The 55,489-nt window shown below is 57.4% G+C and carries 63 protein-coding genes (1 of these 63 cut by a window edge); 14 read left to right on the top strand and 49 right to left on the bottom strand.

The window, feature by feature from the left end; all coding sequences use genetic code 11:
- The 6 genes in view from HNP46_RS31500 to HNP46_RS31475 are tightly spaced (at most 53 nt apart) and all read right to left on the bottom strand, a layout consistent with a single transcriptional unit that may run on beyond the window.
- On the bottom strand, positions 1–612 hold the 5' end (the start) of the coding sequence (locus tag HNP46_RS31500) for a hypothetical protein (RefSeq protein ID WP_184596995.1). It extends 1,137 nt beyond the left edge of the window; the window shows 612 of its 1,749 coding nt (coding positions 1–612); the start codon lies at positions 610–612; the stop codon falls past the left edge of the window.
- Positions 613–632: 20 nt separating this feature from the next.
- On the bottom strand, positions 633–2,291 hold the full coding sequence (locus HNP46_RS31495; RefSeq protein WP_184596993.1) for a hypothetical protein: 1,659 nt from the start codon (positions 2,289–2,291) through the stop codon (positions 633–635).
- A gap of 53 nt (positions 2,292–2,344) precedes the next feature.
- A complete protein-coding gene (locus HNP46_RS31490; protein ID WP_184596990.1) occupies positions 2,345–4,033 on the bottom strand; it encodes a hypothetical protein in 1,689 nt (562 codons plus the stop codon).
- Positions 4,034–4,041: 8 nt separating this feature from the next.
- The gene (locus HNP46_RS31485) at positions 4,042–5,781 is read right to left on the bottom strand and encodes a hypothetical protein (protein ID WP_184596988.1); all 1,740 of its coding nucleotides are present in this window, start codon (positions 5,779–5,781) and stop codon (positions 4,042–4,044) included.
- 2 nt (positions 5,782–5,783) lie between these two features.
- Complete coding sequence (locus HNP46_RS31480) at positions 5,784–7,562, bottom strand: hypothetical protein (RefSeq protein WP_184596986.1); 1,779 nt, start codon at positions 7,560–7,562, stop codon at positions 5,784–5,786.
- A gap of 3 nt (positions 7,563–7,565) precedes the next feature.
- Positions 7,566–9,353 carry a hypothetical protein gene (locus HNP46_RS31475; RefSeq protein ID WP_184596984.1) on the bottom strand — a complete coding sequence of 596 codons (1,788 nt, stop codon included), beginning with the start codon at positions 9,351–9,353 and terminating at the stop codon, positions 7,566–7,568.
- 266 nt (positions 9,354–9,619) lie between these two features.
- Between HNP46_RS31475 and HNP46_RS31470 the strand changes: the two genes are divergently transcribed.
- Both HNP46_RS31470 and HNP46_RS31465 read left to right on the top strand, forming a co-directional pair.
- Positions 9,620–10,306: a hypothetical protein gene (locus HNP46_RS31470; RefSeq protein WP_184596982.1), complete on the top strand. Its 687-nt coding sequence runs from the start codon at positions 9,620–9,622 to the stop codon at positions 10,304–10,306.
- A complete protein-coding gene (locus HNP46_RS31465; RefSeq protein ID WP_184596980.1) occupies positions 10,303–10,713 on the top strand; it encodes a hypothetical protein in 411 nt (136 codons plus the stop codon). Before HNP46_RS31470 ends, HNP46_RS31465 begins: the two co-directional genes overlap by 4 nt.
- A 33-nt stretch (positions 10,714–10,746) precedes the next feature.
- Here the strand turns inward: HNP46_RS31465 and HNP46_RS31460 are convergent, their stop codons facing one another.
- Positions 10,747–11,328 carry an N-acetylmuramoyl-L-alanine amidase gene (locus tag HNP46_RS31460; RefSeq protein WP_184596978.1) on the bottom strand — a complete coding sequence of 194 codons (582 nt, stop codon included), beginning with the start codon at positions 11,326–11,328 and terminating at the stop codon, positions 10,747–10,749.
- Between the two features lie 205 nt (positions 11,329–11,533).
- On the bottom strand, positions 11,534–11,854 hold the full coding sequence (locus tag HNP46_RS31455) for a hypothetical protein (RefSeq protein WP_184596976.1): 321 nt from the start codon (positions 11,852–11,854) through the stop codon (positions 11,534–11,536).
- 88 nt (positions 11,855–11,942) lie between these two features.
- On the opposite strand from HNP46_RS31455, the gene HNP46_RS31450 reads away from it, so the two are divergent.
- On the top strand, positions 11,943–12,719 hold the full coding sequence (locus HNP46_RS31450; protein ID WP_184596974.1) for a hypothetical protein: 777 nt from the start codon (positions 11,943–11,945) through the stop codon (positions 12,717–12,719).
- A gap of 124 nt (positions 12,720–12,843) precedes the next feature.
- A complete protein-coding gene (locus HNP46_RS31445; RefSeq protein WP_184596972.1) occupies positions 12,844–13,611 on the top strand; it encodes a hypothetical protein in 768 nt (255 codons plus the stop codon).
- Between the two features lie 18 nt (positions 13,612–13,629).
- Here HNP46_RS31445 and HNP46_RS31440 read toward each other — a convergent pair whose 3' ends face one another.
- The 14 genes from HNP46_RS31440 to HNP46_RS31375 all read right to left on the bottom strand — a co-directional run bounded on the left by HNP46_RS31440 (position 13,630) and on the right by HNP46_RS31375 (position 19,047).
- The gene (locus HNP46_RS31440) at positions 13,630–13,902 is read right to left on the bottom strand and encodes a hypothetical protein (protein ID WP_184596970.1); all 273 of its coding nucleotides are present in this window, start codon (positions 13,900–13,902) and stop codon (positions 13,630–13,632) included.
- Positions 13,903–13,912: 10 nt separating this feature from the next.
- Positions 13,913–14,422 carry a helix-turn-helix domain-containing protein gene (locus HNP46_RS31435; RefSeq protein ID WP_184596968.1) on the bottom strand — a complete coding sequence of 170 codons (510 nt, stop codon included), beginning with the start codon at positions 14,420–14,422 and terminating at the stop codon, positions 13,913–13,915.
- The gene (locus HNP46_RS31430) at positions 14,419–14,673 is read right to left on the bottom strand and encodes a hypothetical protein (protein WP_184596966.1); all 255 of its coding nucleotides are present in this window, start codon (positions 14,671–14,673) and stop codon (positions 14,419–14,421) included. Before HNP46_RS31430 ends, HNP46_RS31435 begins: the two co-directional genes overlap by 4 nt.
- Before the next feature lie 14 nt (positions 14,674–14,687).
- On the bottom strand, positions 14,688–14,930 hold the full coding sequence (locus HNP46_RS31425) for a hypothetical protein (RefSeq protein ID WP_184596964.1): 243 nt from the start codon (positions 14,928–14,930) through the stop codon (positions 14,688–14,690).
- Complete coding sequence (locus HNP46_RS31420; protein WP_184596962.1) at positions 14,927–15,445, bottom strand: hypothetical protein; 519 nt, start codon at positions 15,443–15,445, stop codon at positions 14,927–14,929. Before HNP46_RS31420 ends, HNP46_RS31425 begins: the two co-directional genes overlap by 4 nt.
- Before the next feature lie 117 nt (positions 15,446–15,562).
- Entirely contained in the window at positions 15,563–15,889 is a 327-nt protein-coding gene (locus tag HNP46_RS31415) for a hypothetical protein (RefSeq protein ID WP_184596960.1), read from the bottom strand.
- Positions 15,886–16,224 (bottom strand): hypothetical protein, encoded by a 339-nt coding sequence (locus tag HNP46_RS31410; protein WP_184596958.1) that lies wholly within the window; start codon positions 16,222–16,224, stop codon positions 15,886–15,888. Before HNP46_RS31410 ends, HNP46_RS31415 begins: the two co-directional genes overlap by 4 nt.
- A 13-nt stretch (positions 16,225–16,237) precedes the next feature.
- Entirely contained in the window at positions 16,238–17,023 is a 786-nt protein-coding gene (locus tag HNP46_RS31405) for a hypothetical protein (protein WP_184596956.1), read from the bottom strand.
- Positions 17,024–17,115: 92 nt separating this feature from the next.
- Entirely contained in the window at positions 17,116–17,289 is a 174-nt protein-coding gene (locus tag HNP46_RS31400) for a hypothetical protein (protein ID WP_184596953.1), read from the bottom strand.
- A complete protein-coding gene (locus tag HNP46_RS31395; RefSeq protein WP_184596951.1) occupies positions 17,289–17,498 on the bottom strand; it encodes a hypothetical protein in 210 nt (69 codons plus the stop codon). The genes HNP46_RS31400 and HNP46_RS31395 overlap by 1 nt, the downstream gene beginning before the upstream one ends.
- Positions 17,499–17,572: 74 nt before the next feature.
- On the bottom strand, positions 17,573–17,902 hold the full coding sequence (locus HNP46_RS31390; RefSeq protein ID WP_184596948.1) for a hypothetical protein: 330 nt from the start codon (positions 17,900–17,902) through the stop codon (positions 17,573–17,575).
- A complete protein-coding gene (locus HNP46_RS31385; RefSeq protein WP_184596947.1) occupies positions 17,874–18,086 on the bottom strand; it encodes a hypothetical protein in 213 nt (70 codons plus the stop codon). Before HNP46_RS31385 ends, HNP46_RS31390 begins: the two co-directional genes overlap by 29 nt.
- Complete coding sequence (locus HNP46_RS31380; RefSeq protein ID WP_184596945.1) at positions 18,083–18,775, bottom strand: hypothetical protein; 693 nt, start codon at positions 18,773–18,775, stop codon at positions 18,083–18,085. The genes HNP46_RS31385 and HNP46_RS31380 overlap by 4 nt, the downstream gene beginning before the upstream one ends.
- Before the next feature lie 17 nt (positions 18,776–18,792).
- The gene (locus HNP46_RS31375; RefSeq protein ID WP_184596943.1) at positions 18,793–19,047 is read right to left on the bottom strand and encodes a hypothetical protein; all 255 of its coding nucleotides are present in this window, start codon (positions 19,045–19,047) and stop codon (positions 18,793–18,795) included.
- Between the two features lie 191 nt (positions 19,048–19,238).
- Between HNP46_RS31375 and HNP46_RS31370 the strand changes: the two genes are divergently transcribed.
- Complete coding sequence (locus HNP46_RS31370) at positions 19,239–19,913, top strand: hypothetical protein (protein ID WP_184596941.1); 675 nt, start codon at positions 19,239–19,241, stop codon at positions 19,911–19,913.
- On the opposite strand, the gene HNP46_RS31365 is transcribed toward HNP46_RS31370, so the two are convergent.
- From HNP46_RS31365 to HNP46_RS31295, 15 genes are all read right to left on the bottom strand, one after another.
- Positions 19,910–21,472 (bottom strand): hypothetical protein, encoded by a 1,563-nt coding sequence (locus HNP46_RS31365; RefSeq protein ID WP_184596939.1) that lies wholly within the window; start codon positions 21,470–21,472, stop codon positions 19,910–19,912. The genes HNP46_RS31370 and HNP46_RS31365 overlap by 4 nt on opposite strands.
- A gap of 369 nt (positions 21,473–21,841) precedes the next feature.
- Positions 21,842–23,578 carry a hypothetical protein gene (locus tag HNP46_RS31360; RefSeq protein ID WP_184596937.1) on the bottom strand — a complete coding sequence of 579 codons (1,737 nt, stop codon included), beginning with the start codon at positions 23,576–23,578 and terminating at the stop codon, positions 21,842–21,844.
- Between the two features lie 17 nt (positions 23,579–23,595).
- A complete protein-coding gene (locus HNP46_RS31355; RefSeq protein ID WP_184596935.1) occupies positions 23,596–25,263 on the bottom strand; it encodes a hypothetical protein in 1,668 nt (555 codons plus the stop codon).
- 10 nt (positions 25,264–25,273) lie between these two features.
- Positions 25,274–26,953, bottom strand: a complete 1,680-nt coding sequence (locus HNP46_RS31350; protein WP_184596933.1) for a hypothetical protein — start codon at positions 26,951–26,953, stop codon at positions 25,274–25,276.
- A gap of 10 nt (positions 26,954–26,963) precedes the next feature.
- On the bottom strand, positions 26,964–28,631 hold the full coding sequence (locus tag HNP46_RS31345; RefSeq protein WP_184596931.1) for a hypothetical protein: 1,668 nt from the start codon (positions 28,629–28,631) through the stop codon (positions 26,964–26,966).
- 13 nt (positions 28,632–28,644) lie between these two features.
- Positions 28,645–30,327 (bottom strand): hypothetical protein, encoded by a 1,683-nt coding sequence (locus HNP46_RS31340; protein WP_184596929.1) that lies wholly within the window; start codon positions 30,325–30,327, stop codon positions 28,645–28,647.
- 108 nt (positions 30,328–30,435) lie between these two features.
- A complete protein-coding gene (locus HNP46_RS31335; protein ID WP_184596927.1) occupies positions 30,436–32,106 on the bottom strand; it encodes a hypothetical protein in 1,671 nt (556 codons plus the stop codon).
- A gap of 75 nt (positions 32,107–32,181) precedes the next feature.
- Positions 32,182–33,855 carry a hypothetical protein gene (locus HNP46_RS31330; protein ID WP_184596924.1) on the bottom strand — a complete coding sequence of 558 codons (1,674 nt, stop codon included), beginning with the start codon at positions 33,853–33,855 and terminating at the stop codon, positions 32,182–32,184.
- Positions 33,856–33,908: 53 nt separating this feature from the next.
- Positions 33,909–35,642, bottom strand: coding sequence for a hypothetical protein (locus tag HNP46_RS31325; RefSeq protein WP_184596922.1), 1,734 nt, complete (start codon positions 35,640–35,642; stop codon positions 33,909–33,911).
- The gene (locus HNP46_RS31320) at positions 35,642–37,369 is read right to left on the bottom strand and encodes a hypothetical protein (protein WP_184596920.1); all 1,728 of its coding nucleotides are present in this window, start codon (positions 37,367–37,369) and stop codon (positions 35,642–35,644) included. Before HNP46_RS31320 ends, HNP46_RS31325 begins: the two co-directional genes overlap by 1 nt.
- Before the next feature lie 51 nt (positions 37,370–37,420).
- Entirely contained in the window at positions 37,421–39,142 is a 1,722-nt protein-coding gene (locus HNP46_RS31315; RefSeq protein ID WP_184596918.1) for a hypothetical protein, read from the bottom strand.
- Positions 39,143–39,170: 28 nt separating this feature from the next.
- Complete coding sequence (locus HNP46_RS31310) at positions 39,171–40,895, bottom strand: hypothetical protein (RefSeq protein ID WP_184596916.1); 1,725 nt, start codon at positions 40,893–40,895, stop codon at positions 39,171–39,173.
- A gap of 8 nt (positions 40,896–40,903) precedes the next feature.
- Positions 40,904–42,661 (bottom strand): hypothetical protein, encoded by a 1,758-nt coding sequence (locus tag HNP46_RS31305; RefSeq protein ID WP_184596914.1) that lies wholly within the window; start codon positions 42,659–42,661, stop codon positions 40,904–40,906.
- A gap of 46 nt (positions 42,662–42,707) precedes the next feature.
- Positions 42,708–44,495 carry a hypothetical protein gene (locus HNP46_RS31300; protein ID WP_184596912.1) on the bottom strand — a complete coding sequence of 596 codons (1,788 nt, stop codon included), beginning with the start codon at positions 44,493–44,495 and terminating at the stop codon, positions 42,708–42,710.
- An 11-nt stretch (positions 44,496–44,506) separates the two neighbouring features.
- On the bottom strand, positions 44,507–46,240 hold the full coding sequence (locus HNP46_RS31295; RefSeq protein WP_184596909.1) for a hypothetical protein: 1,734 nt from the start codon (positions 46,238–46,240) through the stop codon (positions 44,507–44,509).
- A 135-nt stretch (positions 46,241–46,375) separates the two neighbouring features.
- Between HNP46_RS31295 and HNP46_RS31290 the strand changes: the two genes are divergently transcribed.
- From HNP46_RS31290 to HNP46_RS31265, 6 genes are all read left to right on the top strand, one after another.
- Positions 46,376–46,960 carry a hypothetical protein gene (locus HNP46_RS31290; RefSeq protein WP_184596907.1) on the top strand — a complete coding sequence of 195 codons (585 nt, stop codon included), beginning with the start codon at positions 46,376–46,378 and terminating at the stop codon, positions 46,958–46,960.
- On the top strand, positions 46,957–47,523 hold the full coding sequence (locus tag HNP46_RS31285; RefSeq protein ID WP_184596905.1) for a hypothetical protein: 567 nt from the start codon (positions 46,957–46,959) through the stop codon (positions 47,521–47,523). The genes HNP46_RS31290 and HNP46_RS31285 overlap by 4 nt, the downstream gene beginning before the upstream one ends.
- A gap of 10 nt (positions 47,524–47,533) precedes the next feature.
- Positions 47,534–48,088: a hypothetical protein gene (locus HNP46_RS31280; protein WP_184596903.1), complete on the top strand. Its 555-nt coding sequence runs from the start codon at positions 47,534–47,536 to the stop codon at positions 48,086–48,088.
- 125 nt (positions 48,089–48,213) lie between these two features.
- Complete coding sequence (locus HNP46_RS31275) at positions 48,214–48,597, top strand: hypothetical protein (protein WP_184596901.1); 384 nt, start codon at positions 48,214–48,216, stop codon at positions 48,595–48,597.
- A 98-nt stretch (positions 48,598–48,695) separates the two neighbouring features.
- Positions 48,696–48,974 (top strand): hypothetical protein, encoded by a 279-nt coding sequence (locus tag HNP46_RS31270; RefSeq protein ID WP_184596899.1) that lies wholly within the window; start codon positions 48,696–48,698, stop codon positions 48,972–48,974.
- A gap of 26 nt (positions 48,975–49,000) precedes the next feature.
- A complete protein-coding gene (locus tag HNP46_RS31265; protein WP_184596897.1) occupies positions 49,001–49,183 on the top strand; it encodes a ribbon-helix-helix protein, CopG family in 183 nt (60 codons plus the stop codon).
- A 30-nt stretch (positions 49,184–49,213) separates the two neighbouring features.
- Here the strand turns inward: HNP46_RS31265 and HNP46_RS31260 are convergent, their stop codons facing one another.
- From HNP46_RS31260 to HNP46_RS31220, 9 genes are all read right to left on the bottom strand, one after another.
- Positions 49,214–49,456: a hypothetical protein gene (locus HNP46_RS31260; RefSeq protein ID WP_184596889.1), complete on the bottom strand. Its 243-nt coding sequence runs from the start codon at positions 49,454–49,456 to the stop codon at positions 49,214–49,216.
- A gap of 3 nt (positions 49,457–49,459) precedes the next feature.
- A complete protein-coding gene (locus tag HNP46_RS31255) occupies positions 49,460–49,651 on the bottom strand; it encodes a hypothetical protein (RefSeq protein ID WP_184596887.1) in 192 nt (63 codons plus the stop codon).
- Between the two features lie 82 nt (positions 49,652–49,733).
- Positions 49,734–49,952, bottom strand: a complete 219-nt coding sequence (locus HNP46_RS31250) for a hypothetical protein (protein ID WP_184596885.1) — start codon at positions 49,950–49,952, stop codon at positions 49,734–49,736.
- A complete protein-coding gene (locus HNP46_RS31245) occupies positions 49,949–50,224 on the bottom strand; it encodes a hypothetical protein (protein ID WP_184596883.1) in 276 nt (91 codons plus the stop codon). Before HNP46_RS31245 ends, HNP46_RS31250 begins: the two co-directional genes overlap by 4 nt.
- 45 nt (positions 50,225–50,269) lie before the next feature.
- Entirely contained in the window at positions 50,270–50,608 is a 339-nt protein-coding gene (locus HNP46_RS31240; protein ID WP_184596881.1) for a hypothetical protein, read from the bottom strand.
- Between the two features lie 9 nt (positions 50,609–50,617).
- Positions 50,618–50,875, bottom strand: coding sequence for a hypothetical protein (locus HNP46_RS31235; protein ID WP_184596879.1), 258 nt, complete (start codon positions 50,873–50,875; stop codon positions 50,618–50,620).
- Entirely contained in the window at positions 50,872–51,216 is a 345-nt protein-coding gene (locus HNP46_RS31230) for a hypothetical protein (RefSeq protein WP_184596878.1), read from the bottom strand. The genes HNP46_RS31235 and HNP46_RS31230 overlap by 4 nt, the downstream gene beginning before the upstream one ends.
- A gap of 112 nt (positions 51,217–51,328) precedes the next feature.
- Positions 51,329–51,676, bottom strand: a complete 348-nt coding sequence (locus tag HNP46_RS31225; RefSeq protein WP_184596876.1) for a hypothetical protein — start codon at positions 51,674–51,676, stop codon at positions 51,329–51,331.
- 67 nt (positions 51,677–51,743) lie between these two features.
- Positions 51,744–52,028: a hypothetical protein gene (locus HNP46_RS31220; protein ID WP_184596874.1), complete on the bottom strand. Its 285-nt coding sequence runs from the start codon at positions 52,026–52,028 to the stop codon at positions 51,744–51,746.
- 134 nt (positions 52,029–52,162) lie between these two features.
- Here HNP46_RS31220 and HNP46_RS31215 point away from each other — a divergent pair, with 134 nt between their 5' ends.
- Entirely contained in the window at positions 52,163–52,372 is a 210-nt protein-coding gene (locus HNP46_RS31215) for a hypothetical protein (protein WP_184596872.1), read from the top strand.
- Here the strand turns inward: HNP46_RS31215 and HNP46_RS31210 are convergent.
- The 3 genes from HNP46_RS31210 to HNP46_RS31200 form a co-directional block, all read right to left on the bottom strand.
- Positions 52,369–52,644, bottom strand: a complete 276-nt coding sequence (locus HNP46_RS31210; protein ID WP_184596870.1) for a hypothetical protein — start codon at positions 52,642–52,644, stop codon at positions 52,369–52,371. The genes HNP46_RS31215 and HNP46_RS31210 overlap by 4 nt on opposite strands.
- Before the next feature lie 194 nt (positions 52,645–52,838).
- Positions 52,839–53,096, bottom strand: a complete 258-nt coding sequence (locus tag HNP46_RS31205; RefSeq protein ID WP_184596868.1) for a hypothetical protein — start codon at positions 53,094–53,096, stop codon at positions 52,839–52,841.
- Between the two features lie 145 nt (positions 53,097–53,241).
- The gene (locus HNP46_RS31200; RefSeq protein ID WP_184596866.1) at positions 53,242–53,424 is read right to left on the bottom strand and encodes a hypothetical protein; all 183 of its coding nucleotides are present in this window, start codon (positions 53,422–53,424) and stop codon (positions 53,242–53,244) included.
- A gap of 247 nt (positions 53,425–53,671) precedes the next feature.
- Between HNP46_RS31200 and HNP46_RS31195 the strand changes: the two genes are divergently transcribed.
- Together HNP46_RS31195 and HNP46_RS31190 are read left to right on the top strand one after the other, a co-directional pair.
- Positions 53,672–54,298, top strand: a complete 627-nt coding sequence (locus tag HNP46_RS31195) for a hypothetical protein (protein ID WP_184596864.1) — start codon at positions 53,672–53,674, stop codon at positions 54,296–54,298.
- Positions 54,299–54,758: 460 nt separating this feature from the next.
- Entirely contained in the window at positions 54,759–55,352 is a 594-nt protein-coding gene (locus HNP46_RS31190; protein ID WP_184596863.1) for a hypothetical protein, read from the top strand.
- The last annotated feature ends 137 nt before the right edge of the window (positions 55,353–55,489 follow it).

Here is a 55,489-nt window from a genome sequence, read left to right as displayed (position 1 = left end):
CTCCGGGGTGGCCCAGCACAGCATGTTCTCGAACCAGATGGCCCCGAACTCGGCCGTCCTGTTTGCCAAAACAATCGCCACCTCCGGGCGCCACAGGTGCCCGCTTCGCACTATTGGAAGATTAGCGCTCAGGAAGTCGGCGTGTTTGTCCTCGCCATAGGCTGGGCTGGCCACCTGGTCGCCGGGGTAGTTCTTCTTCAGCCAGTTGCAGTCGGACTGGTATCCGATGAGGCCCCCTGCCCCACAGGCCTGGATGAGCTTGATGTGATGGCAGAGCGTTTCAGGGTCAGCGATCATCTTGAAAGATTCGTCGCGGTTTTTGCCGTGGTAAGGGATGCTGACCACGCCATAGCGGCTAGAGCTGATGAAGCTCCCCAGAGCGTCTTTGTCGACCTGGATTTTGAACTGGCCATACCGGTGCCAAACCAGGTCAGCCAGGCGGTAATCCCCTTTGCACAGCGCATGGATCAGCAGAACATGAGGCTGGGTGCCGACCAGGGTATTTACCGCGCTCTCGATCTCCGGGGTTATGAGATGGAATCGGTTTTGGTAGCGCTGGACGATTGCGCTCGGCATTTTCTCGAGCAGGAAGCTCAGACTCTTCTTCGACACGTCTTTTCCTCGAAATTGTTCTAGATATCCAGCGTGCCGGCCATGGCCAAGGTTTGCAGCCGGTCATCCAGCTCCGCGATGCGATCCACCAGGGCCTCGGCGCCAAACAGTTCGAAGAGGATGCTCATATGCTCGTTGGTGGTCGCCAAGGTCTGGAAGTCCTGGTGGCCACGGCGCAATGCGTATTCACGCGCCAGAAGAGAGGCAGTTGTCGCTGTAGGAGCAACCATGTACGACCATTGGGTCTCCACGTCCATATCCGTGTTGACGCCGTTCACCACCAGGTGGTTTTCAGCCATCTGTACCAGGTGCTTGGTCTGCTTGGCATCGAGCATGCCCTCAACCGTGACCCCGCAGCCATCCGGGAGCCGAACCCCCTTCTCCAACCATTTGATGATGGAGTCGTTGGAAACAGATGCCTTGAGTTCCGATCCGGCGACCCCACCCAGTCCAAATTCACATGCGTCGCGCAGGGTGAGCTTGCCGCTCCAGGATTCGATGAGCCGGCGTACAAACTCAGGGTCTGCCGTTGGCAGCCAAGCTGCGAGCAGGGTTGGGACTACCTGCCCGACTCCGTTGTGAGTCGACAGCGTCGATATCAGCCGGCCAGACTGGATCTCCAGCCGGAACATGCTCATCGACGGTGTAGGGATAGAGTCTGCCTCATCACCGAAGACCATGCCGCTCAGCAGGGGGAAGTAGTTCTTTAGAACCTCAGTCACCCCGATGTCGGTGCCAGGGTGCCGGTAGTCCATCTTGGTCACGAGGAAGTTGACGCTGGCACGGCAAAGAACCAGGCCCTCGGCGAATTCTCGCCCTATGCCGGTCACGAAACCCTCATCACCGAACTGCTCTATCAGACATGCATCGGTGACTGATGGCTGTGGTCTGCACCCGTCTAGCTCGAAGAATACCCGCTGCAACCAATACTCGTAGGGATACTCAGGGGCGACCTTCTCTGCCTTGCCTGGAACCCGCAGGTCAGTACGCGCCAGCAACTCCCCTACCAGTTCGTTGAGGCGCACGGTTTTCCCACCACCGAGAGGGCTTCTGAGCTCCGCGTACTGCACCACCTTGTAAGGGATCAATTGGCCGGGATGGGCGGCCACCATCTCAGGGGTCGCCCAACACAGAGTCTTGCTGAACCAGGATGGCCGAAAGGCCAGGCCTCTATCGTGGAGCGTTAGCGCCAGCTCGGGGCGCTCCATCCGCCCGTCAACGAGCTTCGGCAGGATATCGAAGAGCTCATGGCTCGTATTGCCACCGGTAGAGAGACGATGATCCAAGATGCCGTCGTGCATCCGGAAGGCCTTGAACAGACCCGTCGCGCCGGACGAGCACAGCAGATGCAGGAACGAGTCGACCTCGTGGTGATTCAGGGCCACCAGCGCGTTATCGATGAGTAGAGAGCCGTCGCCGAGATCGGACGTGTACCAGAGGCGCCCGTCTTCAGAGGGCCTTACCTCGAGCGTAAAGTAGCCGTGGGAGCTCCAGATGAGCCGGGCCAGGTATTCATCGCCCCTGATCAACGCCTGGGCAAAGGCTTGAGGAATGCGCGCACCCTCAAGCCCTTTGACGTCGGCCTCGTCAGTCGAACGAACGTCTTTGTTTCCGTGGGTGCGCGAGAGCATGCGCTCGAACAGGCGTTCCCAGCACTGGTCTGAAGTGTTCGGTCTCAACGCAGCACCTCCTGGTATTCGCGATGAAGACAGCGAATTATCCAGAAATTGCGTCAGATTCCAAGCACTCCCGCCGCTGCTACTGACTGCAACCTTTCCGGTAGCTCGTCGAATCGGTCAGCCAGGGCATCGCCACCGAAGACCTGGTGCATCAACTCGAACCCGCCCTCGTCATTGGCGAAATCCTGGAACACCTTGTGGCCTTTGAACCGCGCAAGCGCTTCAAGCACAAAGCGCTGCTCCTGATCGGCTTTCGGAAGCTGGGCCCAGATGTGCGACGGCTGAAGGGTTCCAGGCACTCCGTTGACAGTGATCGAGCCATTCGAGTTCGTGTAAAGCAGCTCGAGGGCCTTTCGCACTTCGACTGGATCTTTTCTTCCAAAAGTCAGCGTCACCTTGCACCCGGCCGGCAGCTCGACACTGGCGTAAGTCCTCAGCATTGCCCTCGAGTCCACAATTGCGCCCATCCCCGGCTCGTACAGACCCTGTTTCCACAGGTTAGAAAGGGTAATGAGGGACATTTTGCCGTTGTCCAGCTCAACGAACTGCTCGAGCAAATCAGGAGGCATGATGCCTTGGAGCCCAGCCAGGCAGGCAGCATCGGTGCTACCGAGCTGCAGCACAGTACGCGCGTCACGCGGCATCATTGCTTCCCTGTCCGGGGCCAGGCGGGCCGGGTCATTCCCGAAAACGACACCGTTGATGAACGGGATGCGATTTCGACAGACGTTGCTGATCTCGCGCATCAGCTGGGGCTCCACGCCTTCATTCGGCCGGCTCGCCAGGAAGGCAGCTGAGCTACGGCAGAGCTGAAGCCCCTTCGTCTGCTCACCGTTGGGGCCAAATCCATCCCAGAGGTGACGATCACCCTGTTGCTTCAGCAATTCCGCATCGCGGGTCGTCAGCCTTCCGGTCGAGCTGTAAGTATGGATGTGGAACCGCCGAAGAAGCCTGCTATCTGGGTTGTTTCTCAGATAATCCCGCCGCTCCATCTCATCGTCGTTGTCCCCTATGATACGAGTCTTCTGCAAGTACTCCCCAGTCAGTTCTGCCATGGGAGTCTCTTCCTGCCCGTTACGCAAGGTGCATACACCGATCCATTCGTGGCGGATGGGATGGAGTTCATCCGGGTAGGTATCGATCATGTCCTGGCTGGCCCAACAGAGCACGTCATCGAACCAGGGCGCTTTCATGGCCTCACCACGTGCCTTGAGCACCTTGGGCAGCTCTACCTTCTGTACGACTCCGTCGGAATAGATCGGCAGGTGCTTCACCAGCTCCTGATTCTTTTGGTCGATCCTGCCGAGGGCATGGTCGTCGATGTGTGGCGTCTCAGCAGCATAGTTGGCTGCACCGTGGTAGCCGATCAGCCCATGCGCACCGGACTCGATGATGAGCGAGAAGAAGCTGTCCCGGCTGTCTTCTGAAAGCTGGCCGAACAGATTCACAGTCTTGTCCGGGTCTGGAAGCTTCCAGGAGAACTGACCTAGCGTCAGGTGAAACTCAAACCAGCCGTCTTGGGTGATCTGGACAGCCGGCCGACCGCTCGACTCCCAGACGAAGCGTGCGACCCGCTCCTCTCCAGCCAATAGGGCTTCACCGAGGATGCGAGCCCGCATTTCCTCCTGAAGATCCGTAAGTACCTGCTGCAACCTGGCGGACAGGGGCTGACGAGGGGCGAGTGCTGCAAGCTCCTGCTCTGCCTGCTTCCACTGCCTCGATTCCAAAATGGTGTTGTCCATGTCGCCCCCTACAGGTCAAAGCCGCTAACGGCCAGCTTGGTTTGCAGCTTCTCAGGAAGCTCCAGGATCAACGGCTCCATGGCCGCAGGCCCGAAGATGTCGAAGACCAATTCCCAATGCTCTGGGGCCTGGCAGAGGCCCTGGACGGCCTCCAGGCCGTTGAAGTGAATAATCGCCTTGAGTGCCATTGCCTCATGCCCGGCCAATTGAGCTCCGCGAGTCTGGGTCAGCTCGTCGAAAGCCTGCTCGACGGGCATGCTAGTGTTCTTCCCTTCCAGGATGACCGGGCCATCGGCATTCGCGAGTAGGCGGTTCAACATGGCGCCGTGATCGAACCGCTTGGCCATGGAAACCGGCATGCGAGCTGTAACATTGCACCCCTTGGGAAGCCTTAGGTTCTTGTTGTATGCATTGAGCAGATCCATGCCCTCAAGATGAACATTGAGCTCTGGGCCCTTCAGTTCAAACTCCTGCTGCAAGGCGATGATCAAACCTAGCGACTCTGCATTTCTCATTTCGAGTTGGATCAGGTAGTCGAGCAAGGGGCCTTTTAGGTACTTGATCAGGTTTGGGAACACGTCAGGGGCGTCATGGCCGTGGCTATTCGTGAGCACTGCCCCAATCGGAGGTTTCGCAGCGTCGAGTGAAACCTCCTTCTCAAGTCTATCTCTGTCGTCGAGTGCTGAAGCGAACGGGAAGAAGGTCTCCATCGCCACTTTCAGACTGGCCAAGTCTGCCGGGCAGATGCCTGAGTTCGGAAACTGATCCAGGAAGCTCACAGTAGCCCTGCACAGCACATAGCCAGGCTTCTCGATGAGACCTCTGCGCATGGATTCGTCTGCGAAGTTCGTCAGTGCATGCTTATCGCGAACAACAGTCTTCTTGCCGGGCCGATGGAGTCCATAACGCAGAGACGTAAGGACGCCATCAGGCCTGGCGCCACTAGCGAACAACTGTTCCAAGGGTGCCTGATCGTGACTACCAAGATCAGACAACGCCTGCTTGTCCGTGACGACAACTGACTCCAAGAACTCGCCCCGGAGCTCGTGAAACGGGACTTCAAACTCACCAGGGAGGCCAGGTTTCGCCAGTAGGCCACGAACCGCGCTGTGAAGCGGGTGGAGATCTTCAGAATGCTTCTCGACCATCTCCGGAGTCGCCCAGCACAGCAGATCTTCGAACCAGTACGAGGGCAAGCCAGCGCTCTTGGCCTTGAGCACAGCGATCAGCTCCCGGTGATCTACGCCGGACGCAGAAAGCTCTGGCAAGCCAGCACTGATCCTGGAAGTGTTCCCCTGGTGAACAGTCTTCGTCACGTCAGCAATACCACCCGAGATTTTGGTCACCAATGCCTTGCCGTCAGCATTATCGAACATGATCCCAGCGCCGCTAGCGAAAGCCAGGGCGAACAGCTGCTCGGGCGACTTCAGATGTACCAACTGGGAGAACTGCATGTTCTTGGGAAGGTTGAGCAGGTCATAGAGCTTTCCGCCCTCCTGGTCACCGATGTACACGACGCCCGCCCCCTCTTCCCTGACCACCAGCTGGCGAGGCCCGTGCGCATCGATCAGAGCTTGCGCGACAGGGAGATTGCCGTAGTAGAACGCATGGAACACAGCCCAAGGGATAACCCAACCGGACAGCCCCTTCAGCTGCGCCACATCAGCGTCGGTCAAGGGTTGCTGTTCAGTGTACAGCTGCAGGCTATCGTGAAACTCGTTCCAGGACTGCTCAAGATCGTTCGACATGGTCAAATTTCCAGGATGCCGGCGGCAACCGAAGTAATGAGCTGGTTCGGCACCAGCGCGGAATATGGCTCAAATTCCCCAGCGGGAAAGACTTTCAGTGCATTTCGCCAGTCCGAGACCTTTTTCAGGTGCGGTATAAACGGGCCGAGACCTCGGCTCCTAGCAATTGCGCGATAAATGATCGCCTCGGTAGGCCGCTTCTTGAGCAGGCACCCAGAAAGCACTTCCAAAGGCGGGCAATCGGTGGGAATTGCGTTGATCGTGATCGGGCCGTCGGCTGCTGCCAGGGCCTTGAATATGGCTTTGTGGTACGGATCAGTCTCGCCAACCTCGGAGGTTTCCGGATCGATAGTGAGCTGCGTACCGGGCGCAAGACGGAACGTCGGTTTACCGAAGCCGTCCGTGCCCAGCATTGAAGCTCTTGAAGCCTCCAGGTGTAGCTTGGTCTCATCGGTCTGAACACCGAAGTACTTGATGGCATTCATCATCAGGAAGAAGTCACTGCAGGAACGTCGGACTCCCCTGATTACGACGTCGGTAAGCGGTTTAGGTATCTCTCGGCGCATGGCCATGCCGAAGTCATCCTCACCACAGTAGCTCACCAGAGCGGGGCAGCGAAGCGAGCGTCCCTCACAACCCGAGGCCCTTCGGAAGGTATCGAATAGGAAGGCGGCAATCTCCCCGCCTGCCCCCACGGACATTCGATCCAAAGGCACCAGATCAGAGACGGCCTCCCGAGAGTGCTTCAGCGCAACTGGGTTGGGCGACTGGATAGGGAAACCCTTAAGGAAACCCGTGGTGGTCATGCAGAGTACTTTGCCTGCCGGCCAGGCGAGCCCATGCTTCTGGGCCTTCGGCAGGAAAGTTGCCAGGATCGAGTGCTCGACATGCGTTGCATCCCATCCATCTGGCTTGATTCCGAGCTCGAGAGACATCAGCAGCAAGGCGCGCTCCCACGGGTGATCGTCGATTGCCACTCCCAATCTGCCCATCCAACTGGGATCGCATTCGTCTGCCATGGCAGCACTAAAATCGAGCATGTCGATCCGTTTTCGCGGACTCTCTGCCGTGGGAGATACCTCATTCCCCTGGCGCTCGGCGTAAATGACGTCGCTGTACCGGGTGAAAGGACGAAGATCGTCAGGAAATGCGTCAACCATCGCCCGATCAGCCCAGCAGAGGAAACCATCAGTCCCTGGATACCGGGCGAACCACTGCTCATCCCACGCCAGGAGAGTCGCAGCCCTGCTCACCACTCCGGAGGACAGCTCAGGGATCTCAGCCAGTCGATCAGCTGGCTCCTGGCCGTGGAATCGCTGCACCGCATGCTGAAGGGACGTTCCATACAGGAACGTTGGCGCGCCATTCTTACCAATCAGGCCGTCAGCGCCAGTCAGCTCGATGAGCTTGTAGAGCTGACCCAGCTCCTGGGAGCCACCTTCGATCATCGAAAAGAGGTTGGTGTTTTGCATCCAGTCGATGCTGTAGGCACCGCCAGGCTCGATGAGCTTGTGACCATCGTCCTTGATGATCTCCACCTTGATCGGGCCACGGCGCAGCCAGAGCTGCTCAGCCAGTTGGGTATCGCCAAGGAGAAGAGAATTGAGCATCGCCCGAGCAAGAAACTTACCCGGCAGCCCATCCACCAGGCCAATCTGTTCCAGGGTGAGACCAGGTACATCGGGATCGCTGGCGCTTTGACTACGCTGACTGCGCGCCAGAATCACCTCACGCTGGTACTGACCCCAGATCTGCTCCTCAACGGTCGGCTCGATAAACATGACCTACAGCTCCAGGATGTCTGAGGCAATGGAAGTGATCAGCTTGTCTGGCACCTGATCGGCATAGGGGATGAAATCGCCCGCAGGAAACACACTTGTCGCTACCTCCCATTGGGCCGGACTTTCCAGGTACTGCACAAAGGACTCCAAACCGCGATGCCTGGCGATTTCGCGATAGACCGCAACATCGTGGTTGGATTCCTTGCCAACGCAGCCCAGGAGCACGTCAGGAGCATCCAGTGAGGTGTCGATGTCGTTAATGAAGATTGCGCCGTCGGCGTAGCGCAGCGCCTTGCGCACGGCCTGGTAGAACACACTGCCGTCCTTCATGGTGTGGTCAGCTTTGTCGATCTCCAGAGAGGTGCTGACAGCCAGGCGATAGGTCGGCCGGCCGGTATCATCGACGCCAATGCCGAGTGCTTCCTTGGGCGTAAGCATCAGCTTCACCTGGTTGGTTTTGACACCAAAGTAGGCGTTGGCTCGGTGCATCAGCTTGCTCTCTTTGCAGCCCAAAGCCAGTTCCCTGATGACCATCTGCTGTAGGTGCTTGGGCACCTCAGTCAGATAGGCCTGGCCCAATGGGGTGGTGTCACATGCCTTGATGAGGTCTGAACAAAGCACCCTCGGGAATGCGAAGCCAGAGTGCTTGGAGTGCTCCAGGGCGTAGTCCGGCTTCCCAGGGCTGGATGCGTTGCACTGGGCAATGCGTGCCAGGGGCGCGTAGTTGCGGATGGCCTCCCGCGCTACCTGCAGGGCTGTATCGTCAGGCGCCTCAACGGCGAACTCACGAAGAAATGCGGCCGTTGTACGGCAGAGCACCTTCCCCTTCGGGAACGAAAAACCACGCCGGTACTGCTCTGGGAGGAAAGTGCCGACGATGAAATGATCGACGTCTTTTGGCGACCCATATGCCGGTGCAATCTTGAGGTCAATGCTCGACACCAAGTATCGGTGAGTCCAGGGGTGTTCATCAGTCTGCAGGGCGCTGCTCAGGAAGAACGCCGGCTGGCTTTGGGCGGCCATCTCCGCATCGAATGCATCGAGATCGCAGCGGAAGAGCTTGTACTTGCTGGTGTGAGGATCAACTGCAGCGTCTTGCAGGTCGTGGTAAACGACTTCGCGGACGGGCCGATAGGGATGGAGATGCTCGGGGAAGTTTGGAACCATCGCAGAATCAACCCAGCAGAGGAGTTCGTCCCCTCCCCTCATGCCCGAGTACCATTTCTCGGCCAGGGCCCAGACCATAGCTGATCGCGTCACCTGGCCAGCTGAAAGCTCCGGGATCTGAGCTCCACTGTTTGCCGGCTCCTCGGTGCAGAAAGATTCAGCCGCGCCCATGCTCGAGTACTGGAACATCAACGAGCAGGCACCATTGGCCCCGATGAGACCGTCCGCCTTGACCTCGCGGATCAGCTCAAACAGGACACCCAGCTTATCTACGTCGTCGCCAACCATGAGGAACGATGGAAGACTCGACATCCACTCGACCGAAGATCCGTTCTGAAGTACGTGCGCTTTGTCGTATGTGATCTCGACTGCAAACGGTTTCCTGCGGGCCCAGATCTCCTTCGCCAGGGGAAGATCACCCAGCAGCAAGGCTTCCGTCATGGCTCCCGGAACCAGCTCTGCGGGAAGCTCCTCGATCAGACTGAGCTGTTCCGCTTCCAAGGCCTTGCCGTTGGCCAGATCCCTGCAGGCAGAGCCGTCGTAGCGCTTCTTCGACACGAGCTCACGGTAGAGGCTTTTCGCTCTGGCTTGGTCGTCGGTAAGGATTTTGGGCGGTGTAGACAAGGTGCACTCCAGGGCGGCCGGCCGCGCGCTCTGCGACCCCTCATCCATGATCGCGCACCCGGAGCCAGCGGAACAACCAGTAGCCCCTTTCCCACTAAATTACAGCCACCAAAGGGCGCGAGGCGCCCCCACTACTAAGGAACTGCAGGTCGCCAATCAATTGGCGATTATTCCAATTCCGATTGATCACGACCAGAATTTGACGGTCATCGTCTCCATAGCTAAACCAAATAGCAAATTCAGCAGCCAACTGCAGGGATCGCTCCATGCCTGAAAATGAAGAACCAGCCCCCATCTCTCCACCTCTTGAAAACCCTCCCTCTGAACATCGGAAATCAGTGGACAATCCGCCAATTGCAGAAAGAAAACCAGAAAAAACAAAAACCGAGGCTTGGCAAGCCAGAGTATGGACAGCGGCAGCAGGTAACCTCTGGATTATATCCATCGGGATTCTAGCCAATATTACGCTCATAGGAATTGGCGTGTACTCCTTGCTTGAAAGACAATCCGCCACGCCAAATATTATGTTTCAACTTTGCGCAATGGCCATTGTTTCGTCATCGATGTTAAAAGGAATATCCGTACTTGTAGGAGCATCGCTCTGCTTTGCAGGAATCGCCATATCATTCTTTGCTCACGAAAAAGCAACAACAGTAAATGCGTCATACGGCTCCCCACCTAAAAGTGAAGCAGAAGGGTCGAATCTTCAGGTGCCGATTAAAAATAGCGCAGCAGTGGCGATTGGCGCGTATTCGCCAGGAATAGTAGCCGTAATATTCGGCTGCGTGATTATAGGAATTGCAATAATAAAATCAGGGTCGCTTGACTGCCCAATCACTAACGAAAGTCAGGCCAGTTCAGAGCAGCGACAGGCTGAGACTGAAAATTACGAAATGCCCCCGCCTGACCAGGTCGGCCCAGGTGCCGAGCAAAAGGAGGAGCTTAAGCAATGATAAACAATTCGACCCAAGGCATAACCATCGTCTTAGGATTCTTGATGTTCAGCGGTATTTGGGCAGACGAAACAAAAACGGAAGGCATAACGAAAGACGATCTTTGCTCAAAGGCCGAGCTAATCAGCCACGACCTTTACTCGATAGCTTACAGTGCAAAAACTGACAGAGTAGTTCTAGAAACGACAAAGGCAGGAATTATGTCGGTTGATAGAAATACGGAGTGCAATACTGCCATAAACTACATACCAAAGATCGACAAAAAGATTGCAAGTCTTCAGGCGACTCCCCCACCTCAGGCGACCGAAATCAAACCAGGAAAATTCCATTGGAACTGGCTCCCAAGCCAGGATCTTGAGAAAGAGTTACAAAAACAACAGAAGCTTTACGACAATAGAATTCAATGAAAAATATAGGGCGCCATATCGCGCCCTATTTTTCTAGTTCAGACCAAGAAGCTTCTTTCTCTGATTGAATTTCTCAAGAACCCTACTCATAAAGTGATCCCAGGGAAATCCTGATCCAGGATCGGTATGAGTACTCTTTTTGAAGACCTTGGACACCTGGGCATGACTGACGATCCCACGATTTGACTTCACATTAAGCTGAGCATCCGTCAGATGGCGAATCGGTATCAAATACTTCAAACAGTATTGAGCCGTAGCTTCTGCTGCGTTTTCCAGCACAAGTACGCTGTATGCATCCAGCCACTCCTTTTCCTCTTGCTTTGCATAACCAGCAAGCTCTATGTGTACACCATCGTGATTGGCGCCTGGAGCGGCCCAAGCAACATCATTGTCAAGCACACATTGGATGATACTGTTGTTATCCACGCAAAGGTGAGCGGACGCTTCGGTGGCAGTGGTGGCAAAGTATTTTGCTACAGCTTCTGCCGTATCACCTTTTTCAGGAGCCTCCATAGAATGAATGACGATCAGCCTCACGTCTCTAACATCCTTGATTGCATTGAAATGCTTAGCCTTAACGAACGGCCATTTGTCCGTCTCATGCTCCCAATCCATGATCGATCTCCCATCAATGATTATTGAAGTGAGCCTCCCATTCAGAACGCTAACCGAATAATGCAAAAGGCAGCGTAAATTTAGACAGAGAAGACTGCATCGACAAAGAGCATTTTATAACAAGAAATATAGCGAGAAAGTCAGGGCCCCTGACTGTATCAATATTGAATCAACAGGATATGAAACCGTAAAGGGCAGGCGACTTTCAGAACCGAGGGCTACCGTACCAAATCGATAGTCCATCCATTGCTTGGTAGAAATTTTCATCAATATATCCGTGCCAGCTCTCGCTTCCTTGCCAGTGAACCAGAATCGCCAGCTCACCCCCGTTGACCTCGACAATACGCACGTCACCAGGTGCCACACCGAACTCGTCGGCGATAAAGCACACTTCCTTGAAGTAGTCGTCGTTGGCTGCAGGCGCAAGGTCACCGCGCTGGGTCAGGCACCCCAACTCATCGACAAGCTGCCTTGACCTCGCGGGGCGCTGCTGGTCGTACATCTTCACGCGAGCGGAGTTCTGCATGTGCAATTACCAGGAAAATATCGAACCTAATTGACTTCAATTTCATCGTAAAAGATCATTACGCGAATAACAACAAGAAGGTGCATTCATGCTCCCCACCACTCCAGAAGGCACGTCCGCAGAAACTCCCTCCGTTGCAAAGAAATCCTGTAAGCAAAGGCTTACCAGGGTCGTCCTCTTGTTCGTCGCTGTTCTGGCAGTAATTGCCGGCCTTGGCTTTGCATGGCTTTGGTCTGTCGAGAAGGCATACCTCATTGGTGCAGACACTGAGACAGCCAGGATCGGGATCAACACGGATGACCCTTTCTGCTACAAACACCTGGATACATGCACTCCCATGTCGAAGGCAGTGGCCAGGCAGGGCTCCTACCTGAATTACATCATCCTGATGGCTCATTACCGGACAGCCGAAATTGAGAAACTCCAGATGGTGTCCGACCCTGAACGTCTTGGAGATTTCGACTTCAGAGCAGCTGATAGCCTCATGTTGGATGCGGTCGCATACCTCTCGGACAATCAGCTGTATCACTTGCTTGGTGCGGAAGAGCTTCTCTACTCCGAGGAGGCTAGACAGGAATGGCTAAGCAGCATCGAAGAAAAATGGACTCCGTGGGTGAAGCAATCGGCCAGGCTGGAGGCCAAAAGTGGTCTAACGGAGGAAGAGCAAGCCAAGCTGCGTACCTGCTGGAGCAAGCTCGACAGACGGTTCGGTGGCAAGCATCGGCTGATCGTGGACTACGTACAAAAGCGCACCTACGGAGCTTGCTCGGAGACAGTAGCGCCTATCCACCGTGCGTCTGAAGGATCTCTGTGGGAGTACAGTGACGAGCACTATGCCCCGCGCTACGACTACTCGCAGAACTGAGGTGTTTAGAACCGACTCGTTAAACCCCAAAGAGCATATTCCAACACCATTCCTCTAATATTTTTAAAATAATAGACGGAAGCCAAGGAGGCGCCTTTTTATCGAATAATAGCCAAGGCACAAAATGAACCAGGACAATGCAGCAGCAAATGCAAGCTCACTTCGAAAGCTCTTCGAGCGGACGAACAATTGGATAACGAACACTCGTCAGAAATCTCAATCCAAAGCCACCTCACCTCTGAAAGCCTCCCTTAGAGCCTTGGCGTCAATTTTTGTCGGCGTAGCAATCGGTTATGGGATCGTATGGCTTTGTGTATTCGTGCTAATTTCCGGAATTACATGGGGCGCCAAACAGCAACGGACATTGATCGCACTTGATGCCTTCCAAACCTGCGAAACGAACAGGGCTGGTTGTATTTCTACACTACAAGTTGTTGCCAAGCAAGGAAGCCAAATTGCCTATGCCATGCTTCGAGCAAACTTGATTCGCCTGGAAACTGAAAGGCACAAGGTGATGTACGAAGAGCAAGACCCACGATTAAACGACATTGCCGATTTCAGGGAGGCAAATCTAGTTTTCCTAGAAGCAGCGAAATATCTTCCTGATTACGAACTATACACGCTCCTAAGATTCTCCACCGAGATCTGGGATAAGACCGAGCAGGAAAGAAAAAGGAAATTTGCAGAAGAACATTCGCCATTGTTATTCAGGACGCTTTTGCTTGAAAAAACAGGGCTTAATGACACTGAAAAGAAAACTCTTTCAGACTGCTATGTGACATTGAGTGAAAAGTACAAGGATAAAATTCCAGGGTTCTGGGATAAAGAGACCTGGGGTGGGTGTGGAATTCAAAGGGAAGAAAGAGACCGCGTTGAGTTTGACTTCCCATAACGGATAGAAAAAGCCCGGCTACTTGCCGGGCTTTTGCTCTTCGACCAACGCACGCCATTTGGCTTGGGCAGCTTTCCTCGCGATGTCCTGATGCTCTCGCTGCTGTTCCTTGCTGTAATCCCCTTCTACCCACACCTGGCACCAAGCCAACTCGCCGGCATGATCGGCCATCTCATCCCAGTTCCAATTGGGGCCTCGCATTCCGTCCTCGAGGAAAGACTCGAAGAGCTTCTCGGCGAAGGTTCGCCCCTGCCTGGCCGCAGCCTTGGCTGCGCGATTGGTGTTGGACATAAGCGGCTTCCTAGAGCGACTGAGCGAGCGATTCGAGGACTCGCCTGGCAAAGGCCGGAGCCTGCTTCTTCGCTTCGAAGTCGCTACTGTAGCCGCGCTGCACCTGCTCGCGATAGATCAGGTCAAAGCTAGGCTTCTCGAAGGAGCTACGAACTACCAGCATGGGATCACCGGCCAGCTGCTTGATCGCCACTGTCGGAGTCATTTGCAGCCAGCCTTCCTTGTCTTGTCGCGGGTAACGGTCTTCTTCAGCCGAGCTTTGAGGCTCGGGCACATCACCTTTGCCGGCGCGATGCAGGTACTCGGGCGTCAGGTTGGCCGCGTAGATGATTAGGCCAGAGAGGCTCAGGCCATAGAACTCCATCAGCCGCTCCAACTTTTCGAGCGTGATCCCGTTCTGACCCGTCTCGAACTTGCTGCAAAAGCCACCGCTCACTTCCAGGTGATCTTCGATCTCAGGTTGGGTGTAGCCGGTGGAAAGTCGCAGCGCCTTGAAGACCTGGCCCAGGGGATAGCTCATACAGGATCAACCCGTGCGTCTTCAGCGGCCATCTCGTAGTCGTACTGTGCATCGACAACTTCGCCCGGCCACAACACCTGGAAGGCTTCAATGATCTTGAGGCGGAACGCTTCGAGCTGAGCCTTCTGCTCTTCGCCGGCCGGAAGCTTTGCCAGGTAATCCGGCGCAGTGACGAACGCCGTGTTCCCACCCTGCCCGCTCACTTCGTTACCTTCCGACCACACCACCAGGTTCCTGATTTCTTTGTCCATCGTCTTCGGTTTCCTTACTCGGCCAGAAGCTTGGCCAGGATCTCATGGGCCTGCATGGGGCGGTCTAGCCCGGCACGCTTGAGCATGGAGCGGGCGAGTTCGTCCTGGGCCATCTGGAAGGCATCGGACTCAGCGTCGCTAAGTTCATTGTCAAAACACGCGGTCGGCGCGCCGAACATCAGGTAGCTGCCATTTACACCCAGCACCAGGCGCTTCATTTGTCCCTTGGTGAGCTTTTTGCGCTTGGGAGCACTCATTGACTATCCGCCCAGGCTTGCACGCTTCCACCGGCCTTCTGGACGGCCAGCGCTCGAGATGTGGCTCCAGACAGGTCGACGTTAAACTTCACCAGCGCATCGTAGGCCACCTGGCCGGCACCAATCTGCTGAACCAGCTGCTGCTTTGGCGGACGAGAAAGGTTGGTGAGGCTTTCGATAGTGGCGAAAACGCACTCAGCCAGAAACAACAGAGCATCACCGGCAGTCTTTGTGGTGCCGTACATGGGAGGCATGGTGATCTCCATCGGGTTCCCGTACTGGGCAGCCCACAGATCCACGCGGCCATCGAACTTGGCCAGATCCGCAACCTGAGTCCCCTCTGGGCTCACGTCAAACTGACGCATGAGCTTAACTGCGGCAGTGACAATCTGGATGTGCCGCTTAAGCTCGTACTTACCAGGATTCTTGCTCATCGCCATGCGAGCGATGATCGCCATCAGGATGTCAGTGACGGCAGCGATTGCCTGGCTTACGTCGGTGATCTCTTTGCGCATGTTATGTCCTAATTGACCTCAGTACCGGCTCCCAGCCTTCCTCGATTACACGTTCAGCGATTTCGGGGTTCATCGCCAGCTCGTATGTTTGGGAGCGGATGTACAGATCCCAACGCTTCATCCCCTTTCTGGCTGCCAGGCGCTCCTCGCGCAGGCGTTTGTAGACCGGCCAGAATCCTGCATGGCCTTGAAGAGGCCCGGCTGCGATTCAGCTACCAGGAAACCAGACCAAAGCTGAATCTCAGTAGTCCCCCCGGTGGTGGCCTTACCATCACCGCAGTTGATTTTCTCCCACTCGCACACCAGGATTTTCCGGTCATCTGGGAGGATCGCCAGGGGAGCTTCAACGTCTTCGTCGATGCATTCAGGGGTGATCTGGATTCCGTCAGCCCCCAGGATATAGATCCCTTCGTAGGTGATATACGGCCGGTCGTCCATGGTCACTTCAGCAGCACATTGAAGGCTTTCTGAAGCTCTGCACTGGGCTCCACCTCACCCACGCGTTTTTTCTTCGGTTTGGCCACCACCTGCTTGATAGTCGAAGCCTTCTCTTTGCGCTTGCGCTCAGCCAACAACCAGCGACGTGCGGCAGCGACACCGATCTTCATGGCTTGCTTGAAGTCAGCGGTTGTATGGCCGTGGTTTACCAGCTTCCCCTCAGTTGTATGGAGGGTGTAGTAGATCCCATCCACCTTGTCGGGATAGCTCATGGTTGTTGCAACGATGACTGCGTTTCCCTGCTCATCAGAGACCAGTCGGCATTCGGGATAGTTGGCCATGCGATTCTCTCCTCTAGTCCTTCTGCGCCACGGTCTTGTGCTGGACACTCAAGTCATGGGTTTCAAACCACTTGAAGTCAGTTTCGATGGCTTTGAGCATTTCCGCATCACTGGTCATTATGCCGGCCATCGTGGTCGGATCACTGCTGCAGTCATTCATGGTCGGGCAAAGTTGGAGTAAGCGCTGCTGAGTGTGATAGCCAATGGAGCCCTCGTAGTTTACCCCGCGAGCCACAGAACGAATCGTCTTGTTGCGCGCTCTGGCCGCTATATCCGGCCGCTCCCGCATCGCCATCAGAACACCTGTCACCACCACTTCCTCGAAGTAGCCGTATTTGATCCCAGGGAGCATCGTAGACTCCAGCCGCACTGCCGGCATTACTGCCTTGATGTAGGCTTTATCGGCGTGGAGCAGACTGATACGGCAATGCACTGCCTCGTGTGTCAGATTGAGCATCCAAGGGCCCATTTCAATGGCCGGTGTGCGAATGAAGACGCCACAAAGGGTCGGCTCTGGGTTGTTCTCCGGCAGTCCCCTGTCCACAACAACATGCATGGCGACGCGCTGATAAGTCTGCTTCCCCAGGCTTACTGCCTGAAGTCGCTTGAGCGAGTCCTCCGAGATGCCAGCCTTCTTGACTGCATCGTGATCCAAGCCTGTTCCAAAGGTCTCCGGGTGCCCCTCATGGGTCAAGACAATGCGCATACTCTTGGGGACGACGTCGCGAATGAACTCGGTTTTCCTGAATCCCTCGGTACCGGGTAGGTACAGGTTCGTGACCGCTCGACGCTTGGCCATGCCACTTGTCCCGAGGAGTACGAGAGTCAGCACGACGAACGCACAAACCCCGATGACGGTATATGCCAGGCGACGCCCAGGTGACATCGCCATTACTCGACCTTCAGAGGTTCGACAACGACATCGTACTTGTCGTGATTGAGGTTGATTTCGAGGCCAGCCGCAATCTTGTCAGCCACACGCTCATGGCTGGCTTTGATGGACTCTTCCACGCGGCCGGTGCTGCGCTCAACGACCTTCACCACCCACTTCTGAGCTGCAGACATTACAGGGCACCCTGGTTCAGATCGACAGCTTCCGTGTCCGGACGGGACACGACTACGCACTCTTCCCCGTCGAAGCTCCAGTACCACTTCTGGCGTATACCGCCGGCAATGACATCGAGCGAACTGCCTCCGAAGTCCTCCACGACAGTTGCGAGCTCGTCTGCGTAGGAGATGACGGCGCCAGCCGGAAGGCGTTCACGTTCGGACATGTGTTAATCCTTTAAACTCGTTTTGATGGTGTCATTGTGTCACAACGCGCAATGTTTTTCAAGTGGATTTGAAACTATAGTTTCGGCTTTCGCTCGTCATCCCAGGCGTAGTCTGCATCCCGGTATCCCTGCGAGTCACCGCCCGGCGGGCCCCAGGTCGGGCAATGCTTGATCAGGAAAGCCTTCAGCTCCTTTTGCCCCATCATCTTGGTCTTCTTGCCGCAGTGCTCGCAGGTGTACTGCTGATACACACGCCGGCCGTGGATCGGCGAATACGGATGCTGCTCAACCCAGCAAACGGGCTTGTAGAAGTGCCCGCACAGACCGGGCACCCAGGTGAGCAATGGCTTGATCAGCAACCGGTAGAGGATGCTCTCATACAGCCAGGGGGAGACCTTCCACATACGCTTTCCTGAACTTCTTTAGGCCGCGAACGGCATCATCCCAGTGCTGAGCACGGTTTTCGTCTGCAACCAAGCGATTCAGCCACTGCGGCGTCATACGCCAGAACAGAGACAGGTTCCGCGTGTTCCAGCCCTTCTTGACGTACAGCTCCCGGAACTCCTCCGGGGTCAGTCGTTTGATCATGCCTCACCTGCCCTGGCCGGGTTATCCCAGACGAAGATCGCGTTCTCTGCCTGGAAGCGATGCGAGCGGGACACCAGGTAATCGCCCTGCAATACCTTCGTGACGCGCGGCATGATCGGCTTGTTGCCGTGCTGGTGTTTGTTCCCAACCACGATGTACCGCTTCACCTTTGACAGGATGGCCTCCTCGTCGAGGCCCTCCCCCTGGATGTTGCCACCCAGCTCTGGATGGTTCGGGTCATGACGGTGCGAGACCCAGGCACCTATCACTACCTCAGGCTTGTAGTGGTCGACCGCAGCGTTGCCATCCATTTGCAGAACATCAGGGCCATACCAGACCGGACTGTGCTGCGCCTTCTCCAGCGCCTTGATCACCTCGGGCCGGGTCTGCACGTAGTTGTCAGTCATGGTGATGCCCAAGCCACGTCCCAAGGCGCCATTGCCGGCTCCGACCTCGATCACGTTACGCGAAGGGCTTACCTCCAGGATGAGCTGGTTCAGGACATCCAGCAGCTCGAAGGTCGGCAGGCAGTACAAGCCGGACATCACGCACATCATGGAGAGCGTGTCACGGTCGAACTGACGGTAGAACGCCGTGGGCATCACTTTCAGGGCGTCGCCATCGAAAATCTGGGGAACCATCACCGCGATCTTCTCGAAGTCAGGCTCCAGTTGGACGATGTTGCTCATAGGTGAACTCCAAAAAGTCAGGTCGCGCCGCTGTCGAGGTAAATGCCGTAGGACTTGATTGCATGGGTCTCAGCCTCTCTACCATGCATACGATCCAGCATCGCTTCGACGCTGGAGGTACTTTGCGCCTCGTCGAAGTAGGACTCATCCCCCATGGTCGCCACGAGACCATCATCGATCCCGACGATAACCAGGCCGGCACGTTTGCAACTGAGAAGTGCCGCCTCAAGCTTCTTGATCGCAGCTTTTTGGTTGGGTGTGAATTCGTTCAAGCGAATCTCCGTTTCGCGGCGCCAGCATTGAGCTTGCGGCACCTTTCGATGTCCCAATTCTGAAACCTAAGTTTCGTTTTTACAAGAGAACCCTGAAAGTATACTTTCAATCAACCTTCTTTTGCAGGCGTCATTTGCCTTGGCTCCGGCTGCCTGGGCATCATCGAAGTAACAACCGACCCGAGCCAGACATGAGCAAACCCTTCCTCTTCGCCACCGACACCCACCGCCTCTCCCGCAAAGAAAACGGCGACGAGATCGTGCACACGCTGCTCCTCAATTCACAGAGGGTTTCCCCTGAAGAGCTGAGCGACCTATGCGACCTGGAGGATCTGTTGGAGGGAGCGCCCCTGGACGAGCACCTCATGGATGATGAGACCTCTGGGTGCTATCGGTGCGACCTGGGTGGGCACGTTGTGTACTTCATCCAGAGCAAGGGCCATGAGGATCTGTTCACCGAAGGAGGCCTTGAGCCAACCTACTTTGAGCCAATCCCCTCCGTGGCCATCCACATCGCACGAGACGCACTGGCCAGGGTGCTCTTGCCGGCAAATACGGCCATGGCGCGGGGCACCTTCGGCATCGAGGGCGGCTCCGAGATGATCGCCGACGACCTGGAGTACACCTGGGGCCCCTTCCCACGTTTTCGTCTCTTCCGCGACGGCGAAGCTGTGTGCGGCCTGAGCACTGAGAGCGGTCGCGTGCACATGGTCTACTCGGCCATTCGGGGCCAGGGCCTGGCCACCGAGCTTTTCGACCGGGCGAAGGCGTTCCTGGGGGATCTGGAGCACTCCAGCCAGCTCACCGACGACGGGAAAGCTTTCGTAGCTGCACTCACCCGCCGGGACGAAGGTTTCGAGCCCTAAACGTCGAGCACGTCAACTGCCACCTGGGTGATCAGCTCTTCAGGGATATGGTCGGCATAGTCGACAAGCTGTTCGCCCCCAAATGCCTTGATAGCCAGCTCCCAGCATGGGTCAGCGAGCAGGATATGGCTGAAGGCCTCGACTCCCCTCTTTCGCATCAGCGCCAAGCAAACGGGGCCAAGGGAGCCAACTTCTAGAAGTTCACCGACCCTCGCCTTCCCAAAGCGCCAGAGCTCGTCCGGTTGCGCAAAAAAACTCAACGATCCGTCGCTTCCATTGAAGGCTTCAACAGGACGCCAGTTGACCCCAAGCTTTTGGAATGCCCGAAAGAATCGGTCAAACGGCTCCGGCGGCCACCACACTCTCAACTTAACACCCGCCTCCCAGCTCAACCTTCGCGCACCTTCTGGGATGGTCAAAACCATTTCCTGCTCACCGCTGGAGAGACCGAAGCGCGAACCTTCCCCAAGGGAGTCATGGTGATGGGTTCGCATGAGGTGCAGACGAGCGATTCGATTGTAGTCATCCTCATGGAGCCCAAGCTCAAGCAACTGCTTCTCGCTTTCCCTCGACGCGAAGTTACGCATCGACACGTTGCCGCAAGAGGCACGATGCTCGGCTAACCACGAGGTTTGGGCACCGATGCTATCCAGGTGTCTGGCCCCGGCATACAGGTACGGCAGATAGTCGATGGGCCGAATGTCGGGGAACCAGTTCCGAGGGCGTTTCCAACGGTAGTTACGAAGATGGAAAACGGTTGTTCGACAGAAAAGCATGCCTGGCTTCCCCTCGCCAAACCTGACCGAGTTCAGGGCGAGGACATCCAGATTGCTGAGTTCCTGGTGCTCTGGCCCGGACTCACACCGGTACGCAACGAGATACGATCTCGTAAGTAGCGGCGCTGAAGCAGGGTCTAGCAGTTCCCGCGTCAAAAGCTCGGTGATACTTCCATCAGCCTGCCTGAGCGTGAACACGAACTGCCGCCGGTACGGAATGAGTCCGCCGGCAGAGGCCAGAACCATCTCCGGCGTAGCCCAGCACAGAGTCGTCTCTAACCTACTCTTCCCGAGCCGGGCCTTCTTCATCTTTCGCCACAGGTAGCGAGCCAGGTCAGTGTTACGAAGAACCCCTCCATCCAGAGTCGGGAAAAATGAAGGCTCCTTTCGCTCAGCCCAGCCCAGGCGGCACTCGAGTTGATACCCTTCGAAAAGGAGCTTTCCCCAAGCACTTCCTGCAGCCAAGGCAAGGCCATTAGAAGCGTACTCTACTTCACGAAGGAGCCCATTCGATTGCTTTGGGTTGTAAGGCGCAGATGAGTCATCGTTGCGGATCATAGCCATCTCGATGATTACGGTTCGCCCCAACCCCTGCACTTCAAGTGAAGTTCCTGCAGTGCCTATTCGGATCCACCCACGTCCATATCGTCTGTTCAGGAACCGTAAGACCATAACGTCGGCAAAGTAGACGGCCTGCACAAACAAAACCAGACATTCATTGGCCTCGAGGCAAGAAACCATGATCTTCATGTCACGGCAGGTATTGCGCCAGCCGTAGCCCATATCCTGCGCCATTCGATGGGGAGAAAAGATCCTGGGTTCTAGCTTAGCTCGCATCAAGTCATATAGAGCTTGACTGCAGACTTCCAGAACATGCTCTCCACGCGGGGGCCGGCAAGTTGCCGCCAGAGTCCTGATCAACCTGCGAACAAACATGCTCCCTCGCTTTTACAACGAAATTGTGGAGATCAATCCTACAGGCCAATCCCCACGACAGCCATGGCCGTTTGCGTAGCTTCTGGAATCTCATCCATGAAAGGGATCAGAGGCTCCGGGCCGAATACGTCCAGCGCTATGGCCCAACCGATAGCCGGCTCCTGCCGGATTAACGACACGAACGAGTCGAAGCATCGTGGCTGGGTAGAAGAAGCCCTAAAGCTCGAAACTGTCGATTGCGGCGCGTGTCAAAACCACATCGGGGAGTTTGTCAGCGTAGGGTTCAAGCGCAACAGTGCCGTAAGCGGCCTGCAGGGCCTCCCAGTGAGCTGATCGGGTGCAAAGCCTGGCCAAGGTAGCAATCGGCCTTCCTCGAGCAACAAGGTGGGCTACAGCTCGTTTTTTGCCACTCTCAACCTCAGGGCTTACCAGGTAGGCCAACAAGTCCTCGTCGGAGGTCATGTCTGATAGCCCATTCAGGAGCACGCCTGGCTCGCAGACCTTTCGCAGCTCTGCCAGGATGTAGTCGGCGTCATCCTTCCCTTCCTCGAAGCTTTTGACCTCGATGCTGACGCCATCCGGGATAGAGAGTCCCTCAGGCATATCAGACCGATCCAAGTAATCGTTGTCGAGGATCACCGAGGAGCGCACCACGCGATGGCCGAACCCAAGGTTAAGGCCAACATAGGTTTTCCAGGGGATGGTGCCTCGCTCCAGGACAGCAACCGCCTTCTCCAAGAACCAGGACGGCAGGGTCGTCTTTGCATGCTCTGCGAGAATGCGCTGATCATCTACCTGGTCGAAGAACTTTTTGATCGAAAGCGTCCTACCTACCACCCCGCTCTGCTCGTCATCTCCCTTCGCTTTGGATACCAACACCTTGGCCGGGAAGTAGGTTTTCAGTGCTTCGGTGACCGAAGCATCCTGCTGCTCGCTGATCCTGGGGAGTTTCCGGAGCTCCCGAACCCGCGAAACACACAGGTACATCCCCTGAGCGCCGTCGAGCCAGTAAAGCGTCCGGTCGCCACCCTGCAGGTTCAGGCTGAGCATGGAGTTCAGCATGTGGCATTCGCTCATCTTCATCGCCCGATGCTTGAAGGCGGCCGTCGCTTTTACAGAGAATTTCCCGGCGTTGACAGCAGCCTGCACATCCGGATGCAGGGGTTCCTCAGCATTGGCGAAATGCAGCGCCCCGTGGGCTTGGTTCAACTCCTCATCGTTCAGCACGAGGACATTGAGCGGGAATACAGGCTCCAGGACTCCGGGATTAGCGAGAATACTCGCCTCATCTGCCCAACAAGGGATGTCGTCGAACCAGTCCGGATGATTCCCCTCGGTATCTGCCAGCGCCATCAGACCCAACAGCAGCGAAGGGTTCAAAACCCTCCCATTCACCACATCAGGGATCTTGGTGCCCGAGCGGATGAGAGGTTTTTGGGTGATTTTTGGCGCGCTCTGCTGCAGCGCCTCAGGCAGTAGGAGACTGGCCCAGGCAGGGTCGTTCACGATATTGCTGCCCGTGTGCAGGCGAACCACCCGAAGCAACGCTAAATACTCTTCACCTGATTCGACGAGGGATAGGCACTCAGCCCTCTTGAGCTTGAGCTCGAAACGGATTGGATCCGCATCAACCTGGTTGCCGTATTCATCAACTGCGCACGACGCTACATACTCGCCGTTGATGGTCGACAAACCGACCACCCGGCCGCGCAGTTCCTTCTCGACATCCAGAGCGAGCCTTAGGCTCCCGTACCCTGCAGCGAGGGCCAGCGCATACGCCAGGTCATTGCCGTTCATGCCGTGGAGCAGGCTGTCGAAGGCTCCCCGAAAGCGGAGCGCATCTTCCCCCTTGAGGGTCGAGCGCTGAAGGCCTTCCAGCAGATGCCAACGGCGGGCGTTCCGCTCCTCGTAAGCGTACAACCCGTCCATCACCTCTTTTTCGTCGAAATTCACGCGCCCTCCTGGGCTTTCTAAATATCGAACGTCGATACGGCCATCAGCGTCTGCACCCTCTCCGGGCACTGCTCGATGTAGGGCGCGAGCGCATCGGGGCCGTAGAAGTCGAGCACCGCGTCCCAATCCGACGCAGCCTTGCAGAATACGACCACTTCTTCAACCGGAATTACCCTGTGGAACAACCTCAAAGCAATATAGCTGTTCTCGTTCTCCACAACTTTCTTGTCGGTGATGGCCTTGAAGTAGGCCTCACCTCCCATGTCAGAGGAAAGGTGATTGATCTTTACTGGTAGCTCACAGAGCTCAATCACTTCCTCCAGAACACTCGGATTCATGGGCTCATCGTCAGAGGACTCGAAGGTGATGTCCGAACCGGCAGGAATCGTGACCTGTGCATCCAGCAGCTTGTCATGATCGAAATCGTCGATATCGACCTTCAAGCTGACCGGCTGCTTAGGAGCACCCAGGGTTCCAAACATGCTGATGACTTGGTCAGCCGTTAGCCTCTTCGAGCACGCAATGGCAACGAGATTGTTTACAAGGCCCTGAGCCAAACCACCTGTGACCTCGTTCGCCAGCATCGATCCTGACATACACCCGACAAGGAAAGAGCTGAGTTTGTGGCGGCACACGTTAGCGTCCTGAACCTCATCGGGAAAGGCTAGACCCTGAAGGCAGTGAACTGGGGCATAGTTCTTCAAGCCAACCCGGCAGTTAGCCAGCCTCTCCTCGTCGACCTCGCAATCAAAGCCCATCACAAACTCCAAAGATACTAGGCAGTACTTCATCCCCTTTTCCATCTGATCAGGTGAGGAGACCGGGTGCTTAACGAAGGAGTTCAGAACAGCCATCTCATGAGGAGTCAGCAGGTTCTTTGCAGACACTTTGCGGGTGACGATGTCCTTCCCCTTCAGGTACAGACCAAGATCAGGAACCGAAAGGCTCTCGAGGGAACGAAGGTCGATGGCCCCGCCCACTTCCCAATCGTTTTCGTCAACCACTAGGAAGCTGAGGTCAATCGGCTTGAGGTCATCGGGATACAACGCGATGGTCTCTGCATCTGCAATACACACAAGCTGCCCAAACCATTCTTTACAACCGCTGGTAGCGCGCTGCTTTTCACAGAGCACGAGCGGTAGCTCAGGGATTGCCATCTGGCCAGCATGGAACGTAGGCAGTTCAAGGATGCGTCCATGCATAGCACTGGTGCCAAACTGTGATCCGCCGAAGGAATACGAGTCGAGGTTGAGAAGCATCGTTGCCCAAGGCGATGGTGAAATGAAGTCTGCCCCAGATACAGCCTGGATTTGGGCCAGAACTCTCATGTACTCGGCACCGCTTTCACAGAATTTCAGCTTGAGCTGGCCGTCGTAATGGGAGCGGTGAACCTTCACAGGTTCGTAGCTCATGGCTTCGCCCTGGATCATCGACATCCTGGTTACGTACAGGTCACCTTCGTACTCCTCAAGGTCAAGCATGTCTCCGCGCAGGCGCTCTGCGGTGAAAGTCAGAATCCGAAGGTCGCCGACCATTGCGGCGATAACAAACGCTTGAGCCACATCGCGCTCGTCCAGTTGGCCAACTGCTATTCGAGCTGGATCATCTTCTACAGACGGTGTCGCATTGAGCCAGCGGCTGTCGATGATGCTGGTGAACGCCTGCCATGCTTCATTCCTATCCATGCCCACCCCCTCAGAGACCGAGTGTGTCGAGCGCCATGCCGGTCTGAACCGACTCAGGTGCTCTGGTGATGTAAGGCTCCATTGCTTCGGTGCCAAAACCCTCGTGCAGTCGCTCCCAATGCTCGGTGGCCGTGCACTTCTCAGCGAAGAACTGGATGGGATGCTGTCGCATGAGCAGGTATAGGGCGGCCAACTGACGATCCGAGTATTGCTTCTCGGAGGTCAGAAATGAGGCCAGGCGTTCGACCTCAATGCCCTTGGGAGCGCCACCTATCAGGATGTCGGAAGGACAAATGTCCAACAGAACATCCATCATCTCCCTTTCAGCGTCGTTTGCTGGTTGCCGGGTAAAGTTGATCATGCCACCTGCATGTAACTGCTGAGGGGACGCGATTATTTCCTCAAGATCGGATGGGTGCGGATCAACCAGGATCGCAACCTCTCCCGGCTTTACCCCAAACGCCTTCATCAGCCCGAGGTAGGTCTCGAAGTCGACCCCTCCAGCATCCCTCGTCTTAAGGTGGGTAGCGATTCGATTCTTTAGTTCAGGGTGCAAGTGCTTCATCACAGCCCTGTGAATGAAGCCGCTGCGCTGGCACTCCCTGGAAATTTGGTAGACACCGACCACCTGCTCGGCGGGCTTGTACAAACCTTCAGTGAAGGAATAACCCCGAAGAACATGTACCGGCACCGTATCCTTGAGAGTTTCCACGGAGGCGGTGAGAGTTTCCTGATTAGCCACATGCGGGAACCTCAGCAAGAACTCAGGGGTCGTCCGACAGTAGATCTGCCCATTGTTGACAATGGCCGTGTCATGGAGGACGGCATTTCGTGGCAGATACTGGTAAATCAGCGCCGCATCGGTGGGGCTGATACTGCCATCTGCTCGTCTGAGCTGGAAGTTAAGGCTTCCATGGCTCAACCTAGCGTCGAGCTCCTCCTCCGGCAGCGCGAGCGCCTCCTCCTGACTGAAATCGCCGGCCTCGCAGCCAACGGCCTTTCGGTTCGTAATCCGACACTGGGTGGTGAATGGCACCAGGTCATCCGGGTAGCTAGATATCATCGCCGGGTCGGCTAGGCAGATCATGTCACTGAACCAGGATTCTGGAATCCCCTCATCCTGCTTGCTCAGCAACAAGGCAATCGCCAACTCAGGCTGGTGAAGTTCACCTCCGGCGGTGAGATGAGGTGGCTTGGTGCCCGGCCAGCCATCAAGCCTGCGGGACTGGGAGAATTGATTCCAATAGGCATTGTCATGCCTCAGGATCTGGCGCGTCCATACAGATGGCTGGGAAAAATCCTCTCCCGTCGACGCTCGAATGGTCAGCAAAATGTCCCTCAGGCTGACCTGGCTATGGAAAGCATCGAGAACCTGGTCATCGAAGAGATCGACGTCGACCTCCACTGGAGCCATTGGGAAAGGCTGCCCATCAATAATCGCCACTCGGGCGACCGTCAGGACGCCCCCTACGTCTTGAAGCTCGACCATGTCCCCCTTGAGCCTGATGGCCAGGGCCTTGAGCGTAGCCAGTTCACCGAGGAGCCCGGCCAGGGCGAATCCGTGGGCAATCTGCCCCTCAGCCAGGCCATCGACAGCCGGCTGCACCAGGGAATCGTCGCAGGCCCCTTTGTTGTTCACCCGATCCTGCAGGACTGAAACGAAGTCGTCCCAGGGGGTCGAATTTGTCATCAATTGCACCTCAAATTTCAAAGCCCTGGACTGACAGCTGCGTCATCCGGTTGTTTGGCAGTTCGTGGAGGTACGGCTCCATGTAGAGATCGCCGTAGATGCAATGCATCACGCCCCAGTGATCAGGCTCTTTGCAGCGAGCGATCATGGACTGGAAGTCACGCTCGCGCATAAGCCCGTGAACCACTTCCTGTCGCATTCCCCTCTCGTTCATCCCGACAACGATAGCCAAGTCGAACAGCGACTCGTCGGAGATGTCGACGGGGATGTCCAGTACACTCACACCGGGTTGGCACAGAGCAAGGAAATCGCGCATCTGCTTCCAGCAGGAACCAGGTTGAATGGGTTGGGTTGGGATCAAGTTCATCCCTGGTCTGGATGCAAAACCACTCTCATTGAGCAGACCGATCTGCGTCTGGGTCATTTTGATCTCGACAGCCAGTGGAGGCTGAGCTTCCCCCAGCACAGTTTCACGGAAAATGCCCTGCTCCAGGCTGACCTTCACGGTTTGCAGCGCCTCGGCGTATCGACGCACTCTTGCCTCGCCAATAGCCCTCACAGCTGCTGTAGCGCCACAAGCGCCCATGAGAAATTCCCCGAGCCGGCTTAGAGCTCTCGGCAAGCTGACCTCTGAAACAGGCGCCAACGCGGATACCACGAGATCGTAAGGCGTGAAGTGACACAGAGCCCTTTCGAAGACGCCAAGCGACTCATCGGTTAGGTACTCGAGGTGGCCGGCCTGGCGCACCAAAAACGGTGCTGTTGTTTTGCAGAGAACAAGCCCCTCGGGATGATTGCCCTGCAAGGTATGAGAATCGACCAGTTGGTGCACCAGGTGGGCGTCGTAAGCCGTCATGGCATGTCCACGCGCCACAAATGCCCACGAAGCAACCGCATCCTGGTTCGCGATGATCCAAGCCGGATCATCCATCCGACGCAATAGCTCCGGCCCAGTCAGATTGCAGTTTCCAAACTGGACAGACAGCTGCCTGTCTATCGGCAGAAGATCTTCGGGGTGTTGGGCAATGGTGGCCTCATCCGCCAGGCAGAACATCGTGCTGAACCAAGCCGGATCAACACCTGGCTGAACACCATGGTTGTACAGGTTCACCGCAAGATCGGGATGTGTGAGGCCTTCCTCGGTAAGCGTCGGGACGCAGAAGCCGCTTGCGTGAGCAGGCACCTCTGGCATTGACTCGACTTCAGCGATAGCGAAGCTTGGCCCCTTGGCGATGGATTCGCTGAAAAAGCCCGGCTTAAGAAGATCCTGGCCAGTGACGTCCTGCGTAATGGCCATCAACTCGGTGAGAGCGTTGCTCCTGCAGGTGCCCAGCATCCTGAACATGTCGATCTTCTCAAGATCGAGTTCCACATCGCGCCACTCTCGGCCGGATATACCTGTAGGCAGGCGCCGGATGTTGGCTACCCCCGCCTCGACCTTGAGGTCAATCATGTCGCCCTGCAGCCTGGCATAGCACAAGCGAGCGGTCTCGACATGACCGATGTAGAAGCAGGTCACGAACGCAGCCGAGATGTCATCATCAGGAATCGAGGCGACAACCTTTGCCGGCATCGGCGTGGCATTGCCGAAGAACAGGTCGTGGAAGTAGCCGACCAGACGCTCGATGCCAGGAGACAGCGGGGCCTTGATAGCTTCAAAGAGATGTTCGTTGGCCATGCTCGTTCTGTCGTCAGATCTGCAGTACGTCTACTGCCATTCGCGTATGGACATTATCCTTGAGGAGATCCATGTAAGGCAGCAGCCCTTCGGTGCCGAATACCTCGTGCAGGGCCTCGCCATGCTCAGGCGTCTCGCAGTGCTGGATAAACTCCTCAATCGAATGACGGCGCATCAGCAGGAAGAGCGCCAGCCTTGGCCCGCCTTCGATGCGATACGCCTTATCTGTGGTAAGCCGCTCGTAGAGTCCATCAGTCGACAGTTCCTGGCTGAGCCCGTTGAAGTGCACCTGGCCGTCACAGAGCTCGAGCAGAAAATCGAGCTCCTCCTGGGAGACGTTGTCCTTCTCTCCATGCTGCAGGTTGACGCTCGATCCTGCAGGTAGCCGCAGTTCGAACTTTTTGAAGGCATCGACGTTCGTCCTGGTGACTGGGAATGCGAAATTGTAGGGCCGGTCGCGGTAACCAAGGATGCCGGCCAACGCCAGGTACTCCTCGAACTCGAGGTGATCAGGGCGGGCGCTTTCGACCAATGCATCGAAGTAGGTCACGGGCAGGTGTTGCTGCAGCGCCAGCAGGGAGCGATAACCGACCTCCCGGTGGTGGAGCACCTTCGTACCCTTTGCGCGGTAGGTCACGGCTTGGATCTTGGCTGAACCGAATGCCGACGCCTTGAGCAGGTCGACCGGGACAAACTCGGCCAGAGTGCCGTGGTAGATATTGTCCACCTGGCGCCGCACGGGCTCGTGCGGCAGGCCCAGCAGGAAGCTCAGGTTGGTAAGGCAGAGAGTCTGGCCTTGCTTCTTCTGGCTCATGACAACTGCACGGTTGCCGCCCAGGTTGCGCAGGGTGGCCAGATCAGGAGCAGTCAGCGGCTCGTCCCGACCTACCGGGCTGAAGATGTACTCGTGCGTCTGCAGCAGCTCATTTAGCTTCTCGGGGCTTAGCTCCTGGATCTCGGCCGGGGTGTACTCGACCACCGTTTGGAGGTCGCCGTCATAGCCCTCGACCTTGAGCTTGTGATCAATAGGCTTCAGATGCCCCGCATAGCGCTCCAGATCAGCATCGTCGACTACGCAGAGCATCGGCTCGAACCAGGCGCCAAATGCGCCAGCATCCGCTTGCCGGCGCGCCATGGCCACGGCCAGCTCGCAGCGATTGAGCTGGCCACCAGACACATACGGGAGCTGCATCCGCACGCGTCCTGGCCCTTTCAGGTCGACTTCCTTGGGCATCCACTCCTCGTCCCGGCCCCTGGTGAAGATTCGGGTCACTTCTGATCTCTGCATGAGGTCTTGGCCGGTGACTGCACTCGCAAGGGCCATGAGGCGCAGCAGATTCTCGCTGGAATTGCAGAGCAGCAGGCGGTTCCCGTCAAAGGAGTGGTTGTCTACCTCGATTTCCGGGTACTCAAGCTGCTGGCCGGTGCCAGTAGGTAGGCGTTGCACGAAGTAACGACCGTCTTCGCCGCGCAGCACCACAGTATCGCCTCTCAGTCTGTCGGCCAGGGCTTCAGCCACATCAGCATCACCCACCAGCACAGCCCAGATGAAGGCCGGCGCGACCTCCAGGGTCGGGATGTTCTTGATGCGCAGGATGGCGTCAAAGGAGAGCTGTTTGACCACCATCGCGACCATGTTGGAGCGCTCTTCGAGCCCCTTCTCGGTCAAGTCCATCCACGCCTGTGATTTCGCCATTGACCAACCTCTTGTTCGAGTCCAAGTTGGCTGTTTTTCGCCGCAATTGAGGGACTCCTGTTTCCCCCAATGTCTCACAGCAGACGTGGCCGGCGCCACGCTGGCAGGCTACAGATCCAGGCCCAGGGTCATAGCCCTGGTAGCAACGCGATCTTCCACGTCAGCGATATGCGGCGCCACCGCATCGGCACCGAAGAAGTCCATCGCAGCGTCCCAATATCCGGCGCCCAGGTGAGGCTCGAAGGCCTCCAAACCAACACGGCGAGCCATTTCGGTCATTGCCCACTGCTGGCTGGCGCTCAGCTTCCGTTCGGTGTAGAGCCGCAGGATCTCCACAGGGCCCGCATCCGAAGGTATGCCTTCGAAGGTTACAGGGCCTTCGCAACGCGCCAGCAGGTCTGAAAATCGCTTGGCGCTCATGCGTTCGCTTTCCCTTTCGAAGCTATGGAACTGAAGGTCGCTGCCGGCCGGGATACCAACCTGCTCAGCGTCGGTTGTTGGCTGGACGTTGGACATTGAGATGTTCAACCGCAAGTTCGGAAGTGCTACGTCCAAGCTGCTCATCAACCGCTGCATGATCTCGGGGCTATAGCGTGCTTTCTGGTTTCCCTGGCGGACAATCTGCGCACTGAGGGTCTGGGGCAACATTTTCTTGAGCGATGCGCGCTCAACCGGCCGTAGCGCCATGACCTCGAAAACTTGCTGAGGAGTGACCTCTCTGGCCGTCAGGATTCCCGTCAACATGTTTCCGGCGTCTGGGTCGTAGGTTTCTGAGCCCAGACTTACTCCCAAGGCCTGGTTTGCCTTGGCAGAGATAAGCTTCATCGGGAAATACGTCTCCACCCGGTCTAGGTAGGGCTTTATGTCGGCCACCTCATCCCACATGAACTGCGAGAGGAACGACACAGTTGTCCTGCAGAGCCTCAGGCCATCGTTCGAAAGGCATAGCGCCGAATACTCGGTTCCCAAAAAGTGCTTGATCAGCTCGGAGTCCAGAATGTTTGCATCTCGGCCAAGCCCTTCGAAACCAAACCGGATCGAATCGATGGTCGAAACGCCAGCAACCTCGTCAACTCCATCAGGGAGAGCCCCGCGAATCCTGATGACCTCCCTCTTTCCGCCGGCAGTCACCCCTTCTACCTGGAATACCCCGTCCAGGGGCAGCAGGTGCTCCCCATGAAGGGCAATCTCCTCCGAGGTCGCCCAGCAGAGGGTGTCATCGAACCAGGAAGCAGAAAAGCCGGGGATCACCTTCTCGCGCAGGGCTTGGAGCACCCCAGACTGCATGACTCGCCCCGCGCAGAGCACTGGAAGGGGCGTATTCCGCTGACCAATTTCACTCGCGTACTCGAGGTCATGTTCATACAGTGGCTGAAGGATCAGTCCCCAAGGGGATTTCGAGATGAGTTCCTCACCACCTGATAGCTCCAAAATCAATCGCATGAGCTCTTCGAGATCAGTTCGATCCCATTGCCACCACTGGTTCGACAAGCAGTATCCCAAGGGAAGCCTAAAGTTCTCTCCGGAAGCCAAGGCCCCCGCTATTTCCCCTCCATCGAAGGAAAGAGATACCGGGATTACACCCAGTCTCTTACGGACAATCGCGAGGACATCCTTGTCACCCTTGAATGCCGCCAGCACGCCCGTCAAACCGAGATCGGCGGGAGCCATCGCATCTATGGCGAGCTTGTCCGCATGGGTAGTAACCGGATAGCACCCCAGCTGCTCCACGACCGCCTCGCGTTCTTCAATCAGCTGCTTCGGGGTGATCTTGCTCATCTGGAATAGACCATCGTTGTAGGTTCTGCGCCAGGCAGCCGGCCAGGCGTCAATCATTTTGTCGAGTGGTGAAGGCTAGAGATCGAGGCTCATGGTCATGGCCCTGGTGGCAACACGGTCGTCTACCTCTCCGATGTTGGGCGCGACCGCATCGATGCCGAAGATGTCGAGAACCATGTCCCAGTAGCCGTCGACATCTTTGAGTTCATCGAAGGCGGCGATACCAGCGCTCCGCCCCATCTGTATCAGCGCCCAGCGCTGGCTCGGGCTCAACCCGTCCTGAGAGCTGTAGCTTTGGAGGATTTCGCGCGGAGACGAAGTGGAAGGAATGCCCCCATAGGTGACCGCCCCCTCCAGGCGCTCCAGAAGCCCCGCGTACCGCTTGGCCTCACATTCGACATCCCCGAATCCAACGGGCCCAAGATCAAGATCACTACCAGCCGGGAGCTTGGTAGTCTGATGCAATTCCCCTGTTTCCTTCATCGCGAGCGAGACGTACAGGCGGGGGTTGCTTGGCGCAATGCCGAATAGCTCAGACAGCTCGGCCATCGTATGCGCCTGTACGCGGGTCTCCTGATATCCCTCAAAAAAGATCTGCTCGATCAACTGAGGTGGAAGCATCTCCTTTATCGGTGTTCGTGAGTCGGTGTCTTGGATGATCATTCTCATGAAATCTTTCGGAGAGAAGGACTGTAACTCCATGATCCCAGTCAGGTTGTCGTTACCATCCGGGGAGATGTCGTCAGTACCCAACTCGATGCCGAGCGCCTGGTTGGCCCTGGCCGACAACAGCCTGATCGGGAAGTACTCCTTGAAGCGCTCCTGGAGGTGCGCAACGCTCGAATCCTGATCGCGAGTAAAGCCCGCCAGGAAGGACACCTTTGTCCGGCAGAGCTTCAGACCATCGCCGGAGAGCACAAGCGACCGGAGGTTGTGCCCAAAGAAGTCCATTACCAGCTCATAGTCGATAATGTCCGCAGCACGGCCTAGCCCCATGTACCCGACCTTGATCTCGCGAATGGTCGAGACATGCTCGACCTCCACTGCTCCATTGCAGAGGCCTCCCCGTACCCCGACCACCTCATCACCCCCGTCCTTGCCCTCTCCCACCACATGAAACACACCATCCAGTGGGAGAAGGTCAGTGCTGTGCTGCTCAATCTGATCAAGACTTGCCCAGCACAGAATGTCGTCAAACCAGGCAGGGTCGGAGCCACAGACAGCTCTCTGTTCAAACGCGGTGAGAAGGCCTGACTGGAGCACCCGGCCACCCACAAGAATTGGCAGAGGCGTGTCGACCTGCCCGATGTCGCCGGCATCGTCACGCTGGTGCGAGTAGGCGTTTTGCAGCATCAAAGCCCATGGCGAGCTAGTCAGAAGACTTTCCCCGCCCGAGAACTCCCGGATCAGGCGCATCAGTTCCTCGGTCGCCAGTGCAGTACAAGTCCACCATTCGGTGCCTTCATTCAGGCCGAGGGTGAAGCTCTCCCCTGTCGCGAGGGTGCCGCGAATGCCAGCCCCAGCGAACTCAAGTGCTACAGGAACTGCACTGAGCTGATCGCGCACACAAGCCAGCAGCTGAGTGTCACCCTTGAACGCTGCAAGAGTCCCGGTAAGCCCCAACTCACCTGGACTCATCGCCAGCACAGCCCGACGCTGGGCATCTGTTAGCGGGTCGTAACTGAACTTTTCTAATAGACCGCTCAGACGGTCTTCAAGCAGCTGGTCAGGGGTTATCTTTTTAGACATCAGGCGTTCCGTGGTTATCTCGTCAGAGCCGGGCTACATGTCCAGCGTTTTAATCATGGCTCTCGTAGATATAAGCCTGGGCCGTCAGCCGTTGGCTTCCGAGCGACTCTTGCCTGCAGCGTAGGATCGAAGGCATCCACAACATCGGCGCCGAAGATATCAGCGGCGGCCTCCCAATCGCCCCTGGTGACGAAAGCTGGCGCCATAGCCTGTATCCCCTGGGTGAGCATCAAGAAACGCACCACAGGGTGTCTTGCGCGCTTCCAGAGGGCATACAGATCGCCTGCCGCCATGTCAGTAGGGAGATCATTGAGGGTCGAGGGGCCATCCGTCATTGCCAAGGTGCGGCGGAATAGGAGAGCTGCCACATCGTTTAGTCGGTGTTCAGCCCAGGACGAAACAACGAAATTGGCGCCCGGCATCCGGAGGCCATTCCTCTCCAGCATCGCGACCTCATGACCCTCCAGGTCAAGCTGCACTGTCTTGAAGCGCGAGACATAGCCGTAGTTCAAAGCAAGGTTCTGGAACTCACGCGCGGTAACCCAGCAACCTCCTGCTCCCTCCACAAGCGCACGAAGAGCCCTTTGCGATGTAGCCTGCTTGATCTTTTCAGTCATGGCCGGGTTACCAAGGGCTGAATAGATCGCAGAATGTGCCGGCATAACCGATGGGAGACAAACCCCCGCTACGGAGTACTTATTTTCGAGCTCTGACTTGCGTGCTGTACCCAGGCGGCGGCCGTTCGCTACCTGGTACTTGATTCCAAGGAGCGGAAGCGGCAGGTAATCCTTGAGAAGCGACGCGTAGAGATCGAACTCCGGCTCTGGCTCTCGCGGGAAACTGTCCAGGAAGCGTGCCGAAGTCCTACACAGCACATGCCCCTCAGGGACACTAAGTGCAGCTGGGGCCTCGTACCCGCAGAACATGTAGACCAGACTGAAGTCGATGGCGTTCAGCGGCTTACCGTCGGACTGCAGCCCGATTTCGAACTCAGTGGCCGAATCTAGCCTTGCAACCTCATTTTGGCCCCTCTCGCCTACGAGGGTCACACTCTTCTCATCGCTCGAACCAGCAACAGTACCAAGCAGGCGCGCCGTGGCATTTAGCGGGATGAGCTTACCTCTATAGGCATCAACCATATCGACTGGAGCTGTGCACAGGATGTCGTCGAACCAGCCCGGATCGACACCCTCACCAGCCCCTTTAGCCAGGAGCACTTCGAGGAGTCCAGGGGTGCTGACGATGTCATCTTCCAGCGCCGGCAGAGGGAGCCGGCTCTTCGCGAAGGGTGGCAGGTGTTTATCTTCCAACTCCTCTGGGATGCACTTCTCCAGGAAACCCCCATGCGGGCCGCGCCCAAGGAGGTCGGCGCCGCCAAACAACTTTCTGGTCTGCACCAGCAAATCGAGCTTGTCGAAATGGAAGTCCACCGCCTTCACGGCCAACAGCTTGCACATCTCGGCCGGCACCAGGAACGGCTCGTGGTCGCCCAGACGGCCCCAGACCTCATCTCCACGCTGCTCAAGAACCACCGTCTTGCCGTCCAACTTCTCGACTGCCAGCTTCCCAATACGCTGGTCACCCAACAACGCGGCGGCAGTACCGACCTGCGCCAGCTCGACGTCGGAAAGCTTGGACATCTGCTGAATGACGTCAGGGTTGATCTCTGGCCAGCCGTAGTGGATGAAGGAAATCCGCTGCCGGATGATCGAGTTGGCTGGGGTATGAGGGAGATTGCTCAGCAGCGTTTCGCCACGGAGCTCGTCTTTTTCTTGTTTGCGTGCCATCAGATCTCGAACCCTTGTACGGCCATTCTTGTGGCCAATCTGTCTGGGAGCCTATCGACATAGGGCTCCATCACTTCCGAACCAAATACCTCGTAGGCGACGCCCCAGTCCTCTCTGGACTGTAGCGCCGGCCTGAACTCTTCGAACGTCCGGGACTTGGCCAGGAGCTTCAGGTTCTTGAGCGCATCAAAGCTGTTGCTGCTCACCGCAGCATGCCAGGCCTGCAGGATTTCTGCCGGCGAGGCTTCGAAATCAACACCACCTACCTCAATCTTGCCCTGGAAGAAGGCCCTGGCGCGAGTGAGAGTTTGCTTAACCTCCTTGTCGCTGAGGTCGGTGCCCTGGGTGAAGTTGACGCTCCAGTCGCCAGCCAGCGAGAGCTTCTTCTTCGCGAGGACTTCGAACTCGCCGATCTCCAGGGGGATATTGATCCTGGAACCAGTAGCGTCGAAGTCGTAGGCATCACGGAGATGGCACATCAGATCGAGGCCCTTGCGGGTATGAAGCGACTGAATTACCTGGTAATTGAGCATCCCTTCCAGGTACTGAGCCGGAATGAGCCGGCGCAGGGCTGACGCTGCGCCCTTCCAGACCATAGCCTGCTCAAAAAACTTGCTCATTGGAACGCGGGCCAGGCTCACCGTCGCCTCGGCACAAAGGTGATCGCCGGCATCGACCTCAGGATTGGTCGCCAGCTGGGTGCCTGTGGCCACCATGTGCCGGAGCCCCAGCAACTGAACCGGAAGGTAGTTCTCGAGGGCCTCATCATAGGCGGCCTGGTTGACCACCGGGGTGCGCGGGAAAGACTGCAGGAAACTCGCAGTGGTACGGCAGAGCACTCGATCTGGGCCGGCATCGGCACAGTGCGCCAGCGTGCTACCCAGGAAGTTGCGTTCCAGGCACTGGTCGATAGCGTTGCCAGGGCGCCCCACGGGTAGCATTCCGTAGTGAACCCCCATCACCCGAGGAAGCGAGTCCCGCTCTTCTTCGCCGGCCGGGCCGGTAAGGGTCAGGCAGATATCGGCACCGCCATCCTTCTCCTTGTCGAACAGGCGAAAAACAACGTCATACGGCTGAAGGTTCTCCGGATGGGCAGACAACATCTCGGCGCTGCCCCAGCACAGCAGATCGTCGAACCAGGCCGGGTCGTTGCCGTCCTGCTGTCCTTTCCGGATCAAGCCCTCAAGTAGCCCGGAATCGGCCACGGCGCGAGCGCGAAACTCAGGGATCGGCAACTGAGCTGTAGCCACGCCATGGTTGTTTCCGTCGAACACATACTGGCTGGCAGCCCCACGCAGGAAATGGCCCCACGGACTGCCGGCAACCAGACTGTCACCGCCGGACAGCAGCCGAACCATCTTCAGGTGATCGGAGACCAGGTCGTTGTCGGCCAGCTTGACCATGCCCTCTTCGGAATTAAGATTGGCTGGGATCTCAATGGGCTGCCCGCCGCCAACGCTGCAGTGCATCACGTCGCCTTGGTAGGTCAGCAATACCGGCTCCCCCTTGAGCGCCAGCACGCACTGAACAAGGAGTTCGTAGTCGCCAAGAAGCGCAGCCAGTACCCCAGCCTGGGCGTAGTCGCTGATGGTCAGCCCTTCGAGATCACTCTCAGAAGCGCCCGGCCATTCGTGCTCCAGAAAATGCCCATATCGGCAGAAGATCAGGTCATAGACCTCGGAATCCTGCGCCTGCAGGAACAGGTACGTGTCTTCACTATCGAGCATGGAAGTACTTCCGAGGGTAAGGCCCTGTATCAGGTTGAGGTTACTCGTCCTTCAGATCGAGAAACCATCCATACACATCTTGGTGGCCAGCCGGTCAGGAAGCCTGTCGATATAGGGCTCCACCGCGTCGGCGCCGAAGAACTGGTAGGCCATTGCCCAGTCTTCCTGGCCCTTGAGCACAGGAAGGAAGGCATCGAATCCCCTCATCCGACCTACGACCCGCAGGTCTTCATGGGCCAGACTCATCTGCCCGGCCGGCAGCTCGTGCCAGCGGGCTAGAATTTCGGCCTCAGTCGCGGTGTCCATATCGACGCCACACACCTCCAGTCTGCCCTGGAAGAATGCCCTGGCGCGAGTGACGGCACCCTGAAGCTGCTCAGCACTGAGGTAGTCGCAAGCTCTGAAGGTCACCTTGCAGTCGCTGCGCAGCAGAACCGCTTTCTTCTCCAGGGCTTTCAACTCTTCATCAGAGAGGTTCACCGAGATAACGGAACCAGTTATGTCGGCGCCATATGCATCGCGCAAGTGCGCAGCATCATCCGGAGAGATGCTGCCGGCCATCTTTTTGTAGAGCATCGCCTGCAGATACCGCTCCGGGATCAGCTTTTGGATGCCAGGAGCCACCTCCGGAGTGTTCGTGCTCGTCGACAAGAACCCCTCAACGCTTTCGCGCTCCAGAGTCAGGATGCCTTTGGGCCCAAAGTCGTACCGCACCTCCACTGCGGGGTCGCTGCCCAGCTCCGTGCCGTTCGCCTCCATATGCCGCAGCGCCAGCAGGTTCAACGGCAGGTAGCTCTTGAGGGCATCGTCGTATTCAGACTGGTTGCCGGCCGGCTCACGGGCGAACTGATCTAGGAAGGCTACCGAGGTACGGCATAGCACCAGCACAGGGTTTGCGCTGAACACCGCCTCGGTGACTGATGGCAGGAAGTTGCGCCCAAGCACGAAGTCGATACCGTTTCCGTGACGATCTTTGGGCAGCAACCCATAGGTCAAACGTCCGACCTGCTCGATGTCGTTCACTTCCCATTTCGACGCCGGCCCGTTCAACGTCACGGTGTGGTAGTTGGTACTGTGCTCAGGGCCATCAGCGATCAGCCTGACGATGGAGTCGAAAGGGTCAAGCTGGCCCGGATAAGCTGCAACCATCTCTGGCGAGGCCCAGCAGAGCATGTCGTCGAACCACTCCGCCGCGCTGCCCTGACTTTTCCCCAGTTTGAGCAGGCCATCCAGCAGTCCAGCCGCCTCTACTCTGCCGGCCACAAGCGCCGGCAGCGGCAGCTTCGCATCGGAGACCAGCTGGTTTTCGAAGTCGCAGACGTCGGAGCTCAGCGCACCAATAAGGAAATGCCCCCAGGGGCCGGCCTTCACGAGGCTTTCGCCGCCGGCCAGCAGGTGGGTCATCCTGAGATGGTCGTGGGCACACTTCTTTTCGACCAGGTGCTCTAGCCCCCACTTGGAGTTCAGATCCGAAGGTATCCAGAACGTCTCCTCGCCGATCCGCCCTGCGATGTTCTCTTCGACCCATTCCAGGATGATCGGCTCACCCTTCATGCTCAGGACACACTCGGCCAGCAGCCGGTAGTCGCCTAGAATGGAGGCCAGGACTCCCATCTGCGCGCACTCAACGCAGCTGTAGTCCGTCAAGGCAATTCCGTCCATAGACTGCCAGTAGTTATTCTCGACGAAATAGTCGTAACGCTGAGCCACCAGCCGGAATCCATACCCCTCCTGTTGGAACAGGAATTCCTGCGTTTCGTCTTGGGTCATCATAGAGCGTATCCCCCTGGGCTATGCCCCATCAGATGTCGAAGCTGCTGCTTGCCATGCGGGTCTGGACGTCCTCTGGCACTTTGTGGATGTGAGGCGCCAGGGGATCAGCACCCCAGACCTCAAACGCCATGCGCCAGGCTCCCTTGCTCTTGAGCAGCGGGAGGAACTCGTCGAATGAATGACGCCTGGCCATCTCGCGCAGTGGCCAGTTCATTCCATCGAGACCGAGGAGCTCCTCCTGTTTCATTTTCTCGAAAATTGCAGGGGCATCCGCATTCGATGGCAAGCCGCAGATTGAGATCACCCCATCTGCCTGGCCAAGGAGCTGGCTAATTTGCTTGGGCATCATGCTATCCATAGCCGGGCGTCCGGCCAGGAACACCTGTGTGCCGGCAGGGATTCGGATTCCTTGGGCGACCATGTTGCTGATCTCGCTCGTGCTCGAGTCAAACCCAAGCTTTTCCGGAACAAAGTCTAGGTGCAGCACGTCACGCAGTACGTGCATTGTCTCCGCAGAGACTGACTTGCCGGTGAAACTCCTGAGAAGCAGCTGACGATGCTCAGGGGTCATGAGCTTCTGGAAAGCTGCAACCTCGGCCGGCTCGTTCAGCATCTCCATGAACTCACCGATCTCAGCTCGCACCGGCTTCACCACCATGCTGAGGGACTCGTCAGGTGTGTATTCGGTGTTTTGTTCGGCGGCAAGCACCCGGCCTCGCGCTTCAGCCGCGTTGATGGCCATAAGGCTGATCGGGATGTAGTCGTTCAAGGCTTTGTCATAGACCATCCCGCACTGCTCTTTCTCCTGGCTGAAGCCGGCTAGGAAATCGACAGTGGTACGACAGAGCAAGAACCCTGGCTCGCACGTGGCCGCAGCATGGAGATAGTTCGGCATGAAACACCGGATCAACCGGTGATCTCGAATCCCCGGAATGTACCCGTTGTAGCCTGTGAAACCGTACCGGATGACATTGGCCTCCTGGATTGCCTCCACATGCTCGCCAACAACGACAGGGCCTCTGACTGCGAGCCCGCTCGACGACCGAACATTGATCTCGCCGCCCACCTTGTCCGCAGTTTCCTGGTGCAGGGAAACGACGGGCGCCATGGCGAACAGGCTGTCTGGGTGGGCAGCCACCATCTCCGCCGAGGCCCAGCAGAGAGTGTCTTGTATCCAAGATGGAGTGATGCCATTTCTCTGCCGGCGGCGCATCATCGCTGCCTGCAACTCAGGCTGATACAGGTGATCACCGGACAGAATCGGAAGCTCCAGGCCTTCTTTTCCTACCTTGTAGTTCCCGCTATGGTCGTAACCGATTTCGTGCCTACCCTCTAGCACCAAACCCCACGGCGAATCACTCTGCAGATCAGCACCCCCGGAAACCAAGGTCACCAGCTCCAGGTGAACTCCGTTCTGGAACTCCTCGTCGAGAAGATCATGCGCTTGATACTTTTCCAGGAGCTTCATGTCGACATCGAAGCTCTCACCGGAGACCAGGGTTGCCTTCAGCTGATTTCCATCCGCTTCGAGATGGATAACGCAGTCCTGAATACCGAGCCACAGCGCCTGTGCCATGTGGTAGTCGCCCCAGAAAAGAGCGATAACCAGGGCATGGGCTCGGGTGACCCTATCCATTGCCTCGATATCCGCATGCTCCGCCGGAGTTAGGCTTACGTCATCCGTGACGCACTCTGCGGCATGGGCTTTCAGTAGTTGTGAAGCATCTTCCCAAGTCAGGGAGTAGTTGCTCATCTAAGACCTCAAAAATCGAAAGACGAGGTGGCCATCTTGGTGGCTACGTCATCAGGAACTTCAGCAATGTGCTTCTGCAGCGGGGCTACACCGAAAGTTTTGTATGCTGCACGCCATTGGTCGTCGGTGTGAATGTGGGCCTCGAAGAACTCGAACCCCTTGGCCTTAGCCGTCGCCAGGAAAATCGGCATATCTACGTAGCTTCCACGGTCGTCCAGGTGCTGGGCAATCATGTCCAGTATCTGCTCCGGAGATGCGTCACTGGCAAGGCCATTCACCTCGTAACGGCCGTCGGCACGCTGTGCGAGAAACATCAGAACCTTGGGCAGGAAAAAGTCGTATTGCTCTTTCTTCATCCAGACTCGAATGTCCGCCCCGTCTGGAAGGACGTACTCGCTGAGACTCAGGAAATCTATGTCAGCGATGGTGCCGGAGAACTTGAGTTTTGGCCTCTCAAGCTCTTTGCCGAGCAAGGCAGTGATCACGGGCAAAGAGCCCATGGGGATTCGATCCTCAACGAATTGAGCGGTGAGGGCCTGACCAAGCTTCTCTGGCAGAAGGCGCCTGAAGGCTTCGACCTCACAGGGGTGCTTAGCGATCCGCCCCAGAAAGTTTTCAATAGTTCGCCGCTTCGGCCACATTTCGTGACCAGGACGCGTCCGATTGCGAGCAAAGTCCTTCGCACCCTGCACCGGGCTATTGGCTATAGGGCCGCCCATCTCTGAGTAGTGGTACATCGCAATTGCGTGAAGCGGCATGTAGGCGTCCAGCGCGTGGTCGTACTGATCTGGCTGCAGATCGAGCTCGCGCTCGAACTTCTTCAGGAAACCGACCGTGGTGCGGCACAGGAAGAACCCGTCCTTGGAGGCCTCAATGGCCGACAGGGTGTGCGGTTGGAAGTAGGACAGCAGGTACTCATCCATCTTGCCGGCTTTTCGATTGAGGCCCCGGAAGCCGACGTCTACAAAGTCGATGCGCTTGATACTCGGAACCCGACCAAGCTTGCGCTTCGGGTCACCCAAACGAATGGACTTCCCGGTGCGAATGTCATCAGTCTGCAAATACAGATCGCCATGGACGTTAAACACGGGCATAAGGGGCTTGAGGCCCTCCGGGAACTTGGCGAGCAGGCGGTCACTGGCCCATATGAGGATGTCGTCAAACCAGCCAGGATCAACTCCGCGCTGGGCCGCCTTGCGCTCCAAGCCGGCAAGCAAGCCTGGCCGCTCAATGACGGCCTCGGCCGTGAGCCTGGGCAGCGCCAGCCCCATCTCACCCACCTTCCGGCACGACCTGGACGGTGACGTTTTTTTCACTACATCACGGAGCAGTTCAGGCCAGCCGAGCGTGTTGCCCTTAAGGCTAGCCCCGCCGGAGACTTCATAGATGAGGCTCATGAACTCAGGAATGTCATCGTCATCGAGGAATTTGAGGAGCCGGCCCATCCCAAAATCACCATTCATGATCTTGGCGCTGTGACCTGACGGAAGCACAACCGTGGGTTGGTGCTTCATATCGAAAAACGTGGTGTACTCGATGGGCGTTCCGCTCAGTGCGAACCACGCCTCCTTGGCCACCTCCAACTGCCCTCGAAGTGCAGCGAAAACAACCATGTGCGCGGCCGCCAGAGGATCGAGTTGCCGCAACAGCTCACGATCCCCCTCCTCCAACGGATGAGAATGATCAGCCAGGTACATCGCACGCGTCATCTTGTCCTGGTCGTCGATGTCGCTGTAGACCGGGGTGAGCCCTTCATTGCTGGCCATGAGGCTCAGTACTCCATCAATTCGTTGTTCCGGCGCCAGCCGGCTATCAAAGATCCAGGACGCTTACCGCCACAGCGGTGATATGGGAGTCCGGCACACTATCGGGAACGTCGGCGAAGGACTGCTCCCCGAAGACCTTGAATGCCGCGTCCCAGTCTTCTTTGGTCTTGATCCAGGGGAGGAATTCTTTCGGCCCGTGCGCGTGCATCAGACTCGTGACCGCGAAAGCGCGCGAACTCGTTCGCTCATCACGCCTGCGTTCCTTCGTGTACTCCGCCATAAGTTCCGCTGGAGTGCTATGGCTGGGCACCCCGTCGAACAACACAGGGCCCCTGCAACGCTGGAGCACCGACTGCACGAAGTCCGGGCGAATCGTTCCAGGGCTGTCGATGCCGGCGAAGGTGACGTCCGTTCCCTCATCGATCCAGGGAGTCAGATCATCGCTGTCCTTGCCGCTCAGATCAAAGCGAGGATCAATCGTGACAGTCTGCCCTACAGTGGATCTCCCCAAGCCCAGGCTCCACACCTTTGCTTCACGGGTCGAGAGGAAGTCCTGGCTCAGTTTGACCTCAAGTGCATCAATAACCTGGGGCGGGACGTACTTCCTGAATACCCTGGCCGTCATTTCGGAGTCGGCAAATTCCTTGAGCAGCTCCCTCGGGTACTTGGCGACTGGAGCCAGGCGCGCTACACGCTCAATCGAATCATAGGCTACGGCTTTGTCGCAGATGAGCGTGTGCGGGAAATACCCATTGATGGCCTCTCCGGCAGCGGTATTTGCGATCTCTTCCTGGGGCTGCTCCCATGCCAGGGTCTGCAAGAAGCTCACCGTTGTGCGGCACAAGATCCTGGTCTGGCTGGCACAGGCAGCCATCTTGGCCGGGCTGCTGGCGAAGTATCGAATCAGCTCACCATCGCTGTAGTCGATCTCCTGCTCTGGTTCAAACCCATAGACGAACTGATCGAGGCCGCTTAGGAAGTCAGCCCTCCACTGCTCAGGTGCAAGCCCGGCATCGCCGGTATAGGTCGACCGAGGATGGAGCTGCAGGGGCGTAGCTTTACTATGCTTCCCTTCCTTGCACGAAACAAATTCCAGGAACCAGTCATAGGGTGCGAGGTGCTTAGAGTGCTGCTCAAGCATCTCCGGGGTAGCAAAGCACAGCACGTCGTCGAACCAAGATGCCGGAAAGCCTTGGTTCTGCTTGTCGAGCAGCGCCAGGAACAGATCCGGCGACTTCACCTGCCCATCGATCAGGATGGGAAGAGGAACGGCCCAGTCGGCAACGTACCGGTTGGTATGCTCCATGGCAGGAATACCGCCCCGATCCATCAGCATGCGTGCCAAAGGGGTGTTACCCAGTAGATCATCGCCGGTCATCTGGTACGCGGTACGCCATAGCTCCTGCAACCACTCCGTATTGCGGCACATCACCATCGCAGTCATGGGCAGCCAGTTGGGGTCGATCCGATGCCGGCCATACTTGGAGTTCACCCAATACACCGGGGTCGGAGGCATCTCCTCGCCGTCCATCTCCTCGGTTTCATCGAGACGGACAAATTCGTCACTCTGCTCTACCGTAAGCTGTACGCCGTTCAGGCGACGGGCAAGTTCATGCGCGAGTGGTGCATCCCCATACGCCAGCGCCACTACGAAAAGGATCGTCAGTGCGCTCTGGTCGAAGCTATCGAGGTTGCGAGTCTCGCCAGGCTCAAGGGAAATCTGGGAAAGTGATTTCGGCGTGGTAGCTTGGCCAAACCAACTTCTCCGGCTCTCCATGGTGTTCCGGGCAAAGGAGCTGATCCTTCGATTGAGCATTTCTTCATCTGGAGTCATCGTCCGGCTCCTCAGAGATCGAAAACGTGAGTAGACAGGCCGGTGATCCGGCTTTCGGGCACCTGATCTGCGTAGTCCAGGAAGGCGTCCTTACCAAGAACCCTTTCACAGAGCTCCCATTCCTCTTCGGTCTTGAGCAGCGGCAGGAAAGGCTCGGCACCCATTCGCTGGGCCAGGAACCTTATCGTCCTGTGCGTCGACTCAACGCCGTGGACGATAGCGCCCTGGTGCTCCTTGAAGAGCGCCAGCAGAAGCTCTGCCGGCGTATCCAGTGCCATCCCATCCATTGTGGCGCCCTGGCACCGCTTCACTGCGAGTTCGTGACCCTCGCAATCAACCGCTTTACCGAATGTCAGGTCTATCCCGACCGGGAACGTGAAATCACCCAGATCGTAGTACACAGCATCGGAGTCCTGGCGCCGGCAGAGCACAGTTGCGCCCTTCCGAGAGAGATCAAAACGACGCCTCAACGCCAGATAGGCTGGGATAGTGACAGGATGATCGGCGGATAGCTCGAGAACCCTATCCTGAACATTCGCAGGAAGGCGTTCAGCAAGCATGTCGGCAATGAGCGGAAGTTCCCCAGCTTTCGCCACGAGCTCAGGGACTGTAAGACCGAGGCTAGGTATGTGTGCGCCCCTCGCTGCATCTGCACCGGCTGCGCTGCGGGCCTGAATGATATCCAGTGGAAAGGCTTGAGCCAAAGTCTCGGCGCATTGCTTACGCTCTTCCTCTTCGAGAGGGGGCATTTCGAAGCGCTTGAGGAACGAGACAGTGGTCTTACAAAGAACCCGATCCTCACGGAAACCTGCCCCGAAATCGTTTACAGCAGGGTCTAGAAAACGCTTGAACAGCATCGAGTCGAACTTGTTAGGCAGCTCTCCGGATATCGTCATGTTGGAGTAGATGTGCGTCAGATTATTGAGGCTACGCTGCCTCCACTCGGCCGGGGTAAGACCTTCCTCGCAGTGGTCGGACTCAGGGTGGAGCGTATTCAGAGGCCGGTAGTCGTTACGACCATCCGTGCGCGAGACGAAATTCAGCTCTGAATGGTAGGCCACCAGGTCTTCAGGATGTAGGGCGGCCATCTCCGGGGTGGCCCAGCAGAGAATGTCCTCAAACCAGCCGGCCGGGTAGTTGTTCTGGGCGAGATCGAGAGCACCATAGACAAGGCCTGGGTTCTGAAGAGCACCATCGCGCAGCTCAGGGAGAGAACTAGAACCAAGGTAGACCTTGCCGTCTCGCTTGATTGTCAGATTATGGTAATTGTCGCCGAACAAGAGTTCGGCCAGGGCCGAGTCCCCGCTAAAGTCGTCGCCGGTCAGGGAATAGACGCTGAGCAGACACCGGGCAACGTCCTGGAGTTTTTGTGTACCCGCGAAAGTTCTCGCGTTCAACCTGTCCTTGGGTAGGGTGAACTCACCGAGCTCCCACGTCACCTTGAAGAGATAGGGGCTTTTCCTTTGAACGGAAAATGGCCGACCAGCCATTCGAGCAAAGAACCTGGTTGAGAGCGCGAGATCCCCGCGCTGCGCGGCTACGAGAAACACCAGAGGCAGGTATCGCTCAGGAACCTCCTGCACCCTTTTCTCGAAGACGTCCACGGCGCCGTCAGGGCTGTAGTACAGGATAGACTTCCGGAAGTTGTCCCAGAACTCTTCATCTGGGTCTAGCGGCTCAACCGGCAACGAGTCGAAAAAGTAAGGATTATCATCTGAGTATTCGAATTCGTCGTGCTCGGACATCGTGGGTCATTTCCGGAAAAAGGCCTCATCCCTCTCAGTGTGCATGATGAGCCCCCAGGCGCTGAAGCCCGGCCTGGCCCTATTTGACGCCGCTCCTGCGCAAGCTGGATCATTAACCGACAAAAGGAGACTCTGATGAGCGAAATCCCCGAGCCCGTCCAGAAGCTGATGGAACGCATGGTGCCCCTGCAGGAGCTGCTGACGCGTTACCAACACTGGCAGACCCAGGTCGATGCTTTGCGCTATAGCGGTGCCCGAAGGCTGCTTTCCCTAATCAAGATCTCAGTGAATACCGGCCCGAAGGACAAAAAGGATCTCTACTGGGATCTCCTCGAGAGCTTCGCAGACCAGAACGCAGCTCCAAGTCGGTTTGATATCGATCTCGACAGTCTCAATGTTGACCTCAAAGAGCTTACGAGCCAGCCATCCTTCGAGAACATCCTGGCGGTGCGCGCTGTCACTGAGCGCCTGCAGCGCCTGGCCGACCGGAAAGAACGCCCCAGCACCCCGGACTTTGACATCGTGCGGGCCGGCGAAATTGCGGCTTCGCTCAAGCCCTGGATCGTCGCGAACCCGATTCCAGACCAGGACATCATGTCGGCAGAGCTGCTCAAGCTCGGCCATGGGCAGACCATCTTACGTTGGATCAAGGACGCATACGTGGACTACAAGCGCCGCATGAGCTGCTACAAAGACGAAAGCCAGGACTTCGCCCCATGAGCCAGCACGTCAGCGAGCTCGAGGAGCAGATGATCGCGTTGATCCCCTTGGAGCTCATCCTCCACCAGTACGCGAATTCGACCGACCACCTGGGCGGCGCGCGCTACGAAGGGGTACGATGGCATCTACTTCGCCAGGGCATGGTTGAGCACCGTGCCAAAGACCATGCCCTTGCTGACCTCTGCATTGGCGTCGTCACCACGTATGTGAGGCCGTCATTGACGCCCAGGACGGTGGACGAGCTTGAGCAGCCCTTCCTGGAGCTCCGCGATTCGTACAGCTTGGAAAATCGTTTCGCCATATGGGGGATCAAGGCACACACCGTGTCATTCCATTTCCTCGGTCTTGATCTGCCCCCGCTTGAGGAGAAGGCCAGGTGGAGACTCCGGAGCGAGACAAAGGCCTGGCTGAAAGCAGCTCCCTTCTACGACCTCGCCGCTCTTGGCGAAGAGGCAGCCTGTACTCCAGAGGGCAAGGAGTCCTTGGCTCGCATTCAGGCCGGCTACGAAAAGATCCGGGATCACCGACTTAGGATGAACGCCCTTCACGGGCGCACGGAATGAGCAAAACTGCATGATCATCGACACCCCGCAGAAGGTCGGCACCCTGATGCGACTACTGATTCCGGCTGAGATGGCGCTGCACGAGTTCCAGGGCCGGGCCGAACTCCTGGACAAGCTGAGGTACGACGGGGCGTGGCAGCTCATCTGCCGGATCAGTGTGGCCAGCGAACTGGGCAGCAATCGGGAGCTGTTCGATCCACTGCTGCGCGCCCTGACGCATACCTACAGTAGGTACTCCCTTGAACTGGATGACGTCGAGGTACTGGAGAAGAGCACTGGCGTTCTGATGCGCCGCGACGACTACGTCAGTCTGCTGGGCATAGAGGCCGCTGCGGAGGGTCTCCATGCGCTTCTGAGCACGCCGACCACCCTTGGCGCGGATTTTGACCCGCGTCGCGCCAGCAACCTCCTAGGGCACCTGCGCAACTGGGTCAGCGCACACCCCAACCCGAACATCATCGCCCAGGGCGAAGATCTCCTGACCACCCAGGCCGGCATCGCTTCGCTCACCCGGATGCAGGCGATGTACGGCGAACAGGTCAAGCGCGACAGCCTGCCTGCTTAGGCCAAGCCTCCAACACCCTGGGCACTCAGCTCTACTCTCATGATGCCTAGGCCCTGCCTGGGCGTTATCATGCTGCCCCCGCAAAAACCCTCACTAATACCGACAACCACCACGAGGGACACCCTATGACCGATCTGACCACCTGGGCCGACCGCCTCCGTACTGAACGCCTTGGCTTTGACGAAGACACCTCGCGCCAGCACTTCCTGGACAACCCGCCGCAAGCCGGCGACACCCTGATCCTGCACATGACCCAGCACAACACCAACCGCTATCGGCTGGCGCGGGTCGACGCGGTGAAAATGACCGCCAAGAACAAACCCTCCCGGATCTACCTGGCCCAGGGCGATGCGTTCGGCGGTGCGTCCTACTACATCAGCGGCAAGAGCACCTTTGCTCCTGGTTGCCAGACGCGACTGCTTCCGCTGGTGCCGGCGGTTGCGGAGCGCCTGGCCTACGACCGCGATACGAACCTAACTGCTGAGGAAATTGCCGAGCTTATTGGCTGAAACCAGGTGCTGGCGCCGAAAGGCGCCAGCAATTTCCTTGGAAAAGAACGACAGCGCTTGGTATCATTTTGTCACCAGATAACTGCCAAGGATGCCCAATGTGCAGCAAGAACCGCGCGGCTGACGCCCTCCTCCTTCATGACCCCTATTTCCAGGAGAGCCTGATGCGCCTGGAGGGCGTCACTGACAAGGCTAAGCGGAAGAAGATCGCTCTCGAGATCATCACTGAGATCAAGGGCACCTGGACGCTGACATTGGCCGCCCACGCTGGCAAGCAAACGGAAAAAGACGTGCTGCTCGCCCTCGCCTGCCGCCCCCAGCTCCTGGTGCAAACCCGCGATCAGATGCGGCATTTCGTAGAAGCCCTGTACGCCTAGACCAGTACGAGAGAAAGACAGCCCAAATGACACAGATTCCCAACGAGGAAGTCGAGCTCACCGTAGAGCTTGATGCCGAGCTTGAGGCCCGACTGGCGGAGTACTGCCAGGCCACGGGCAAAGACAAGGAAACGGCCATCAAAGAGGCCCTCCAGGCCTTCGTGGACTTCCACGAGCGGGCAGACGCCGAAAACGACAAGGGGGCCTGAGGCCCCCTTCTCTTTCCCTGGCAGCCTCGATTAGGCGCCGGGGTGTTCGCCCAGGGCGACGGTAATCTTGTCTACCAGACCGGCCACCTTCACATCCTGCAGAGCCGTGATGCTGGCGCCGGCCGCGCGGAAGGCTTCCAAGTCGCCGGCTTCAGCGGCCTTGGTAAGGGCATGCCCCTCACCGTAGTTGACCAGGCAGTAGTCCAGGCCTTGGGATTTCAGGTACTCAGCCAGCTCAGCAGCCGAATGCAGTTCGTTCCAGTTCTTGCTCATTTCTCAACCTTTCTGCTGCAGTTCGGCCCGCTTCTTGAGCGCCCATGGGCGGTTCAGCAGCAAGCCGATCTTGTAGGAGACCGAATCCACGGCAGCCATCTCTTCCGGTTCAGTTCGCTCAGCCGCGTTAATCTCCTGCTCCATTTCGAGCAGTTCGGAGAGCGTTAGGGAAAGCTGGTACGTCTGTTCTGCCATGTTCGCGTCCTTAGCGTGATGCCGCGCGGATTCTACACTGCCGGCGGCTGATTGTTCGGCTGTCCCTCTGGTTGCAGCCAAGTCAGTTGCCGCTCTGCTCCTGCGTGAAGTGCGAGCGGAGCTTCCGGAAGAGCTTCGAAACCTCCATGTAGGGAATGACGGTCACGAAGACCACGGCCGCTATGAAGGAGGTCTTGTAGTTGAACCGACCGAACTTAGGGTCGCGTTCGAAGAAGCACACCATGAAGCATCCAAGGAAGCTGAGAACCCAGGCTACAACCACCAACTTGAGGATGATCATACCCGCTCAGCCTTTTCGCGCTGGGCCATACGGCGTTTTCTGGCCACTTCCCTGCGGATGCGACGGATGCGATCAAAGAAATCGACGACCGTCATGATGAAAAGCATAAGCGGCATCACCGTCGACATGAAGAATCCTGTCGCAAGGGATGCGGAAAAATCGTGCTTGCCAAACTTTGGATCCTCTCCAAACCACATGATCGAGAATCCATAGGCAAAAGCAGATACCCACGCTACGACGGCAACAGCCAGAACGATCCACCAGAACGACATTGTGTATTCCTAGTTCGAGGGAGGGGTCAAAGACCTCTGCCGGGATTATTCCCCCTCGGACTCCTTCACTGGGGACAGCTTGGTGAAGCAGGACAGCATGTACGCCACGCCGGCCATTTTGTGCTCGTGCTTCGGGCCGTGAGACTTGAGGTGCGCCTGAGTACAACGCTGCACATGCGCGGGCTCAAGGCCGTCCGCGATCTCAATATTACACTGAGGTAACGGCCGGCCATAGAAGATCGCTTCCACCAGGCGGGTGTACTCGTTCCCAATCTTGAATTCGTCCGGGATGTCATCCCAGGCCGGCAGCAATCGTTCGGTGGAGAACGCCACTTCGACGTCGGTGATGGAGGCAACCTGCTCCGGAGTGACGCTATAGGCCATGGTGAAATCCTACTTCCACTTGATGTTGATGTTGGGGAAAGCCGGCGAGAGCAGGTCGACAAGCTCTTCCAGCTCCGACGTCTTAACGCGCTCCCCGGTGTACTGCTGCATCAGGTCTACGAAAGACGCCGGGGTCTTGTCGGCAGGATCATCGTATACGGGCAGTCGGCCGCCCTCTTCGAGCACGTCTCGCATGGAGTCGGCGAAGACCTGGATCAACCACAGCTGGCGGTTTTCCTGGGGGAAATCCCTGGTAACTTCGTTCATTTCGCGTCCTTAGCCTGGGCGACAGCTTGAATAGCTTTCGGCGCGGAGAATGGGGTCTCGGTTCCGTCAGCGAAGGTCACGTAGAAGCACTGAGTGGTGCCGCCATTCGGGCCAGAGCCACGGGCGGTGTTCTTGACCACAAAGCCTACCGGCGGGCCCGGATAGTCCCAGTTGGTGGCCTTGCAGTAGCTAACATACAGGTCTCGCAGCAGCTCGAAGTCACGACCCTCAGACAACACTGCGCTAGAGGCCATCAACGCCTGGCGGATCTTCTCGAAGAATTCCTTCGCAGAGGACTGGGAGGTGAAGTGTTCACCGAGGATAGTCAGGGAGTTCGGCATACGTTTTCCTTTACGGCTGCGTTGGACGAGGCATCAGTCTAGCGCCACTGGTTCCAGCCGCGAAATCCTGTCCCACCCACACTCAACCCGCACACGATAGACGGATTGACGGTCAGCCCTCGGCCAGCATCTGCTCAGCAATTGCCAAGGCCCGGCGCATAGTGGCTTTGTTGTGCTGCCGCTTGGCTACGGCCTTTCGCGCAACGGTGTACTTATCGAGCAAGTCGTTAACGACACGCTTAGCCTCAACGTTCTCCGGGTGATCGTTGTTCTCCAAAACTTCCGCGATGTAGCTAGACACATCTCCGGCAGCTAAGTACTGCGCGAAGGTCATGTACACCGAGCCGCCACCCTTCCTGTTAATCACCCCGAAGGCTTTCGATGAGAACTCAGCGAAATCGTTCTTAGCTTCCAGGAATTCCTCGCTGGGGTCGTCTGCCGGCTCCAGAAGCTCCGACATGATCCGATTTGCCCGGCCCAAACCCATGCGCAAGCGTTCAGAAACATAGACCGAAGCGCCAGGGCCATTACCCATTGGAAACCACCCCGCCATCATCAGGCTTGCGCACAACGTCCAGGTACTGACGGTCGAGCCCGATGATCCGCACCTCTTTGCGCCGGCCGTCCTTCGGGAACAGGACATTGGGGTCAAACGACCCCTGGCGGTAGCCGGTGACTGCACCCACACGGCCTTCCATCCGGCGACGTTCAGCAGGATGCGCAAGTTCGAAGATCCAGCGGTCGTTGTACTTCACTTCCGTGCCAGGCGCGAGGTAGCTCGGGTGTTCCGGGGTGATCTTCTCGTAGGCCATGCCTGTATCCCTGAGATGATTTTCTTCATGCCATTGTGACACTAGACAACCAGTTTCGCCAGCGCAATTTCCAACTATTTGAGCCTCCCCAGCTGGGCCTGGTAGGCTGCAGGAACCCTCAGCCGAGCCTTGCCATGAAAGTCTCCGACGCCTTCATCCTCGCCAAATCCTTGGAACAGAACCCCCGCACCGCCCTAACCGAGTCTGAGCTTGCAGTGCTGACGCTGTGCTCGCACATCACCAACGCCCGCCAGGACAGCATATTGCTCCTGCAGGGTGACGACCCGCTGGTGGCGGTGCCCTACTGGTTTATGCACGAGGAGCACGAGCTGCCGCCTGCTTAGGCCCTGGCGCCAGCCTCTACGAGTCGGAAGTTCGGGTGATTGATCTCGCGCTCGCCGGAGTTATCGCAGGCTCGGATGTAGCCGTCGGGCACGAACAGTTCGGAGTCGCGCACCCCTTGGATGACAGCGCGGATGCGGTCATAGGGATGGGAGACGCGGCCTCCAGACCGGCGATAGGCCTCATGGCAGATGTCGACCTCAATTGCGCAGATCTCGAAGAGGTTCTGCTCCAGGAGCACGTCTCGGGCGTGTTCGGCGATGGTTTTCTTCATGACTAGCCTCGGTCGCATCCTTCGGTTGGGCACAATGAGGAGGCCCCGCCGAAGCGGGGCCTTAAATCCGGACTCTCTTAGGTATCCCACTCTGTGGTGCGGGCCCTTTCGGGCGGAGGGGCGCTTTCACCGGTCTGCGCGTCCTGTTGCACCTATGATCCCACCCGGCAGCCGACTCCGGCAAGCCTTGGACACTAATCGCGCTGGCCGATCACAGAAGGGCGCTCTTCCAGGAAGTCATCGCTTACTGGTGGCAAGTCGAACAGGGTGTCCCATGAAGGCTTCGGCGCCGAACAAAGCGGGCGAATGGTAAGGGTATCGCCGACCTTCTCGATCTCGACGAGAAACTCGCCTTCGGTCTGCCCTTCAGGGAGGTCATGCGGCAGGAAAAGCTCCCTCGGAAGGTGTATCTCCTGGTGGTCGCCGTTTTGGATCACGGGTACTCGGTGCATGGCTGGTCTCCTGGGCGGCTGGCCAGCTCAAGATAGCACCTGGTGCCGACGGCGCGCAGCCCATTTGGCCAAGTCCTGCGGATCTTCATGATGCTCTCAGAAATGGAAGCTGGCGCGCCCCGTAGGAGCAGCGCCAGCCAGGTCATCACTCCTCAGTCGGCGGGAATGCCGTGTCTTGAGGTTTTGCCGCGCGGGCGTGCTTGTGCAGGCGGTTTCCTTCGCAAATCGGGCAGCCCCCGTTGTTGTTGCAGGAGCCGGCTGCGCGGAAAGGGACGCCGTCACGGATGAAGGCACGCGTGCGCGGGTTGTAGCGGATGGTTCGCGACATGGTTAGATCCTCTGGGGTTCTACTCCATGGCTGCGTCTCCTCTGCTGGTTGATGGCAATGACCGGCCGGCTCTACGTGGATCGACCGGTACACGTTTCATTCTCCAGGGAAGCCTCGTTTCGATCAAGACCGCGTATACCGGGCATTCCCAGGCGAAGGCACCTATTGGGCATTTCTGCAATTTGATGCATATTATGCCGGATTCGGCGCATCAGACGACCGACACATCCCCTCACTGAGATACTGCATGTACAGCATCGAAGACGTCCGCCTGCTCAACGCAACCCACGGCGTGACCGCCGCCGGCTACAAGAGCTGGATGCGCAACCACCTGCTCGCCGAGTTCAACTCGCCTGAGCGCAAGAAGGCCATCTTCCTGTTCCTTTCCACCGCCCTGGCTAACGATATCGGCATGGAAGAGTTCGACCGCATCACAAACAAGCTGATCAGCAACCACGAGTGGCTTGAAGACGTCCAGGTCATGGCAACTCCTGAGGCTGTCACTGACGAAGCCGAGTTGCTGGATATGGCACGTGAAGTCCTCGAGGATGTCGCCGCCGAAGAAGCAGAGTCCAACGCCCCTGAGCTTCCCACCTTCCTCGGCTTTGCCAGCGAGCGCGCTGTAGGTTCCAACCCCATCCTGGACATCGCAACCGACATCGTCTGCTCGGTAGTGCAGATCGACACTCAGATCGCCCAGGAGATGAGCTTCAACCACCCCGAAGCCATGGCTGACGACTGGATCTGCGTAAGCGGTGAAACTCCGGAAACCATGGTGTACAGCCAGCCGTTCAAGTCCGTGGAAGCTGCATTCGACTACGCCAAGGCGAACCTGGGCGCCGTGCGCTTCCAGACCCAGCCGACAATGATCTAAACGAAAGGGGCGGCCGCAATGGCCGCCCTCTCGCCTACCGGGCAGGCCACCTCCCGGAACCTCCAGAAACCTGGAGAAAAGACAGCTTGTCGTGCTCGCCGCTGCTCATAATCGCGTTCACCCCTGACTGTGACAGGGAAAACAAGTCGCGCGGAACCACCGACAGTAGGCCAATCAGCCACCTCCGCTTCGCGGAGAACACACCAGAGACTGCTCTCGAACTACGCGTTCCATGCACTCACCCCTGCACTTGCAGGTCAGCAAAACACTGGGGACAGCATCCTAACACGCAGGCCAAATTTCCAGGCTGATGATCGACAACCCACTCCCCGCAAACCCTTATAGCTACTGGCTACACACAGAAATTAGGGCTTCCGCGTGCCTGCAATTTCTTGCATATTGTCGATCCCTCGCGGTGGTCTCCGACCCTCCGCCCTATTCCTTTGCCCGAGAGATCACGATGGTCGACCCCAAGAACATGCTCCTGCTCAACGCTACGCAGGGAGTCGAACCCCATGAGTACCGCGCCTGGCTGTCCAAGCAGCTGCAGGCGGCGCGTGACCTCAAGGAGCCGAAGGAGTCGTGCATGATCTTCGTTCCGAAATCGTTGGCTAAGCGCCTGGGCAAAGGCTTCCAGAAGATCAACGACCGTCTCGCCGAGAAGCACTGCTGGATACGCAGCTACTCCTCCTACCTCTGCGACAACCCGATGGACGAGTCGTCGATCATCACTGCGATCCTGGAGATGCAGGAGATCGAGGAGGCCTACCCCTATGCGTCCGTGAAGACCTTTCACGGTTTCACCCAGGAGCTCGCCGTAGGCCAGCGGCCGGAAGAAGACGACAGCTTACCGGTGTGTGTCGTCACCTTGATTGACCCGAGCTTCCTGGAGGCGATCCAAAAATCTCACCCTCATGCCACGCTCCAACACTGGGTGGTGATCTGGTCAAACGGCCAGAGGAACAGTGTTTCCCCGCCCTTCGCTAGCCGCGACGAGGCCTTCCAGTTTGCCGCCAACAACCTGGGCGCTATCCGGTTCAACTCTGCAGGCTGACCGCTGTCTACCTGGCGCAGGGCTAAAGGAAAAGCCCCTCCGATTGAACTGACCCCCAGATGTTGGACACCAACTCTGAGGGGTCCACATGGCAAGGCATGATGGGAAGTTCAAGCTAGAGGTGGCGCGCCACTATG

The sequence above is a fragment of the Pseudomonas nitroreducens genome (genome assembly GCF_014204515.1).
Lineage (GTDB): Bacteria > Pseudomonadota > Gammaproteobacteria > Pseudomonadales > Pseudomonadaceae > Pseudomonas > Pseudomonas nitritireducens_A.
The sequence above is the reverse complement of the archived record's forward strand: the minus strand, read 5'-3'. Positions and strand labels throughout refer to the sequence as shown.

Bases quoted from the DNA above. Each gene is read 5' to 3' on its own strand.
- HNP46_RS31490 (WP_184596990.1), bottom strand. From the start codon at position 4,033: ATGGACAACACCATTTTGGAATCGAGGCAGTGGAAGCAGGCAGAGCAG.
- HNP46_RS31485 (WP_184596988.1), bottom strand. From the start codon at position 5,781: ATGTCGAACGATCTTGAGCAGTCCTGGAACGAGTTTCACGATAGCCTG.
- HNP46_RS31480 (WP_184596986.1), bottom strand. From the start codon at position 7,562: ATGTTTATCGAGCCGACCGTTGAGGAGCAGATCTGGGGTCAGTACCAG.
- HNP46_RS31470 (WP_184596982.1), top strand. From the start codon at position 9,620: ATGCCTGAAAATGAAGAACCAGCCCCCATCTCTCCACCTCTTGAAAAC.
- HNP46_RS31465 (WP_184596980.1), top strand. From the start codon at position 10,303: ATGATAAACAATTCGACCCAAGGCATAACCATCGTCTTAGGATTCTTG.
- HNP46_RS31460 (WP_184596978.1), bottom strand. From the start codon at position 11,328: ATGGATTGGGAGCATGAGACGGACAAATGGCCGTTCGTTAAGGCTAAG.
- HNP46_RS31455 (WP_184596976.1), bottom strand. From the start codon at position 11,854: ATGCAGAACTCCGCTCGCGTGAAGATGTACGACCAGCAGCGCCCCGCG.
- HNP46_RS31450 (WP_184596974.1), top strand. From the start codon at position 11,943: ATGCTCCCCACCACTCCAGAAGGCACGTCCGCAGAAACTCCCTCCGTT.
- HNP46_RS31445 (WP_184596972.1), top strand. From the start codon at position 12,844: ATGAACCAGGACAATGCAGCAGCAAATGCAAGCTCACTTCGAAAGCTC.
- HNP46_RS31440 (WP_184596970.1), bottom strand. From the start codon at position 13,902: ATGTCCAACACCAATCGCGCAGCCAAGGCTGCGGCCAGGCAGGGGCGA.
- HNP46_RS31435 (WP_184596968.1), bottom strand. From the start codon at position 14,422: ATGAGCTATCCCCTGGGCCAGGTCTTCAAGGCGCTGCGACTTTCCACC.
- HNP46_RS31430 (WP_184596966.1), bottom strand. From the start codon at position 14,673: ATGGACAAAGAAATCAGGAACCTGGTGGTGTGGTCGGAAGGTAACGAA.
- HNP46_RS31425 (WP_184596964.1), bottom strand. From the start codon at position 14,930: ATGAGTGCTCCCAAGCGCAAAAAGCTCACCAAGGGACAAATGAAGCGC.
- HNP46_RS31420 (WP_184596962.1), bottom strand. From the start codon at position 15,445: ATGCGCAAAGAGATCACCGACGTAAGCCAGGCAATCGCTGCCGTCACT.
- HNP46_RS31410 (WP_184596958.1), bottom strand. From the start codon at position 16,224: ATGGCCAACTATCCCGAATGCCGACTGGTCTCTGATGAGCAGGGAAAC.
- HNP46_RS31405 (WP_184596956.1), bottom strand. From the start codon at position 17,023: ATGGCCAAGCGTCGAGCGGTCACGAACCTGTACCTACCCGGTACCGAG.
- HNP46_RS31400 (WP_184596953.1), bottom strand. From the start codon at position 17,289: ATGTCTGCAGCTCAGAAGTGGGTGGTGAAGGTCGTTGAGCGCAGCACC.
- HNP46_RS31395 (WP_184596951.1), bottom strand. From the start codon at position 17,498: ATGTCCGAACGTGAACGCCTTCCGGCTGGCGCCGTCATCTCCTACGCA.
- HNP46_RS31390 (WP_184596948.1), bottom strand. From the start codon at position 17,902: ATGTGGAAGGTCTCCCCCTGGCTGTATGAGAGCATCCTCTACCGGTTG.
- HNP46_RS31385 (WP_184596947.1), bottom strand. From the start codon at position 18,086: ATGATCAAACGACTGACCCCGGAGGAGTTCCGGGAGCTGTACGTCAAG.
- HNP46_RS31380 (WP_184596945.1), bottom strand. From the start codon at position 18,775: ATGAGCAACATCGTCCAACTGGAGCCTGACTTCGAGAAGATCGCGGTG.
- HNP46_RS31370 (WP_184596941.1), top strand. From the start codon at position 19,239: ATGAGCAAACCCTTCCTCTTCGCCACCGACACCCACCGCCTCTCCCGC.
- HNP46_RS31365 (WP_184596939.1), bottom strand. From the start codon at position 21,472: ATGGGCTACGGCTGGCGCAATACCTGCCGTGACATGAAGATCATGGTT.
- HNP46_RS31355 (WP_184596935.1), bottom strand. From the start codon at position 25,263: ATGGATAGGAATGAAGCATGGCAGGCGTTCACCAGCATCATCGACAGC.
- HNP46_RS31350 (WP_184596933.1), bottom strand. From the start codon at position 26,953: ATGACAAATTCGACCCCCTGGGACGACTTCGTTTCAGTCCTGCAGGAT.
- HNP46_RS31345 (WP_184596931.1), bottom strand. From the start codon at position 28,631: ATGGCCAACGAACATCTCTTTGAAGCTATCAAGGCCCCGCTGTCTCCT.
- HNP46_RS31340 (WP_184596929.1), bottom strand. From the start codon at position 30,327: ATGGCGAAATCACAGGCGTGGATGGACTTGACCGAGAAGGGGCTCGAA.
- HNP46_RS31335 (WP_184596927.1), bottom strand. From the start codon at position 32,106: ATGAGCAAGATCACCCCGAAGCAGCTGATTGAAGAACGCGAGGCGGTC.
- HNP46_RS31330 (WP_184596924.1), bottom strand. From the start codon at position 33,855: ATGTCTAAAAAGATAACCCCTGACCAGCTGCTTGAAGACCGTCTGAGC.
- HNP46_RS31325 (WP_184596922.1), bottom strand. From the start codon at position 35,642: ATGGCACGCAAACAAGAAAAAGACGAGCTCCGTGGCGAAACGCTGCTG.
- HNP46_RS31320 (WP_184596920.1), bottom strand. From the start codon at position 37,369: ATGCTCGATAGTGAAGACACGTACCTGTTCCTGCAGGCGCAGGATTCC.
- HNP46_RS31315 (WP_184596918.1), bottom strand. From the start codon at position 39,142: ATGATGACCCAAGACGAAACGCAGGAATTCCTGTTCCAACAGGAGGGG.
- HNP46_RS31310 (WP_184596916.1), bottom strand. From the start codon at position 40,895: ATGAGCAACTACTCCCTGACTTGGGAAGATGCTTCACAACTACTGAAA.
- HNP46_RS31305 (WP_184596914.1), bottom strand. From the start codon at position 42,661: ATGGCCAGCAATGAAGGGCTCACCCCGGTCTACAGCGACATCGACGAC.
- HNP46_RS31300 (WP_184596912.1), bottom strand. From the start codon at position 44,495: ATGACTCCAGATGAAGAAATGCTCAATCGAAGGATCAGCTCCTTTGCC.
- HNP46_RS31295 (WP_184596909.1), bottom strand. From the start codon at position 46,240: ATGTCCGAGCACGACGAATTCGAATACTCAGATGATAATCCTTACTTT.
- HNP46_RS31290 (WP_184596907.1), top strand. From the start codon at position 46,376: ATGAGCGAAATCCCCGAGCCCGTCCAGAAGCTGATGGAACGCATGGTG.
- HNP46_RS31285 (WP_184596905.1), top strand. From the start codon at position 46,957: ATGAGCCAGCACGTCAGCGAGCTCGAGGAGCAGATGATCGCGTTGATC.
- HNP46_RS31280 (WP_184596903.1), top strand. From the start codon at position 47,534: ATGATCATCGACACCCCGCAGAAGGTCGGCACCCTGATGCGACTACTG.
- HNP46_RS31275 (WP_184596901.1), top strand. From the start codon at position 48,214: ATGACCGATCTGACCACCTGGGCCGACCGCCTCCGTACTGAACGCCTT.
- HNP46_RS31270 (WP_184596899.1), top strand. From the start codon at position 48,696: ATGTGCAGCAAGAACCGCGCGGCTGACGCCCTCCTCCTTCATGACCCC.
- HNP46_RS31265 (WP_184596897.1), top strand. From the start codon at position 49,001: ATGACACAGATTCCCAACGAGGAAGTCGAGCTCACCGTAGAGCTTGAT.
- HNP46_RS31260 (WP_184596889.1), bottom strand. From the start codon at position 49,456: ATGAGCAAGAACTGGAACGAACTGCATTCGGCTGCTGAGCTGGCTGAG.
- HNP46_RS31255 (WP_184596887.1), bottom strand. From the start codon at position 49,651: ATGGCAGAACAGACGTACCAGCTTTCCCTAACGCTCTCCGAACTGCTC.
- HNP46_RS31250 (WP_184596885.1), bottom strand. From the start codon at position 49,952: ATGATCATCCTCAAGTTGGTGGTTGTAGCCTGGGTTCTCAGCTTCCTT.
- HNP46_RS31245 (WP_184596883.1), bottom strand. From the start codon at position 50,224: ATGTCGTTCTGGTGGATCGTTCTGGCTGTTGCCGTCGTAGCGTGGGTA.
- HNP46_RS31240 (WP_184596881.1), bottom strand. From the start codon at position 50,608: ATGGCCTATAGCGTCACTCCGGAGCAGGTTGCCTCCATCACCGACGTC.
- HNP46_RS31235 (WP_184596879.1), bottom strand. From the start codon at position 50,875: ATGAACGAAGTTACCAGGGATTTCCCCCAGGAAAACCGCCAGCTGTGG.
- HNP46_RS31230 (WP_184596878.1), bottom strand. From the start codon at position 51,216: ATGCCGAACTCCCTGACTATCCTCGGTGAACACTTCACCTCCCAGTCC.
- HNP46_RS31225 (WP_184596876.1), bottom strand. From the start codon at position 51,676: ATGTCGGAGCTTCTGGAGCCGGCAGACGACCCCAGCGAGGAATTCCTG.
- HNP46_RS31220 (WP_184596874.1), bottom strand. From the start codon at position 52,028: ATGGCCTACGAGAAGATCACCCCGGAACACCCGAGCTACCTCGCGCCT.
- HNP46_RS31215 (WP_184596872.1), top strand. From the start codon at position 52,163: ATGAAAGTCTCCGACGCCTTCATCCTCGCCAAATCCTTGGAACAGAAC.
- HNP46_RS31210 (WP_184596870.1), bottom strand. From the start codon at position 52,644: ATGAAGAAAACCATCGCCGAACACGCCCGAGACGTGCTCCTGGAGCAG.
- HNP46_RS31205 (WP_184596868.1), bottom strand. From the start codon at position 53,096: ATGCACCGAGTACCCGTGATCCAAAACGGCGACCACCAGGAGATACAC.
- HNP46_RS31200 (WP_184596866.1), bottom strand. From the start codon at position 53,424: ATGTCGCGAACCATCCGCTACAACCCGCGCACGCGTGCCTTCATCCGT.
- HNP46_RS31195 (WP_184596864.1), top strand. From the start codon at position 53,672: ATGTACAGCATCGAAGACGTCCGCCTGCTCAACGCAACCCACGGCGTG.
- HNP46_RS31190 (WP_184596863.1), top strand. From the start codon at position 54,759: ATGGTCGACCCCAAGAACATGCTCCTGCTCAACGCTACGCAGGGAGTC.